Genomic DNA, 48,495 nt, shown 5'->3' on the forward strand with positions numbered 1-48,495 from the left:
CACCACGCCGCCCGCCACCACACCGCCCGCCGCGACGCCGCCCATGGCCACGCCGCCGCAGGTAGCCGCCACCACGCCGCCGCGCGCGCAGCCGGCCACGCCGCCCAAGCCGGAATCCAAGCCCGAGCCCAAGCCGGCCACGCCCAAGCCCGAAACCCGTTCCGATGACGGCGCCCGCGCCCTGGCATTGCTCGAAGGCCGCGCGGCGCCCGCCGCGGCCGCCACGCCAGCGGCCAAGCCGCCGGCCGCCAAGGGCAATTTCGTGCTGCAGATCGCGGCCTACACCACGTCCGAGGACGCCCAGTCGCGGCGCGCCAAGCTGCATCAGGCCGGGGTGACCAACGCATTCGTCGAGCAGGCTTCCATCGGAGGCAAGCAGCAGTACCGTCTGCGGGTGGGGCCGTTCCCCTCGCGCGAGGCGGCGCAGGCGGCCCAGGCGCGGTTGCGCACCCTGGGCTATGACAACGGTTTCATTGCCGCCCAGTAGTGACCGGCTTCGACTTCGTCGTGCTGGCCATCCTGGCGGTATCGGGTGTGCTGGGCCTGGTGCGCGGCCTGCTCAAGGAAGTGCTGTCGCTGGTCGCGTATCTGCTGGCCTTCGTGGCCGCGATCTGGTGGGGGCCCACGGTCTATACCTGGCTGGAGCCCTATATCGAAACAACGCTGCTGCGCATGGGTGTCTCGTACGCGGTGGTTTTCATTATCGTGCTGCTCGGCGTGGGGTTGGTCAACATGACGCTTGCCGCCTTGATCCGCAGCACCGGGCTGGGCCCGGCCGATCACGGCCTGGGCGGCATGTTCGGACTGGCCCGGGGGCTGCTCATCGTGCTGGCGCTGGTCGCCGCCGCCGGCTATACGCCGTTGCCGCAGGAGCCGTGGTGGCAGGACGCCATGTTTTCGCATTCGGCCATCGAGGCCATCAAACATATCAAGACGTGGCTGCCGCCGTCCCTGGCGACATGGCTGCCGTATTGATTAGCTTCACATCAACCAGGAAATCTCACCATGTGTGGAATCGTAGGGGTCATCGGGCGCGGGCCGGTCAACCAGCTGCTCTATGACAGCTTGCTGCTGTTGCAGCATCGCGGGCAGGATGCCGCGGGCATCGCGACGTCGCAAGGCAACCAGTTCAATATGTACAAGGCGCACGGCCTGGTGCGCGACGTATTCCGCACGCGCAACATGCGTGCCCTGCCGGGCACCTCGGGCGTGGGCCAGGTGCGTTATCCCACCGCCGGCTCCAGCGCCAGCGAGGAAGAGGCCCAGCCGTTCTACGTCAACGCGCCGTTCGGCATCATGTTCGCCCACAACGGCAACCTGACCAACTGGCGCGAGCTGCGTGAATCGCTCTACCGCGTCGACCGCCGCCATATCAACACCAATTCCGACTCGGAAGTGCTGCTGAACGTGCTGGCCCACGAGCTGCAATCGGCCGCCAGCGGCGTGTCGCTCGATGACGACGCCATGTTCCGCGCCGTTGCCGCCGTGCACAAGCGCGTGCGCGGCGCCTACGCCGTGGTGGCGCAGATTTCCGGTTACGGCCTGCTGGCGTTCCGCGATCCCAACGGCATCCGTCCGCTGTGCATCGGCCGCCAGGAGACCGACGAAGGCGTCGAGTGGATGGTGGCTTCGGAATCCGTGGCGCTGGAAGGCAGCGGTTTCGCCTTCGTGCGCGACGTCGAGCCCGGCGAAGCGGTGTTCGTCGACCTGGATGGCCGTTTCGTCAGCCGCCAGTGCGCCGACAATCCGCAGCTGGTGCCCTGCATCTTCGAATACGTCTACTTCGCCCGCCCGGATTCGCTGATCGACGGCGTGTCGGTGTACGACGCCCGCCTGCGCATGGGTGAATACCTGGCCGACAAGGTCGCGCGCAACATGCGCCTGGGCGACATCGACGTGGTCATGCCGATCCCCGATTCCTCGCGCCCGGCCGCCATGCAGCTGGCCGCCCGCCTGAACCTGGACTACCGCGAAGGCCTGATCAAGAACCGCTACGTCGGCCGCACCTTCATCATGCCCGGCCAGGCCGTGCGCCGTAAATCGGTGCGCCAGAAGCTCAATGCCATCGGCATGGAATTCAAGGGCAAGAACGTGCTGCTGGTGGACGACTCCATCGTGCGCGGCACCACCAGCCGCGAGATCGTCGACATGGCGCGCGCCGCCGGCGCCAACAAGGTGTACTTTGCCTCGGCCGCGCCTCCGGTGCGCTTCCCCAACGTCTACGGCATCGACATGCCGACGCAGAGCGAACTGATCGCCACCGGCCGCAGCGACGAGGAAATCGCCCGCGCGATCGGCGCCGACAGCCTGGTCTACCAGGACCTGCACGACATGCAGCAGGCGGTGCGCGACCTGAACCCGAAGCTGTCGCGCTTCGAAGCGTCGTGCTTCGATGGCGAGTACATTACCGGCGACATCACCGCGGAATACCTGGCTCGCCTGGGCCAGTCGCGCGCGGAGCCGGGCGATGGCGAAGGCGCCAGCGGCCTGCAGTTCAACATGGGCTATGCTGCCAACGACGCCTGAGGTCGGCGCCCCATGCAAAAGCCGCTCCCTGGGGAGCGGCTTTTTTTTGTCCGTGGGCTCGCGCGGGCGGAGGCCTCACCACAGGCTCTCGCCGCTGGCTTCCAGATGGGTCAGGTACAGCCGCAGGTCGAATTCATACTGGTGATATTGCGGCTCCATTAGTCGGCACAGGTTGTAGAAGGCCTTGTTGTGGTCTTTTTCCTTCAGGTGCGCCAGTTCGTGCACCGTGATCATCTTCAGGAATTCCTCCGGCACCGTCTTGAACAGCGTGGCCACGCGGATCTCGTGCTTGGCCTTGAGCTTGCCGCCCTGCACCCGCGAGATGAACGTGTGCTGGCCCAGCGCGTGCTGGATCACGTGGATCTTGCTGTCGAAGGCGATCTTGCTGAGCGGCGCGCCGTTGCGGATGTAGCTGTTCTTCAGGTCCACCACGTAGTCGTACAGCGCCTTGTCGGTGCGCACGGCATGCGCGCCGGCGGGATAACGGGCTCGCAGCGCCGGCCCCAGTTTGCCCTGGTCGAGCAGCGCGCGGGCCTGCGCCAGCAGGGGTTCCGGATAACCGATAAGGTATTTCATGGCGTCAGGAAAGCGGGGAGGGCAGCACCCGCAGGCGCGGCCATTTGTCGGTGTAGCGCTTGGCCAGCAGCCGTTGCGCGTAGAGCGCGGGATCGCGCAGTCCGGGGCTGGGCCGCAGCACCAGGTTGAACAGGTCCTCCAGGCCGTGGGGCGCCAGGATGCGCAGGCGGTCGTCGGCGTCGAGCGACACGCCGATACAGGTGGCGGTCTCGGGCCAGGTGGCGATGCCGGCCGCCAGCGACGCCAACGGGGGCGGCGCCATGCCGCCGTCGCGGCGCCACAGGTGGACCCGCGCCTGGTTCACCACCTCCCAGGGCGCGTCCGGCGCGGCGCCGCGCAGGCGGTGCGCGATAGCGGCCTCTCGCTCCGCCGTCAGGTTGGCGGCGTCGAAATAGACGAAGTCCACATCCGCGGGCGCATGACTGTCTGGAGGCAGGTCGTGCAGATGGTTCCAGACCAGCGTGCGGACCACGCCCGCGCCCAGACACCAGTCGGCCAGGCCGCAATCGCGCGCGGCGCGCAGCCACCGCATCAGCGGTGCGTGATCGCGGACCAGGGCGCGCAGGCGTTCGGCGTGGGGCGCTTCCAATGGCGAGGCGTGCGGCTCAGGCGCGGCCACGGCCGAACGCCGCGGCCAGCGCCATGACCAGCAGGATCACGAACAGCGCCAGGCTCCACAGCGCATACTCGATGCCCAGCACCGGCACCACCGCGTCCATGCAGGTGGCATAGATGCCGAACAGCCAGGGCACGCCGCCATCCAGGCCGATGCCGGTCATGAAGCGGTCGGCGAAAGTCTGGTCGCAGGACAGCATCTTGGCGGCCACGGTGTACTGGTACCAGGCGGCGGCGATGCCGCTGATCGACAGCAGGGCGGCCAGGGACGCGCAGATGCGCGTCAGCGCACGGCCGCCGCCGAAACCGCCGACCAGGGCGATGACGCCGATCACCAGGTAGATCAGGCGCTGCAGCACGCACCAGGCGCAGGGCGGCATGTCGAAGGCATACTGGGAGACCAGGGCGATGCCGACGGCGCCAAAGCAGAAGAGGGCGATCAGTCGGAGCAGGCGTTCTGAACGAGAAGTCATGGTTGTTGCAAGGTAAGGGGTTCGCGGGGGCGGAGCCTCCGGTGGATGGCCGGTCCGGCCGCCAGGCGTTAGGCCTTGGGAACCGGAATTGGTTGCATGACCTGCTGCAAGACGCCGAGCAGCAGTTCGCGCGAGCCTTCCCAGAAGATCTGCACGCCCAGGCACAGCATGATGAAGGCCGACATGCGCATGAACACGGCGGTGCCATTATCGCCCAGCCGATGCAGCATCTGCGCGGCAAAGCGCAGGCAGACATACAAAGTCAGCGAAACCACCACGATGCCCGGGATCGAGCCGCCCAGGCGCAGCAGGCTCAGCACGTGGTTCTGGTCGCGCAGCGACACGCCCACGGTGATGGCCGCGGCGATCGAGCCGGGGCCGCAGCTGATGGGGAAGGTCAGCGGGTAGAAGGCGCGCGCCTTGGCCATTTCCGGGGTGAAGGATTCGGCCATGCGGGCCACGCGCTCGGTGTCGGCATCGGGGGAATTGACCAGGCGCCACGCGCTGGCGATCACCAGCATGCCGCCGCCCACCCGCACGATCGACAGCGAGATGCCGAAGAAGCTCAGCAGCACGTTGCCCGCCACCATGGCCACGATCAGCATCAGGCCGACATTGACGGCCACGCGCTTGGCCAGCACCGTGCGGGTTGCCGACGAGGCGCCTTCGGTGAGCGACAGGAAGATGGGGGCGATGGCCGGTGGGTTCAGGAACGGCAGCAACGTGGCCAGCGCGAAGAAGAAGCTGGTCCCCAGCACCCGCAAATATTCGTTTAGCTCCATCGCACGGTATCGCCAAGCCGAAAACCGGATTGTATGCGGTCGGCGACGGTCTGGCGATGGCGCGGCGAGGCGGTCAGGCGGCCTGCTGCCGGGCCTCTTCCCCGGCCAGGGCGTCCAGGATGTCGCGTTCGAACTGCATCTGGCTGCGCGGGCGCGCCAGCGCGGCGCCGTCGACGATGAAAACGTCCTCCACACGGTCGCCCAGCGTCATGATCTTGGCCATCAGCAGGTTCACCTCGTGCTGGGCAAAGACCCGCGCCAGGGCGTGCAGCAGGCCGGGCCGGTCGGTTGCCGTGACCGACAGGCGCCACGAGGTGCTGCGTTCGTCGGGCTGCAATTCCGCCTGCGGCATGATCGGAAACACGCGTGACATGCGCGACTGGCGCCCGCGGCCGTAGTAGCCGCCACGGCCGGGCTGGACCTGGGCCGCGGCCTTGGCGTCCTTCAGGCGTTCGGCCAGTTCGTGCTCGACCAGCGTGGCCTGCGCGCGCAGGTCGCTGGCGCCTTCGGGCAGCAGCACGATGAAGCTGTCCAGCGCCCAGCCATGGCGGGTGGTGTGGATGCGGGCGTCCTGCACCGACAGCGACTTGGCGTCGAAATACCCGCAGATCGCCACGAACAGGTCCGGCACGTCGCGCGTGTAGACCATGATCTGCAGGCCTTCGCCCTGCTCGGTGGGGCGGGCCCGCACCACCGCGTGCGGCGGCGCTACCTGGTGGTACAGATGGCGCGTGTGCCAGGCGATGTCGGAGGCGTCGTGTCGCAGGAAATACGCCACGTCGAGCTGGTTCCAGAAGGCTTCGCGGGCGTCGTCGCGCAGGCCGGCCAGGCGCGTCAGGCGCGCGGCCTCTTCCTTGCGTTCGGTCAGCACCGTATGGGCGTCGGCATGGGCGCCGCCCAGCGCGGCCAGGGTCAGCTTGTACAGGTCCTCGAGCAGCTTGCCCTTCCAGGCGTTCCAGACCTTGGGGCTGGTGCCGCGGATATCGGCCACCGTCAGCAGGTACAGCGCGGTCAGGTGGCGTTCGTCCTTGACCGTGGCGGCGAAGTCCTGGATCACGGTGGGGTCGGACAGGTCGCGCTTTTGCGCCACGGCCGACATCAACAGGTGCTGGCGCACCAGGAATTCGACCAGCCTGGCGTCCTCGGGCTCCATGCCGTGGTCGTGGGCGAACTTGCGCACCTCGCGCGCGCCCAGCTCGGAGTGGTCGCCGCCACGGCCCTTGGCGATGTCGTGGAACAACGCCGCCACGTACAGCAGCCAATGGCGGTCCAGGCCGGCGATCAGCTGGCTGGCCAGCGGGTATTCCTGGGCGTGCTCGGGCATGGTGAAGCGGCGCAGGTTGCGCACCACCGCCAGGGTGTGCTGGTCCACCGTGTAAGCGTGGAACAGGTCGTGCTGCATCTGGCCGACGATGCGGCGGAACACCGGCAGGTAGCGCGGCAGGATGTTCAGCATGGTCATGCGGCGCAGCTCGTGCACGATGCCGCGCGGCTGCTGCAGGATCTGCAGGAACAGCTTGCGGTTGACCGGGTTGCGGCGGAATTGCGCGTCGATGCGGTGGCGCGAGTGCCAGATGGCGCGCAGCGTGCGCGCCGACATGCCGGTCAGCTCGGGATGCTGTTGCATCACCAGGAAGGCGCGCAGCAACAGCGTCGGGTTCCGCTCGAAGCCGTCGTCGCGGATGATGTCGAGGCGGTCGCGCAGGTTGCGGAAATCGTCGTCGATGTCGCGCGCGTCGCTGTCGGGGCGCGGGAACAGCCGTTCCTCGATGTTCTGCACCAGGATGCCGTTGAGCTGCGTCACCAGGCGCGCGGCCCAGTAGTAGCGCTGCATCAGCAGCTCGCTGCCGCGCCGGGTGGCCGTGGCATGGATGCCGTAGACTTCGGCCAGGGCCGGTTGCAGGTCGAACAGCACGCGGTCCTCGCGCCGCTTGGCCAGCAGGTGCAATTCGATGCGCAGGCGCTTGAAAGCCTGTTCCGCCTTGCGCAGGTCGCGCGCCTCGGAGGGAGTCAGCAGGCCGGCCTGCGCCACCGCGCGCCAGTTCTCGCCGAAGCCGGCCGCGCGCGCCATCCACAGGATCACCTGCAGGTCGCGCAGGCCGCCGGGCGATTCCTTGCAATTGGGTTCGAGCGCGTAGGGCGTGTCCTGGTAGCGCGCATGCCGCTGCTGCATCTCGACGCGCTTGGCGCGAAAGAACGCGCGCGCGTCCAGCCGCGACTGGGTGGCGGCCTCGAACTTCTTCATCAGCGCGCGGCTGCCGGCCAGCCAGCGGGATTCGAGCAGCGCGGTCTCGACCGTAATGTCGGCGTCGGCCTCGCGCTCGCAGTCCTCGATGGTGCGCACGCTGTGGCCGGGCTCCAGGCCCAGGTCCCAGAGCGAGGCCACCAGGCGCTCGATCGCGGATTCGTCCTCGGCGGTGGGCGCGTGCGGCAGCAGGATCAGCAGGTCGACGTCCGAATGCGGATACAGTTCGCCGCGGCCGTAGCCGCCCACCGCGGCCAGCGTGGCGCCGGCAGGCAGGGGATAGTGCTTGACCAGGTCGCGCAGCGCCGCGTCGACGATGCGGCGCAGTTCGCCCAGCAGCGTGTCGGGGCGTTCGTGCTCGCGGAACTGGGCCACCGCGGCGCGCCGGGATTCCTGGATGCGTTCGCGCAGGGTGCTGAGGATGTCGGCGGTCATGGTGGCGGACGGGCCGGGGTCAGACGGCGGGGATGACGATCGGTTCGGTGATGAAGGCGGGCGGCTTGGGCATGCCGGGCGACAGGGTCAGGACCTCGTAGCCGGTGTCGGTGACGCAGACAGCATGCTCCCATTGCGCCGACAGGCTGTGGTCGCGCGTCACGACCGTCCAGCCGTCGGACAGCTGGCGGATCTCGCGGCGGCCGGCGTTGATCATGGGTTCGATGGTGAACAGCATGCCCGTCACCAATTTCACCCCGGTGCCCGGCTTGCCGTAGTGCAGCACCTGCGGGTCTTCGTGAAAGCGCTGGCCGATGCCGTGGCCGCAGAACTCGCGCACCACCGAAAAGCCGTTGGCCTCGGCATGCTTCTGGATGGCGTTGCCGATGTCGCCCAATGTGGCCCCGTTTTTGACCTGCTGGATGCCTTTCCACATGCACTCGAAGGTGATGTCGGTCAGGCGGCGCGACAGGATCGACTGTTCGCCCACGGCGTACATGCGGCTGGTGTCGCCGAACCAGCCATCCTTGATGATGGTGACGTCGATATTGAGGGAGTCCCCGTTTTTCAGGGCCTTGTCGCCGGGGATGCCGTGGCACACCTGGTGGTTGACCGAGGTGCAGATGGCGCCAGGAAAGGGCGGATAGCCGGGCGGGGCGTAGCCGACGGTGGCGGACTTCACCTTGAGCTCGTCGGTCAGGTATTCCAGGCAGAGGCGGTCCAGTTCCCCGGTGGTGACGCCAGGCTTGACGTAGGGGGTGATGAAATCGAGGACTTTGGCGGCGTCCTGGCAGGCCGCGCGCATCTTGGCCAGGTCGGCCGGATTGGTAATGGTGCCCATGGAATGACTGACGGATCTCGCTTGAATGTCTGCTTGAAAGAATAGTAGAATTATAGGCTTCCCTAAAATTTTGGGGAGCAATCTGGGTAGCGGCAAGCGCCGATCCCGGCGGGTGGGGATGGAATCATCCTGGCCACACCCGGTTGGTTGTCTGATTTACGTACGTTGGGCCGCGCCGCTTCTTGTGAGATCGGTGGCGGGCTTCGGAGTTTCATCGCAAGCGAAGGTTGTGGTGGGGGTTCGGGCCAGTCGCCAGGTTCCGGGAGGCACGGCGGCACAGCGGATGAGAGAAGGCGGCGGGCCGGGGCGGCGGGATGGTTGCATCGACACAGGTCGGGGCGCTGCGTGCTCGCAAGCCCGGTCATGTTTTCGAGCAGCGATGCAGGTTCAGGGTGGCTGCCGGCTTAAGTTCTTGGAAGGTTTCCAGTTCCTGGGAGTTTTCCTGAAGAACCGCCCCCGGCGACTGATGCGCGGCAGGGTCAAAAACCGTCTGGTTGAAAAGCCGGGGGGGTTGAAAACCAGGGCGCGAGTGAACTGGATTTCGCTGCCAACAAAACAGGTCCGGGTGCGCTGGAAGAAACTGCCAGGCATTTCCTGGCGGGTCGGACGGCGCGATGCGTGCGGGCGGGGCAAGGCGCTTTGTCGTGGCGGCCGTCTGGGTTTATCGCGGCAGCGTAGCAGCAGGCGCCAAGGGCATCGCCCGGCGGCGTCGGAGTATTGCGGCAGTGATCGGCCGGCCCGGTTAAAATCGTTATTCATCCCGCATGTGCGGGAAATCGCGCGCAACACCACCCAGGGTGTCAGCCACAGGCTGATGCAGGTGCGGCGCAAGAAATCAACCCTTGGAGAAAGTTATGTCTTTGATGCGCGAAATGCTGGAAGCGGGTGTCCACTTCGGTCACCAGACCCGCTACTGGAACCCCAAGATGGCCCCCTTCATCTTCGGCCATCGCAACAAGATTCACATCATCAACCTGGAAAAGACGGTTGATAAGTACCAGGAAGCCACCAAGTTCGTGAAGCAGCTGGCTGCTCGCGGTGGCAACATCCTGTTCGTCGGCACCAAGCGCGCCGCCCGTGAGCTGGTCGCCGCCGAAGCCGCCCGTTGCGGCATGCCCTACGTCGATGCCCGCTGGCTCGGCGGCATGCTGACCAACTTCAAGACGGTCAAGACCTCGGTCAAGCGCCTGAAGGACATGGAAGCCGTGGTCGCCGAAGGCGGCGCCGAGCGCATGATCAAGAAGGAAGGCCTGCTGTTCCAGCGCGAACTGGAAAAGCTGAACAAGTCGATCGGCGGCATCAAGGACATGAACGGCCTGCCCGATGCCATGTTCGTGATCGACGTCGGCTACCACAAGATCGCCATCGCCGAAGCCAAGACCCTGGGCATCCCCGTGGTCGCCGTGGTTGACACCAACCACTCGCCCGAAGGCATCGACTACGTGATCCCCGGCAACGACGACTCGGCCAAGGCCATCGCGCTGTACGCCAAGGGCATCGCCGACGCCGTGCTGGAAGGCCGCGAGCAGAACCTGAACGGTCTGGTCGAGGAAATCGGCGAAGGCCAGGAAGAGTTCGTCGAAGTGCAGGACAACCAGGCCTAAGCCTGCTGTCATGTCCGGCGGTTAGTGTCAGGGGGCGGTCGCGGAATGCGGCGTGCCCCCGCTTCGCCGGCAGTGCGAAGGCGGACTCCCGCCTTCCTCATCCGCAGCTTGCGGACGTCTCATCGAATCACACCAATGCCCCGGCCCGCCGGGGCATGTCTTAGCAAAATTTGGAGCTAACATGGCTGAAATTACCGCCGCCCTGGTCAAGGAACTGCGCGAGAAGACCGATGCGCCCATGATGGAGTGCAAGAAGGCCCTGACGGAAGCCGAAGGCGACCTGGCCCGCGCTGAAGAGATCCTGCGCGTCAAGCTGGGCAACAAGGCCAGCAAGGCCGCCGCCCGCGTCACCGCCGAGGGCCTGATCGGCCTGTTCATCTCGGCCGACGCCAAGCAAGGCGCCGTCATCGAAGTGAACTGCGAAACCGACTTCGTCGCCAAGAACGACGACTTCGTCGCCTTTGTCAACAAGCTGGCCGAACTGGTTGCCACGCAGAACCCGGCCGACGTGGCTGCTCTGTCGGCGCTGCCCTACGGCGACGGCACGGTCGAATCCACCCGTACCGCCCTGATCGGCAAGATCGGCGAAAACATGGCGATCCGCCGTTTCGAGCGCATCGAGACCCCGAACGCGCTGGCCAGCTACGTGCACGGCGGCCGCATCGGCGTGCTGGTTGAGTACTCGGGCGCCGAGGAAGTGGGCAAGGACCTGGCGATGCACATCGCCGCGACCAAGCCCAAGGCCCTGAACGCCGACGGCGTGAACCCGGCCGACATCGCCGCCGAACGCTCGGTCGCCGAGCAGAAGGCCGCCGAATCGGGCAAGCCGGCTGAAATCGTCGCCAAGATGGTCGAAGGCTCGGTGCAGAAGTTCCTGAAGGAAGTCACGCTGCTGTCGCAACCTTTCGTCAAGGACGACAAGAACACCGTCGAACAGATGCTCAAGGCCAAGGGTGCCTCGATCACCAAGTTCGTGCTGTTCGTCGTCGGCGAAGGTATCGAGAAGAAGACCAGCGACTTCGCCGCTGAGGTTGCCGCCGCCGCCGCCGGCCGCGCCTGATCTCGGGGTAGTCCTTACAGGCCGGCGCTAGATATTTTCTAGTCCGGCCTATTTCTTGTCTTACACTTTCGTCGGAATGTTCTTCGGGATATCACCTATGAGCAGCAGATCATACAAACGGGTTCTTCTCAAACTTTCCGGCGAGGCGCTGATGGGCGACGATGCATTCGGCATCAATCGCGCCACCATCGTCCGCATGACCGATGAGATCGCCGAAGTCGCCGCCACTGGCGTCGAGCTGGCCATCGTCATCGGCGGTGGCAACATCTTCCGTGGCGTCGCCCCGGGTGCGCAGGGCATGGACCGCGCCACCGCCGACTACATGGGCATGATGGCCACCATCATGAACGCGCTTGCCCTGCAGGACGCGCTCAAGCACAAGGGTATCGACACCCGCGTGCAGTCGGCCCTGAACATCGACCAGGTCGTCGAACCGTACATCCGCCCCAAGGCCCTGCGTTACCTCGAAGAAGGCAAGGTCGTCATCTTCGCCGCGGGCACCGGCAACCCCTTCTTCACGACCGACACCGCGGCCGCCCTGCGTGGCGCCGAGATCGGCGCGGAGATCGTGCTGAAGGCCACCAAGGTCGACGGCATCTACAGCGCGGATCCCAACAAGGATCCTTCCGCCACGCGCTACGCGCGCATCAGCTTCGACGAGGCCATCGTCCGCCGCCTGGAAGTCATGGACGCCACGGCGTTCGCCCTGTGCCGCGACCAGAAGCTGCCGATCAAGGTGTTTTCGATCAATAAGTCGGGCGCGCTCAAGCGCGTCGTCAGCGGCGAAGACGAAGGCACGTTGGTACACGTTTAAAGAAAAGGAAAATCCATGAGCGTCGCAGAAATCCGCAAATCCGCCGAAGCCAGGATGGCCAAGTCGCTTGACACGCTCAAGACCAACCTGGCCAAGATCCGCACGGGCCGCGCCCACACCGGCATCCTGGACCACGTGCAGGTCGAGTACTACGGTTCGCCCGTGCCGATCAGCCAGGTCGGCAACGTGAACCTGATCGACGCGCGCACCATCAGCGTCCAGCCCTACGAAAAGAGCATGGCCGCCGCGATCGAGAAGGCCATCCGTGAGTCGGACCTGGGTCTGAACCCCATGTCCATGGGCGATACCATCCGCGTGCCGATGCCGGCCCTGACCGAAGAGCGCCGCCGCGACCTGACCAAGGTCGTGCGCAGCGAAGGCGAGGATGCCAAGGTGGCCGTGCGCAACCTGCGCCGCGAAGCCAACGACACCTTGAAGAAGCTGGTCAAGGACAAGGAAATCTCCGAGGACGACGAGCGTCGCGCCCAGGACGACGTCCAGAAGCTGACGGACCGCAACGTGGCCGACATCGACAAGATGGTCGCCCAAAAAGAAGCGGAAATCATGACCGTATAATCCTTGCAGTGCCGGACGGGCCGATTGGCCCGCCCGGCGCCAGGATTCCTGCTTTCGCGCCGTCCTATCCATCGCTACGCGGCACGCCTGTGCGGCGATGGATCGATGGCGCGGGTTTTTCACCGTATTCCCTGTTTTACGCCGGTCGACGGCGCTTCCCGGATCCATGGCAACCAGTTCCACCCAGGCGGTTCCCGATACCCGCGATATCCCCGAGCACGTGGCCATCATCATGGATGGCAACGGCAGATGGGCGACGCGGCGCCTGCTGCCGCGCACGGCGGGGCACGCCAAGGGCGTGCAGGCGGTGCGCCGCGTGGTCGAGGCCTGCGGCCGGGCGGGGGTGCGCTACCTGACACTGTTCGCCTTCAGTTCCGAGAACTGGCGCCGGCCCGCCGAGGAAGTGTCGCTGCTGATGCGCCTGTTCGTGCAGGCGCTTGAGCGCGAGGTTGGCAAGCTGGAAGAGCAGGGCGTGCGCCTGCACGTCATCGGCGACCTGTCGGCCTTCGAGCCGCGCTTGCAGGAACTGATCTTCGCGGCCCAGGCCCGCACCGCCCACAACGACCGCCTGCACCTGACGGTGGCCGCCAACTACGGCGGCCGCTGGGACATCCTGCAGGCCACCCGCGCGATGCTGGCGGCCGAGCCCGAGCTGGCGGCGCATCCGGAGCGGGTCGACGAAGAGCGCCTGGCGCGGCATCTTTCCATGTCCTGGGCGCCCGAGCCCGACCTGTTCATCCGCACGGGCGGCGAGCAGCGCATTTCCAATTTCCTGATCTGGCAGATGGCGTACGCGGAGTTCTACTTCACCGACCGCTTCTGGCCGGACTTCGGCGCCGACGAACTGCGCCAGGCATTCGAGTGGTACCGGGCGCGCGAGCGCCGTTTCGGCCGCACCAGCGCCCAGCTCAACGAGAGCAGCGGAAAATAGTCCGGCGCTCCGCCTGCCACGCGCCGTACGGGGCAGCGCCGAGTCGACCCTGAGGAGACCGTCATATGTTGGGCCAGCGTATCGTTACCGCCGTCATTCTGCTCGCCGTCCTGGCCGCCGCGATGATGAGCGCCAATCCCTGGTGGTTCGTGGCGTTGCTGGCGCTGGCCGCGGCCTGCGCCAACTGGGAGTGGCTGCGCCTGACGCTGCCGCAACCGCCGTCGCCGCTGATCGCCGCCGGCATTCCCGTTCTGCTGTTCGCGTCCATGCTGGCCCTGGCGTCGGCTTGGCTGGCGGGCAATCGCGCCGGTCTGGCCGATCCCGACTGGATCCTGCGCTACGCAACGCCGCTGGTGGGGGTGGTCTGGCTGTTCGGCGCCACTGCGGCAGTAGTGCGCGGCCGTTCCGACGCCGCGCCCGCCAGCCTGGGGTGGTCGCTGTTCTCGGTGCCGGCCGCTTTCGTCGCCTGGGCCGTGCTGGCGCAGTGGTACATGGCGCGCGGTCCCGTTTTCGTGGTGTCGCTGCTGGCGCTGGTCTGGGTGGCCGACATTGCCGCCTATTTCGCCGGCCGCGCCTTCGGCAAGCGTAAACTGGCGCCACGCGTCAGCCCCGGCAAGACGGTGGCCGGCGCCGTGGCCGGCGTGCTCGGCGCGGTCATCTGGATCGGCCTGTCGAGCCTCTGGGACGGCACTTATGGCCACGCCCTGGTGGCGCGCTGGACGTTCTGGCTGGCCCTGCCGATCGCGGCGCTGCTGGGCGTGCTGTCCATCATTGGCGACCTGTTCGAATCGCTGCTCAAGCGCCGCGCCGGCCGCAAGGATTCCAGCGCGCTGCTGCCTGGCCATGGGGGCGTCTACGATCGCATCGACGCGATCCTTCCGGTCGCGCCCTTCGCGCTAATTTTGTCTGGAGTGTTGTTTTGACGGCTTTTCAACGCGTCGTGGTGCTGGGGTCGACCGGTTCGATCGGCGAAAGCACGCTGGATGTGATTGCCCGCCACCCCGATCGGCTGGGCGTGTATGCCTTGTCCGCCTATAGCCGCATGCAGCGCCTGGCCGAGCAGGCGCTGGCCAGCCGCGCCGCGGTGGTGGTGGTGCCCGATGCCGAGGCGCGCCGGCAGTTCGTCGCGGCCTGGCCGGCGGGCCGGACCCTGCCCGAGATCCGCGTCGGCGCGCAGGCCCTGGCCGACACTGCGGCCGACCCGCAATGTGATTCGGTCATGGCCGCCATTGTCGGCGCCGCGGGGCTGCCCGCGGCCCTGGCGGCCGCGCGCCAAGGCAAGCGGGTGCTGCTGGCCAACAAGGAAGCGCTGGTGGCGGCGGGTTCGCTGTTCATGCAGGCAATTCGCGACAACGGCGCCGAACTGCTGCCGATCGATAGCGAACACAACGCGATTTTCCAATGCATGCCGCACGGCGGCCGCGCCGGCGCGCCGGATGCGCCGGCCCCCGGCGTGCGCCGCTTGTTGCTGACCGCCTCGGGCGGCCCGTTCCGGGGCCGCGACCTCGAGGACCTGCACGACGTCACGCCGGCGCAGGCCTGCGCCCATCCCAACTGGAGCATGGGCCGCAAGATCTCGGTCGATTCGGCCACCATGCTCAACAAGGGCCTGGAGGTGATCGAGGCGCACTGGCTGTTCGCCATGCCGGCCGACCGGATCGAGGTGGTGGTGCATCCGCAAAGCGTGATCCACTCCATGGTGGAGTACGACGACGGCTCGATCCTGGCGCAACTGGGCCAGCCCGACATGCGTACGCCTATCGCCTACGGCCTGGGCTTCCCCGAACGCCTGGACAGCGGCGTGGGGCCGCTCGACCTGACGCGCCTGGGCCGGCTCGATTTCGAGAAGCCCGACCTGGCGCGTTTTCCGTGCCTGGCGCTGTCGTTCGCGGCGCTGCGGGCCGGGCAGGGCGCCTGCATTGCCCTGAATGCCGCCAATGAGGTGGCGGTGGAGGCCTTTCTGGCGGGCCGCCTGGGGTATACCTGGATTGCGCGGGTTATCGAGGCGACCCTGGAGTGGCAGGTGGGGCAATCATCTGTTACGCTCAATAGTCTTGACGATGTGCTGGCGCTGGATGCCGCCGCGCGCGCCTACGCCGGCAATCTGGGCCTGGCGTAACCGCGCTCGATTGCGTATCAGCGCTCCGGCCCGCCTCGTCGCCGATTCCTGGATTTCCTGACCCCGATGCTTTTCACCCTGCTGGCCTTTGCCGTCGCGCTTGGCTCCCTGATCATTTTTCATGAGTTGGGGCATTATTGGGTGGCGCGCCTTTGCGGTGTGAAGGTGCTGCGATTCTCGGTCGGCTTCGGCAAGGTCATCCTGCGCCGCACCGACCGGCATGGCACCGAATGGGCCCTGTCGGCGCTGCCGCTGGGCGGCTACGTCAAGATGCAGGACGATGCTCCGGCTGGCGCCAGCCCGGCCGAGGCGGCCGGCGCCTTTAACAACAAGCCCGTCGGCAAGCGCATCGCCATCGTTGCCGCTGGTCCCATTTTCAATCTCATCCTCGCGGTCTTCCTGTATGCCGGCCTGAACATGGCGGGCACCGAGGAGCCGGTGGCCGTCATCGCCCAACCCGCTGCCGGTACGCCCGCCGCGCGCGCCGGGTTGGCGGCGGGCGACCGCATCCTGGCCATCGACGGCCAGGAGGTCGCGTCGTGGTCGGACGCCCGCTGGCGCCTGATGGACGTGATGGCCACGGGCGGTCGCACCCAGATCGAAGTCGGCACCCCCGGTGGTGCATCGCAGCAACGGGAAGTGACCCTGCCGGCCAACGCCATGGATCCGGCCGGCGGCGATCCGCTGCTGGCCGCCGGCATCCGCCTGGCCCAACCCAAGCCCGCCGTGCGCGTCGTCAACGATGGCGGCGAAGGGCAGGCGGCCGGCCTGCGCGCGGGCGACCTGATCCTGGCCGTCGATGGCCAGCCCACGCCGGACACCGGCGCGCTGGTAAAGCAGATCCAGGACAGCGCGGGCAAGACGCTGGCCCTGACGCTGGCGCGCGATGGCGCCCAGATTTCCGTGAACGTCACGCCGCGCGCCGAAACGGTCAACGGCCAGGTCATCGGCCGGCTCGGCGTCCAGCTGGGCGGCGACGTGCCCATGGTGACGGTGCGTTATGGCGTGTTCGACAGCCTGTGGCGCGGCGCGGTCCGCACCTGGGACACCGCGCTGTTTTCGCTGCGCATGATGGGTCGCATGGTGACGGGCGACGTCTCCTGGCGCAACGTCAGCGGCCCGGTCACCATCGCCGATTATGCGGGCCAGACCGCCCGGATCGGCATTGTTGCTTATATCGCTTATATCGCGTTGATCAGCATCAGCCTTGGCGTACTAAATTTGCTGCCCATTCCTATGCTGGACGGGGGCCATCTGCTGTACTATCTCGTCGAAATTGTGCGGGGCAGTCCGCCGCCCGCACGGTGGATCGATATCGGACAGCGCGCAGGCATTGGTTTATTGGCAAGCCTGATGGGGCTTGCGCTGTTCAATGATTTCACGCGCTTGTTTACTTAAGCGCCAATTAGCATAAAATCCCCCGCCATTTGCACGACCGAGGATACTCAAGGATGTCTTTTCGCCGGATGTTTCATCACAAAAAGGGTGTACTGCCGGGCGTAGTGCCGAGTCTGATCGCCGCATTGCTGCTTCCAGGCATGGCTCACGCCTTCGACCCTTTTGTCGTGCGGGATATCCGCGTAGAAGGGATCCAGCGTACCGACGCGGGTACCGTCTTCGGTTATCTGCCGGTCAAGGTGGGTGAGAAATTCACCGAGGAAGAAGCCACCGAGGCGATCCGCCGCCTGTATGGCACCGGCTTTTTCACCGACGTGCAGATCCAGACCGACAATAATGTCGTGGTCGTGGTGGTCCAGGAACGTCCGACGATCGCATCCGTGAATTTCAACGGCATGCGCGAGTTCGATTCCAAGGCCATTACCAAGTCGCTGGGGCAGGTGGGTTTTGCCGAAGGCCGCATTTTCGACCGCTCGATGCTCGAGCGCGCGGAATACGAGCTCAAGCAACAGTATCTGTCCAAGGGCAAGTACGGCGTCGAGGTCACCTCCACCGTGACGCCGCTGCCGCGCAACCGCGTCGGCGTGAGCTTCGACGTGTTCGAAGGCTCGGTCGCCCGCATCCAGGAAATCCGCTTCGTCGGCAACAAGGCCTTCTCCGAAAGCGACCTGCTCGACGAATTCAAGCTGACCACGCCGGGCTGGCTGACCTGGTACACCGATACCGACAAGTACTCGCGCGAAAAGCTCGAGGGCGACCTCGAACGCCTGCGTTCGTTCTACCTGGACCGCGGCTACCTCGAATTCACGGTCGAGCCGCCCCAGGTGACGATCTCGCCCGACCGCAAGGACATCCGCATCACCATCACGGTCCACGAAGGCGAGCCGTACAAGGTGCGCAGCGTCAAGCTGGCCGGCAACCTGATCGGCCTGGACAAGGAAATCAACGCCCTGGTCAAGATCAAGCCGGACGAGACGTTCTCGGCGGCCAAGGCCAACGATTCGGCCAAGGCCATCACCGACTACCTGGGTGAACTGGGCTACGCGTTCGCCAACGTCAACCCGAATCCGCAGCTCGACCGCGCCAAGCACGAGGCCGACCTGACGTTCTACGTCGATCCGAGCCGCCGCGTGTACGTGCGCCGCATCCAGATCGGCGGCAACACCCGCACGCGCGACGAAGTCGTGCGCCGCGAGATGCGCCAGCAGGAAGCCGCCTGGTACGACGCCAAGGACATCAAGACCTCGCGCGACCGCGTCGACCGCCTGGGCTACTTCAGCGACGTCAACGTCAAGACCGATCCGGTGCCGGGTTCGCCCGACCAGGTCGACGTCAACGTCGACGTGAAGGAAAAGCCCACCGGCATGATCAACCTGGGCGTGGGCTACGGTTCGTCCGAAAAGGCGATCCTGTCGGCCGGCATCAGCGAAGACAACGTGTTCGGCAGCGGCACCAACTTGACGCTGCAGCTGAACACCAGCAAGAGCAACCGCGCGGTGGTGCTGTCGCACACCGACCCGTACTGGACCAAGGACGGCATCAGCCGCACCACGTCCGCCTACTACCGCGTGACCGAGCCCTGGAACAACAACGACGGCGACTACCGCGTCAAGTCCATGGGCCTGGGCATGAACTTCGGCGTGCCGATCTCCGAGTACGACCGGATCTTCCTGGGCGCCAACCTCGAGCGCAACCAGATCGATCTGTTCTCGAATTCGCCGCTGGCCTACCGCAAGTTCGTCGACCAGTACGGCGATGCGACCAACTCGGTGATCTTCACCGCCGGCTGGTCCAACGACACCCGCGACAGCGCCCTGGCGCCGACCAAGGGTTCGTACACCCGCTTGAAGAGCGACTTCTCGACGGTCGACCTGAAGTACTACATGCTCACCGGCCAGCAGCAGTACTTCATCCCGCTGGGCGGCTCGTACACCCTGGCGCTGAACGGCATGGTCGACTGGGGCCAGAGCTACGGCGGCAAGGACTACCCGATCATCAAGGACGTGTACGCGGGCGGTATCGGCACGGTGCGCGGCTACGAAGGTTCGTCGCTGGGTCCGCGCGACCCGGTCACGGGCGACTACCTGGGCGGTTCGCGCCGCATCGTGGCCAACGCCCAGCTGTATCTGCCGTTCCCGGGCGCCTCCAAGGATCGCACGCTGCGCTGGTTCATCTTCAGCGACGCGGGCCAGGTGGGCGCCGGCAGCGGCCTGTCTTGCACCAACGGCAAGCCCGGCAGCGAGGTCGACGATCCTTGCGGCTGGCGCTTCTCGGCCGGTATCGGCCTGTCGTGGCAGTCGCCGATGGGTCCGTTGCAGCTGTCGTATGCCCGTCCGCTCAACGCCAAGCCGGGCGACGACAAGCAGAGCTTCCAGTTCCAGATCGGGACCGGGTTCTAACCGGCGTTACGCTTAAAAACAAGGGAGGGGCCCGCCGGCCCGGCCCTTTTGCCGTTTAGTGGCACAATACATACTTTGGCTTTGCCTTACTGGAAGGTGAGATTTTCATGATGTCTGACTTCGCACTTAAATCATCGAATACGCCGCGTGCCAACCGCCGTGGCAAGCTGGGCGGCTCCATTGCCCTGGTGGGTGCGCTCATTCTCGGTTCCGTCGCGGCGGTGCCCGCTCAGGCTCAAAACACCAAGATCGGCTTCGTCAACACCGAGCGGATCCTGCGTGAGTCCGGTCCGGCCAAGACGGCGCAAAGCAAGATCGAAGCCGAATTCAAGAAGCGCGACGACGAGCTGCAGCGCCTGAACTCCAGCCTGCGTTCGCAAGCCGAAAAGTTCGACAAGGACGCGCCCGTGCTGTCGGAATCCGACCGCGTCAAGCGCCAGCGCGAACTGTCCAACCTGGACACCGACCTGCAGCGCAAGCGCCGCGAATTCCAGGAAGACTTCAACCGTCGCCGCAACGAAGAGTTCTCCAGCATCGTGACGAAGGCCAACGAGGCCATCAAGCGCATCGCTGAACAGGAAAACTACGACCTGATCATCCAGGACGCCGTGACGGTCAACCCGCGCATCGACATCACCGACAAGGTGATCCAGAGCCTGGGCAAGTAAGTCGCAGTCGCCGTATGCCGGTTCTACTGGATCTAGCCCGCGCCCCGACGCTGGAAGCGCTGCTGAGCGCGGCCGATACGCAGGGCATGGGCTGGCGCATCAGCGCGCCCGCAGGCGCCGCGGAGCCCCTGCGGGTCCGTGGCATCGGCACCCTGGCCTCGGCCGGCGGCCAGGAAATCAGTTTCCTGGCCAATCCGAAGTACCAGAGCCAGCTCGCCGCCACCCAGGCGGGGGCGGTGATCGTCTCGACCGAGGTGGCCGAGGCGCTGGAAGCCGCTGGCGCCGACCGGCCGCGATTCACGCTGGTCGCCTGCAAGCATCCCTACCTGCTGTACGCCCGGGTGGCCCAGTGGTTCGACGCCGCCCGGCGTCCGGCCCTGCCGGCCGCCACGCATCCCTCCGCGGTGGTCGCGCCTGACGCGCACATCGAGGAAGACGTGCGCATTGGTCCGAATTGCGTGATCGAGTCGGGCGCGCGCATCGGCCGCGGCAGCGTGCTGGGCGCAGGTTGCGTCATCGGCGCCGGCTCCTCGGTGGGCCCCGGCAGCCGCCTGCATGCCCATGTCACGCTGTACGAAGGCGTGAAGGTCGGGGCACGCGCCATCATCCACAGCGGCGCGGTGCTCGGCGCCGACGGCTTCGGTTTCGCGCCGGACCCGTCGTTGGGGCAGGGCGCCTGGGGCAAGATTCCGCAACTGGGCGGGGTGACGGTGGGCGACGACGTCGAAATCGGCGCCAACACGACCATCGACCGCGGCGCGCTCGAAGATACCGTGGTGGGCAACGGCGTCAAGCTGGACAACCAGATCATGGTGGCCCACAACTGCCGCATCGGCGCATACACCGCCATCGCGGCGTGCGTGGGCGTGGCGGGTTCGACCACCATCGGCGAACGCTGCACCATTGGCGGCGCCGCCATGCTCTCGGGACACCTGACCCTGGCGGACGACGTGCACATTTCGGGCGGCACCGCGGTGACGTCCAATATTTCCAAGCCTGGCCGCTATACCGGGGTGTACCCGTATGCGGATCATGGTGAATGGCAGCGCAACGCCGCCGTGATACAACAGTTGGCGCAATTGCGCCGCCGCGTGCGGACGCTGGAAAAAGACTAGGGCGCAGCCACGCCGCCCTGGGCGCGTCCGGCGCCGCAAGATTTATTTCATTTCGCAGGAATTCACAGAAAAATGGAACTCGACATCAAGGGGATCATGGAGAGGCTGCCGCATCGTTACCCGATGCTGCTGATTGATCGCGTCGTCGAAATGGTGCCCGGCAAGTCCATCGTCGCCATCAAGAACGTCTCGATCAATGAACCGTTTTTCAATGGCCACTTTCCCCACCATCCGGTGATGCCTGGCGTGCTGATCGTGGAAGCCATGGCCCAGGCTTCGGCCCTGTTCTCGTTCACCGACGAGAACGGCGGCCTGAAGTGCGAAGGCGCCAAGACGGCTTACTACCTGGTGGGCATCGACGGCGCGCGTTTCCGCCGTCCGGTGGTGCCGGGCGACCAGTTGCGCATCGAGGTCGAAGCCGAGCGCCTGAGCCGCAGCATCTGTAAATATCAGGCGCGCGCCACGGTGGATGGGCAGGAAGTGGCGTCGGCCAAGCTCATGTGCGCGATCCGTAGCCTGGAAGAGTAAATGGCAGGAAACATCCATCCTACCGCCGTCGTCGATCCGGCGGCGAAAATCGACCCCAGCGTGGTCATCGGCGCGTTCTGTGTCGTGGGACCCGATGTGACGATCGGCGCCGGCACCGAGCTCGGCCCGTATTGCATGGTCGATGGCGTGACCACCATCGGGCGCGACAACCGGTTCTACCGGTATTGCTCGATCGGCGGCATGCCGCAGGACAAGAAGTACAAGGGCGAGCGCACCCGGCTGGTCATCGGCGACCGCAACACGGTGCGCGAGTTCGTCACGCTGAACACTGGCACGGTGCAGGACGGCGGCGCCACCACGCTGGGCGATGACAACTGGATCATGGCCTATGTGCACGTGGCGCACGATTGCCACGTGGGCAACAACACCATCCTGGCCAATTCCGTGCAGTTGGGCGGCCACGTCCACGTGGGCGACTGGGCCATCGTCGGCGGCTTGACCGGCGTGCACCAGTTCTCGCGCATCGGCGCCCACAGCATGACGGGCGGCAACAGCTCGCTGATGCAGGACACGCCGCCGTTCGTGCTGGCCGCGGGCAACCCCTGCCGGCCGGTCGGCGTCAACGTCGAAGGCCTGAAGCGCCGCGGTTTCACGCCGGCCCAGGTGTCGGCGCTGCGTGACGCCTACAAGATCATCTACCGCCGCGGCCTGTCGCTGGACGACGCGCGCGCCGAACTGCGGGCCCGCCAGCAGGCCGAGCCCGAAGTCGCCGAGCACCTGCAGACGCTGCTGGATTTCCTCGACGTCGCTTCGCGCGGCATCATCCGTCCATGAGCATGCGGATCGGCATGGTGGCCGGCGAGCCTTCGGGCGACCTGCTGGCCGGCCGCATCATTGCCGGTTTGCAGGAGCGCGCGCCGGGTGTGCGTTGCGAAGGCATTGGCGGTCCGCAGATGCAGGCGCGCGATTTCGATACCTGGCATCCGATGCATGCGCTGACGGTGTTCGGGTATGTGGATGCGCTCAAGCGCCTGCCGAGCCTGCTGCGGACCTATCGCGACGTGTCGCGCCGCTGGCTGGCCGAACCGCCGTCGGTGTTCGTCGGCATCGATGCGCCCGATTTCAACCTGCGCCTGGAGCACCAGTTGCGCCAGGCCGGCACGCCCACGGTGCATTTCGTCGGCCCGTCGATCTGGGCCTGGCGCTACGACCGCATTCACAAGATCCGCGAGTCGGTCTCGCACATGCTGGTGCTGTTCCCGTTCGAGGAAGAGATCTACCGCAAGGAAGGCATCCCGGTCACCTATGTCGGCCATCCGCTGGCTGGCGCCGTGCCGATGCAACCCGATCGCGCCGCCGCGCGCGCGCGGCTGGGCATCGACCCGGATGCGCGCGTGCTGGCGATCCTGCCGGGTAGCCGTTCGTCCGAGATCCGCCTGCTGGCGCCGCGCTTCCTGCAAGCCGCGCAGATGCTGCAGAAGCGCGATCCGGCGCTGCAATGCGTGGTGCCGATGGTCAACGACCAGCGCCGCGCCGAATTCCAGGCGATCCTGGCCAAATACCCGGTGCCGGGGCTGCGCTGCGTCACCGCCCAGGACCTGCACGGGGCGGATGGCGATCGCCAGGCCCCGGTGGCGTGGTCGGTGATGGAGGCCAGTACCGCGGTGCTGGTGGCCAGTGGCACCGCCACTCTGGAAACCGCGCTGTACAAGCGGCCCATGGTGATTTCCTACGTGCTGTCGCCGCTGATGCGCCGCATCATGGCCTGGAAGTCCGGCCAGGAGCGGCCCTACCTGCCGTGGGTGGGACTGCCCAACGTGCTGCTGCGCGACTTCGCGGTGCCCGAACTGCTGCAGGACGACGCCACGCCGGAGAAGCTGGCAGAGGCCACCTGGACCGCGTTGACCGACGAGGCCCTGGCGGCGCGCATCGAGGCGCGCTTCACGGCCTTGCACCAGGAACTGCTGCGCGACACGCCGGCGCTCGCCGCCCAGGCGATCCTGGAGGTGGCCGGTGGAGCAGCCTGACCTGTTTGCCGCGCCGGCGCAGCCGGCGCTGGTGACCGCCGGCGTCGACGAGGCCGGCCGCGGCCCGCTGGCGGGCGCCGTGTACGCAGCCGCCGTGATCCTGGACCCGGCGCGTCCCATCGACGGCCTGGCCGACTCCAAGGTGCTCAAGGCGGCGACCCGCGAGGCGTTGGCCCTGGAGATCCAGGCACGCGCGCTGGCCTGGTGCGTGGCCAGCGCCAGCGTGGCCGAGATCGACAGCCTGAACATCCTGCGCGCCACCTTGCTGGCGATGCGCCGCGCCGTCGAAGGCCTGGCGCTGGCGCCCCAACTGGCGCTGGTGGACGGGAACCAGGCCCCCAAGCTGGGCTGCACGGTGCAGACGGTGATCAAGGGCGACGCCCTGGTGCCGGCCATCTCCGCCGCGTCGATCCTGGCCAAGACCGCGCGCGACGCCGATCTGCTGCGCTTGCACGCGCTGTACCCGCAGTATGCGTTCGATCAGCACAAGGGCTACGGCACCGCCTTGCACCTGCAGATGCTGCGCGAACACGGCCCCTGCGCCGAGCATCGCCGCAGTTTCGCGCCCATCAAGGCCTTCGGCCTGGTCTCATGAAGCACATCAGCTCCCGCGACAACCCCGCGGTCAAGGCGCTCGCCAGGCTGGCTGGCACGGCCGGCAAGCGCGGCGCGCCCGTGCTGCTGGACGGCGTGCATCTGTGCCAGGCCTGGCTGCAGCATCACGGCGCGCCGGATCAGGCCGTCTTCGACGTCGAACGGCTGTCGCAGCCCGATATCGCGGCGCTGGCGGAGGCGGTGCCGGATGCCCGTTGCCTGGCGCTGGACGCGCGCCTGATGCAAGCCTTGGCCAGCGTCGAAAGCGGGCAGGGCGTCGCCTTCGTGGTGACGCCGCCGCAGCCATCGCCGCCCGAGGCGGTGGACGAGAATTGCGTGCTGTTCGATCGCATCCAGGATCCGGGCAATGTCGGCACCTTGCTGCGCACCTGCGCCGCGGCCGGGGTCAAGCGCGTGTTCCTGGCCACCGGCACCGCCGCGGCCTGGTCGTCCAAGGTGTTGCGCAGCGGCCAGGGGGCGCACTTCGCGCTGGCGATCCACGAGCACGTGGACTTGCAGGCGCTGCTGCCGACCCTGCGCGTGCCGCTGGTGGCGACCGCCCTGGAAGGGGCCGAGGACCTTTACGCGGGGCGCCTGCCCGAACGCTGCGCCTGGGTCTTCGGCCACGAAGGGCAGGGCGTGGCGGCCGATCTGCTGGCGGCTGCGCGGCTCAAGCTGCGCATTCCCCATGACATTGCCGCGGTCGAATCGCTCAACGTGGGCGCGGCCGCCGCCATCTGCCTGTTCGAACAGCGCCGCCAGGCGCTGGCGGCCGGCGCGCGCTGACACCGTCCCATCTTTCCGTGCGGCTCCGCTAATGGGGCCCGTCCCCGCATATACTCTCGCGATATTCAGGATCGGGATGCCGCTGTCGGCGTCCGGCCTCGACCGCCCCAGGAGTGCGCATGAAGATCGGAAGGATGCTTGTGATGTCGGCCGCCGCGTTGTTGCTGGCGGGCTGCGCCGGGCCGCGTCATGGCGAGATCGCCTCCCAGATTCCGCCGATCGAGGCCGGCAATGGCCGTATCTACATCTACCAACTGGCCCAGGCCGACGGCGCCAACGCCGCCGAGCCAGCGATCCTGATCGACGGCCGCAAGGTCGGCCGCTCCAAGCCGGGACGCTTCTTCTTCGTCGACCGGCCGGCCGGCGCGCATACGCTGGCCACCGCCCACTACAAGCGATCGGCCAGGCCGGCGCTGCCGGTGCCGTTGGAAGCCGGCCAGACCCGCTATGTGCGCACGGACATCGTCGCCGGCGCCCAGGTGCTGCGTTGGAGGAATCGGCCGAGACGGCGCAACAGGACCTGACCGGGCTGCGTTATTGGGGAGCGGGCTGGCGCGACCGCGAGAAGCTGCGCTACTGATTATGTGTGGTTACAAATTTTGACATTTTGAGGTATTCATGGCATCTTCCCGGACTATTGATCGGTCATTGGAGCATCGAGCGGGTCGGGTGATGCTGTTTGCATGGCTCTGCGTGGCCGTGCTGGCGGGATGCGCATCCGGCAAGCCCGAGCCGGCCAACCTGGTACCGGTTGCGGCGGCCGAGTCCGCCAACGTGATCCGGCTATCCAGGCAGGTGCACGCTGCATTACCGGCCGACGCGGCCGTGACGCTGCCGGGCGCTTCGCAATGGCGTCGCGTGGGCGCCATTGTGCAGGGGGATGTCTATCGACCCTTGGGCGGACAGTTCACTGTCCAGGCGCCCAGGAAAACCGAAGCCTATCTGGTGGTCTCTTCAGGCCAACTGGTGGGGTTTTATCTGCCGGGCGAACGCAGCTATGTCGAGTTGACCCGTCCGGTGGCGCTGCCTATCGGCGTGCGCCAATAACCTTGCGGGTCTCCCGATGCGATAGTGTGTGGCGCCGGTGGTCCCCTGACAGGAGAGCAGGAAGAATGAAGCGCGGGATCAGGATGTTGGCCGCCGCCGCAATCGCGGTGGGGGTATTGGCGGGATGCGGTGGCGCGCGTTACCGGGACGTGGCGGCGAACATTCCCGTCATGGTGCCGGATACCGGCCGGATTTATTTCTACCAGCCGCCGGCGCCGGGCAGCGTGTTGTCGAGCCAGCCTTACCTGCGGGTCAACGGCACCAAGGTTGGACGTTCCAAGCCCGGCAGCTTCTTCTTCATCAATCGTCCGCCCGGTACCTATCGCGTCGACACGATGCGCGAGAATGAATTCGTGACCTTCGACCTGGCGCCGGGACAGACGCGCTACGTGCGCCTGAGCATCGAGGGCGTCGGCGGCAATTCGTCCAGCGTTGGCACCCAGGTCATGCGCATGGAAGACTCGGAAACGCTGGCGCAGCAGGAGATGGCGCCGCTGAAGTACTGGGGCGCCGGTTCGCGCGAGCGGGTCAAGCTGCGTCGCTGACCGCCGCGGGGCGGCCCGTTTGCCGCCAGACAAGGGCGCGCCGGTGGCGCGCCCTTGGCGTTTTCAGCCGCGGTCCAGGCCGACTTCCTGCAGCACCGTGGTCGAGATTTCCTCGATCGACTTGGTGGTGGTGGACAGCCACGAAATGCCCTCGCGACGCATCATGCGCTCGGCCTCGGCCACCTCGTAGCGGCATTGTTCCAGCTGCGCGTAGCGGCTGTTGGGGCGGCGCTCGTTGCGCACCTCGGACAGGCGCTCGGGCTGGATCGACAGGCCGAACAGCTTGGCGCGGTGCGGCGCGATGGTCGAGGGCAGGGTGCCGCGCTCGAAATCGTCAGGCGTCAGGGGGAAGTTGGCGGCCTTGATGGCGTATTGCATGGCCAGGTACAGACTGGTCGGGGTCTTGCCGCAGCGCGAGACGCCCACCAGGATGACGTCGGCCTGGTCCAGCTGGTTGACGAACTGGCCGTCGTCGTGCGCCAGGCTGAAGTTGATGGCGTCGATCCGGTTGCGGTACTTTTCCGAATTGGCCTGCATGTGCGAGCGGCCGATGGAATGGCTGGATTTGAGCCCCAGCGCCTGCTCGATGTGGCTGACGAAGGTGCCGAACAGGTCCAGGAAAATTCCGTTCGCCTGGCGAACACGGGCCAGGATGTCGGGGTTGACCAGGGTGCTGAAGACGATCGGCGGCACGCCGGCTTCCTGGGCGCTGCGGTCGATGCGCATGGCCACTTCGGCGGCTTTTTCCAGCGTGTCGACAAACGGCAGCCGCACCGGCTTGAAATCGACTTCTTCGAACTGGGAAAGCACCGACTGGCTGAAGGTTTCCGCGGTGATACCGGTACTGTCGGAAACGATGTATACCGTGCGTACGATCGGGGTAGATGTCATATGTAAAAATTCCAACCAGGCGGATGGCCGAATGTGCTCCTCCGAGTACAATCAGGCCCCTATAAGTCACCCCAAGGGCGGTCCAAGGCCAGTTTGGTCAGCGCAGGCGGATCGGCGAAAACCAGGCGATAAGCCGGCGTCGAATCTGCATTGACCAAACTCGCTTTCATTCCATTGTAAAAGGTGACTTCAATGTCGTACGTTGTTTTGTTCGAGCAGCTCCGCATGACGGACGTGGACTCGGTAGGAGGCAAGAACGCATCACTAGGCGAAATGATCAGCCAGCTGTCTGGCGCGGGTGTCCGCGTGCCGGGCGGCTTTGCCACGACCGCTGACGCCTTCCGCGACTTTCTCAAGGCCTCCGGCCTGGACAAGCGCATCGCCGAACGCCTGACCACCCTGAACCCCGAAGACGTGCGCGAGCTGGCCAACGCCGGCGCGCAGATCCGTCAATGGATCGTCGAAGCGCCGTTCTCGGCCGAATTCGAAGCGCAGATCCGCGACGCCTTCGCCAAGCTCGACGCCGATGGCAAGGGCTCGTTCGCCGTGCGCTCGTCCGCCACTGCCGAAGACCTGCCCGACGCCTCGTTCGCCGGCCAGCAGGAAACCTTCCTGAACGTGGTCGGCATCGACGACGTGCTGGACAAGATCCGCCACGTGTTCGCCTCGCTCTACAACGACCGCGCCATCTCCTACCGCGTGCACAAGGGCTATGCCCACGCCGATGTGGCCCTGTCGGCCGGCATCCAGCGCATGGTGCGTTCGGACAAGGGCAGCGCCGGCGTGATGTTCACCATCGACACCGAATCGGGCTTCCAGGACGTGGTGTTCATCACCTCGTCGTACGGCCTGGGCGAAACCGTGGTGCAGGGCGCCGTCAACCCCGACGAGTTCTACGTCTTCAAGCCCACGCTGGCCCAGGGCCATTTCCCCATCGTCGGCCGCCGCATCGGTTCCAAGCTGATCAAGATGGAATTCGACCCCGAGCGTCCGGAAGGCCGCGCCGTGCGCACGGTCGACGTGCCGGTGTCCGAACGCAACCGCTACTCGCTGACCGACGACGAGGTCATCGAGCTGGCCCGCTACGCCGTCATCATCGAGAAGCACTATGGCCGCCCGATGGACATCGAGTGGGGCCGCGACGGCGTCGACGGCAAGATCTACATCCTGCAGGCGCGCCCGGAAACGGTGAAGTCGCAGCAGGGCGCCAACGACGTGCAGCAGCGCTACCGCCTGAAGGCCACCGGCCAGGTCCTGATCACCGGCCGCGCCATTGGCCAGAAGATCGGCTCGGGCCCGGTGCGCGTGGTCGGCGACATCTCCGACATGGACAAGGTCCAGCCCGGCGACGTGCTGGTCACCGACATGACCGATCCCAACTGGGAACCCGTCATGAAGCGCGCCTCGGCGATCGTGACCAACCGCGGCGGTCGTACCTGCCACGCGGCCATCATCGCGCGCGAACTCGGCATTCCGGCCGTGGTGGGCTGCGGCAACGCCACCGACCTGCTCAAGGAAGGCCAGGCCGTGACCGTGTCGTGCGCCGAGGGCGACGAAGGCCGCATCTATGACGGCCTGATCGAGACCGAGGTCGAGGAAGTGCGCCGCGGCGAGATGCCCGCCATCGACCTGAAGATTATGATGAACGTGGGCAACCCCCAGCTGGCGTTCGACTTCGCCCAGATCCCCAACGGCGGCGTCGGTTTGGCGCGCCTGGAATTCATCATCAACAACAACATCGGCATCCACCCGAAGGCGGTGCTGGACTACCCGAACGTCGACGGCGAGCTGAAGAAGGCCGTGGAATCGGCCGCCCGCGGCCATGCCAGCCCGCGCGCCTTCTTCGTCGAGAAGATGGCCGAAGGCGTGGCCACCATCGCGGCGGCCTTCTACCCGAAGCCCGTGATCGTGCGCATGTCGGACTTCAAGTCCAACGAGTACCGCAAGCTGGTCGGCGGTTCGCGCTACGAGCCCGAGGAAGAGAACCCGATGCTGGGCTTCCGCGGCGCCTCGCGCTACATCGCCGACGACTTCGCCGAGTGCTTCCGCATGGAATGCGAAGCGCTCAAGAAGGTGCGCGATGACATGGGCCTGACCAACGTCGAGATCATGGTGCCGTTCGTGCGCACCCTGGGCCAGGCGGAAAAGGTGGTCAACCTGCTCGCCAAGCACGGCCTGGCGCGCGGCGAGAACGGCCTGAAGCTGATCATGATGTGCGAAGTGCCCTCCAACGCCATCCTGGCCGACGAGTTCCTGCAGTACTTCGACGGCTTCTCGATCGGTTCGAACGACATGACCCAGCTGACCCTGGGCCTGGACCGCGACTCCGGCATGGAACTGCTGGCGGCCGATTTCGACGAACGCGACGAGGCCGTCAAGTTCATGCTGCGCCGCGCGATCAAGGCTTGCCTGGCCGCCAACAAGTACGTCGGCATCTGCGGCCAGGGCCCCAGCGATCACCCGGACTTCGCGCAGTGGCTCAAGGATGAAGGCATCCTGTCGATGTCGCTGAATCCGGACACGGTGGTCGACACCTGGCAGCGCCTGGCGAAGCAGTAAGTCGCCCGCGTTGACGCAAACCCCCGCATTCGGAAGAGGCGGGGGTTTTTTCTTGGGGCGGCCCGGCGGCGGTCAACCCCTGGCTGCCGCGCCCGGCCCGCGCCGCCTGGGCAGATACAGGTAGAGCCCCGTGACCAGCACGGCGATGGCCGCCAGATCCAGCATGGCCCAGATCAGTTTGAGCGGCAGGCCGGCGTAGTTGCCGAAATGCAGCGGCCGCGAGCCTTCCAGCAGCCACATGTACCAGGGCGGCGGATCCGCGTCGAGCAGTGCGCCGTCGGCGATGCGCACCACGACCGGGTGCAGCAGGTGCCGCGTCAGCGGCGTGCGGCCCTGCATGAAGACGGTACAGTCGCCGTCGGACGAGAACAGCGAACCGGGCAGCGCCAGGAAGCTGATGTCGCGCTCCGGCAGTGTGCGCCGGGCCAGGTCGACCGCGGCCTGCAGCGGCCGGGCGACCGGCGGGCCGGGCGGCGGCGCGGCCAACTGCCGGCTGGCCGCATGCTCGCGCCAGGCGCCAAAGACGAACGAATCGAGCGTGTTGATTGCGCCGCTCAGTCCGACCACGGTCAACCAGGCCAGCAGCACCATGCCCAGCAGATTGTGCAGGTCCAGCATGCGCAGCAGCCGCGAACGCCCCTTGCGCACGGTGCCGAACGGCGTCTTGCGCATGAAGCCGCCGTACAGCGCCACGCCGGAAACCAGCGATACCAGCAGCAGCGCGCCCATGACGGCCAGGATCAGGCTGCCCGGCATGCCCAGCAGCATGTCGGTATGCAGCCGCAACAGCAGGGCCATCGGCCCGCCGTGGCGCCAGTCTTTCTCGCTCCAGGCTTCGCCGGTGACGACGGGGCCGTGCGCATCGACCAGCGCGAAGGGCTTCTGGCCGGGCGCGCCCGGGCTCAGCCCGAAACGGTACTGGTGAGGTTCGTCCAGCCAGACGATGAAGCGGATGTCCCGGCGCGGGTATTGCTCGCGCACCCGCGCGGCCATGGCATCCACGTCCCGTGGCGCGGCCGCCTCCCGCGCCGGCGGGACACGGGCGGGGGTGTCGAACCAGGCGTCGATCTCGTCATGGAAGATCAGCGGCAGCCCGGTCAGGCACAGCATCAGCAGGAACAGCGTGCATGCCAGGCTGGACCACGTATGCAGCCATCGCCAGATGCGCAGGCGGCGCGGGGCGTCGATGCTCATGCCAGGGCGCCCACGCTTACCAGCGGTAGGTCAGGGTGCCGATGACGGTGCGTCCGGCGCCGTAGAAGCACTTGGTCGCGGTGGCGCACGCCGATACGTATTCGCGATCGAACAGGTTGCTGGCGTTGATGCCGGCGGTCAGTCCCTTCAGCGAAGGGATGGCTTGCCCCAGGTCGTAGCGCACCGCGGCATCCACCACCGTGAAGGGCGAGACCTTCAATGTGTTGTCGGCGTTGGCATAGCTGCTGCCGACGTAACGCACGCCGCCGCCCAGGCTGAGGCCGGCCAGCGCGCCGCTGTGGAAGGTGTAGTTGGCCCAGGCGTTGGCGCTGTGGCGCGAGACGTAGGTGGGGTGCTTGCCCTGCGCGGTGGTGCTGCGCGTGTTGACGTTGTCCATCAGGGTGTAGGACGCCAGCAGGTCCAGGTTGCGCGTCAGGCTGGCCTTGCCTTCCAGTTCCAGACCGCGCGAGCGCACCTCGCCCGTCTGGATGCTGTAGTTGGTGTTGGCCGGATCGGTCGTGAGCACGTTGCTCTGGGTGAGCTGGTAGACGGCGGCGCTGACGAAGGCGTCCTGGCCGGGCGGCTGGTACTTGATGCCGGCCTCGTATTGCTCGCCCTTGGTGGGCTTGAACAGATTGCCCTGGGCGTCGGCGTCGGCCACCGGCTGGAACGAACGCGAATAGCTGACGTAGGGCGCCACGCCGTTGCTGAATTCATAGACTGAGCCAAGGCGCCAGGAGAAGGCGCGGTCGGACTGGTTGGTGGTGTCGCCGTTGATCCGGTTGCGCCGGTCGTTGCCCGCCCAGTCCTGGCGGATGCCGCCCAGCAGCGTCCATTGGCCCAGTTTCACCTGGTCCTGCGCGTACAGGCCTATCTGGTCCAGCGTCTGCTTGCTGCGCACGGTGATCGACGGCGTGGCGATGGCGGCGTCGTAATCGGGCCGATTGATCGACAAGGATGGCGCGGCGCCCATGCCCTGGTCTTCGCGATAACTCAGGCGCTGGTAGTCGATGCCGAACAGCGCGGTGTGCGCGAGGGCGCCGGTGTTGAAACGGGCCTGGGCATGGTTGTCCGCGGTCACCGCGTCCATGTTGGCGTGATTGACGATGGCGCGCCGCGTCAGCAGCGGATTGGCCGGATCGGCGGCATTCAGCCCCGTGGTGTAGACGCTCTTGTAATCCGTTTTCATCTGCATGTAGCGCAGGTTGGACTGCACCGACCAGACCTCGTCGATCCGATGCTCCAGCAGATAGCCCAGGGCCGTCTGCGTGCGCTTGAATTCATCGAAGCGCGGCGACCCGTCGAAGAAGCGGCGACCGATGCGGCCGCCGCCGGGCAGGTCCTGGATGGTGCCCACGGCCGGCAGGAAGCCGAAGTAGCCGCCATAGGGATCATGCTGGTACTGCGCCAGGAGCGTCAGCGAGGTGTCGGCGTTGGGGCGGAACGTGACGGCCGGCGCGATCGCCACGCGCTCGTCCTTCTGGTAGTCGATCTGGGTCTTGCCGGTGTGAGCGACGCCGGTCAGCCGGTAGAGCACCTTGCCGGCGTCGTCCACCGGACCGCCGAAGTCGAAGGCGGCCTGCCCGAAGTTGTGGCTGCCCGCCTGCAATTCGATCTCGTGCAGCGGCGTGGCGGTGGGTTTCTTGCTGACCAGGTTGATCAGGCCGCCCGGAGTGCCCTGGCCGAACAGCACGGATGACGGGCCGCGCAGCACTTCGATGCGTTCCAGGTTGTAGATGTCGATCTGCGGGATGGCGTAGTTCGTGCCCAGCAGGCGCATCCCGTCCAGATAGGCGTAGTCGTAATTGATGCCACCGCCAAAGCCGCGGTAGATCACCGTGTCGTAGCGCGAGCCGCCGGCGCCGCGGTATTCGGCGGTCAGGCCAGGCGTATAGCGCAGCGCCTGGCGCACGTTCTGCACCGCCTGGTCGTCCATCTGCTGGCGTGTCACCACCGAGATGGATTGGGGCGTCTCGATCAGCCGGGCGTCGGTCTTGGTGCCGGCGCCGGAAGTGTCGGCCACGTATCGGACGGTCTCGCTCGCGCCTTGCACCCGGATGGGGTCGAGCGTGGTGGCGTCGCTCGCGGCGGCGGGCAGCCGCGACACGATCAGGGTGTTGCCGCTGTGGCGCCAGCCCAGGCCCGAGCCGGCCAACAGGCGCGTCAAGGCCTCATCGCGGGTATAGCTGCCGTGCAGCGCGGGGGCGGTTCGGTCGCGCGCGATGTCGCCGCTCATGACCAGTTGCAGGCCGGTGGACGCGGTATAGGACAGCAGGGCGCTGGCCAGCGGCTGGCTGGGGATATCGAAGCGTTGATGCGCGGCGGCGTCGGCGGGAGCGGCTTGCGCCTGGGCCGCGGGTTGGCCCGCGGCCCAGGCGGTGGCCGCCAGCAAGGCGGCCGCCAGGCGGCGCAAGCCGTGGCGGCCGGTGTGCAGGGAGGCGCCAGCGCGGTGGCGTAGGGGATGGTGTTGTGCGGCCGACATGTGCGGTTTGCCCTTGTTCGTGTTTCGATATCGCGACGGCGGATTGCGCGTCCTCTCCCTGTCAAACACCGGACGGGCGGGAACTGATGATCGAAGCGGGCGGGAAGTTGGTAACTGAATGTTGTCGGGTGGTCAGCGCGCGTAGACCAGGGTGGCGTAGCCCGCCACGACACGCAGCCGGATCGGGAAGGTTTCCGCCAGGCCACGCAGGGCCTCCTGCGGATCCGCCGTGTGGAAGGCGGCCGTGACCGGCAGCGCGCCCACGCCGGCATCCATCAGGAAGATGGGGCCGCGCTGGTAGCGTTGCAGCTCGGCCAGCACGGTGGCCAGCGGCACATCGTTGAACACCAGGCGATCCTGGCGCCAGGCCAGCGCGGCCGCCTGATCGAAGCGCGCGGGCGCGGCGCCGCCCGAGACGCCGTACCGCATCTGCCAGCCGGCTTCGAGCGTCACGGGGGGCGCGTCGGGACGCGGCCGCACCGCGACCGCATGCTCGGTGACCGACACGGTGACGATGTCGTCCAGCAGCTTGACGTCGAATTGCGTGCCGAGCGCAGTGCTGATCCCCTGGCCGGCCCGCACGGAAAAGCGCCGTGTGGCGTCGGCGGCGACCTGGAAGTAAGCCTGGCCGCGATGCAGGGTCAATTGGCGTTGGCGGCTGTCGAAGCGGACCGACAACGCGGTGTCGCTGCCCAGTTCGAGCGCGCTGCCGTCGGCCAGGACGATGCGGCGCCGTTCGCCGATGCCGGTGCGATAGTCGGCCAGCAGGTGCAGGCGCGACAATGCATACAGCGCGGGAACCGTCACGGCCGCCGCGAGCACGCCCAGCATGGCGCGGCGACGATGCATGCAGTCAACGACGGGGCGGACCGCGTCGAAGCGGTTCCACAGCGCCTGCGCCCGCGCATAGGCGGCGGGGTGGGCCGGGTCGGTCTCCAGCCAGCCGGCGAAGGCGCGGCGATCCTGTTCGGTGACGTCCTCGTCGTGCAGCCGCGCGAGCCATTCCAGCGCGGCCAGGTAGATCGGGTCCGGGGCGGGGGCGGCCATGGCTCAGGCGGGCTCCAGCGCGGCGTCCAGCTGCGCCATGGCGGCCACGACCTGCGAGATCACGGTATTGCGGCTGGTGCCCATGCGTTCGGCGATCTCGTCATAGGACAGGCCTTCGATGCGCTTGAGCACGAAGGCCTGGCGGCGGCGTTCAGGCAGCGCCGCGATGGCCTCCAGCAGGCGTTGCAGCTCGCGCCGGTACATCACGATCATTTCCGGCGTGGGGCGGGAGTCGGGGAGGTGGTCCAGTTCCAGGCCGGTCAACTCCACCTCGGCGCGGCGGCGCGCATCGCGCAGGTGGTTGAGGGCCAGGTTGTGGGCCGCCCGGGTGATGTAGCCGGCATTGACCTGGGCGCGCTGGGCGCCCATGCGCAGCAAATTGGTGAAGGCCTGCTGCACGACGTCCTCGGCCGCGCCCTGGCTGCCGACGATACGGCGCACGATGGCGCGCAGGCGCCGCACTTCGGCTTGGTAGAGGGCGGAGATGTCGCCAACAGGCACGTTCATGGCAGGCCGGCGGGCGAGAAAGCCCGCGTGAGAACAGTCAAATACGATTGACAACCGTTCTCAATTATAGCGGGCTTGCCATCCGTGCCGCGCAGCGTCCCTGGCAAGGACGCGGGCCATGTCCTTCAGGCCGCCTTGGCCTCGCGCTCGATCAGTTCGCGCTTGCGCTCGATGCCCCAGCGGTAGCCGGCCAGCGAGCCGTCGGTGCGCACCACGCGGTGGCAGGGAATCGCCAGCGCGATGTTGTTGGTGGCGCAGGCCCGCGCCACCGCGCGCACCGAACGCGGCGAGCCGATGCGTTCGGCGATGTCGGTGTAGGTGACGGTGGCGCCCACCGGGATCTCGCGCAGCGCCTCCCAGACGCGGCGCTGGAAGGCGGTGCCGCGCACGTCCAGCGGCAGGTGCAGGCCCACCGAGGGGTTTTCGACGAAACCGACCACCGCCGCCATCCATTGCTCGAATTCGCGGTCGGCGCCGATCAGCCGGGCGGCCTTGAAGCGGTCCTGCAGGTTGCGCACCAGTTGTTCGGGGTCTTCGTGCAGCGCGATTTCGCAGATGCCGGTGTCGCTGGCCGCCACCAGCAGGGCGCCCAGCGCGCACTGGCCCACGGCGAAGCGGATCTCGACGCCTTCGCCGTCCTTGCGGAAGGCGGTGGGCGTCATGCCCAGGATGGCCGGCGCGGCCTCGTAGAAGCGGCCGCTGGAGTTGAAGCCGGCGCCGTACATGGCGTCGGTGACGCTGGCGCCCTGGCGCAGCTGCTGGCGGGCGCGGTCGGCGCGCAGCGCGTTGGCGTAGGCCTTGGGCGTGATGCCGGTGGCCGCCTTGAAGATGCGGTGGAAATGGAAGCGGCTCATGCCGGCCTGTTCGGCCAGCGTGTTCAGGTCGGGCGGCTGCTCGGCCTCCAGCGCCCGGCAGGCGCGTTCGACGGCGGCGGCGTGCTGTTTGCTCAAGGGGGCGGCGTGGGTCATGTCGGGCTCCAGGGGCGCGCCGGTTTGCGCGCTTTCGACCATGTTCTCAAAGGCCTGCCCGCGCCGCACTCCGGTTGTTGCCGGGAGCGGCACGCGTCCCCGGTCCGGACCTCAGGCGGGCGCGTAGGCGTCCAGGAAGCGGCGCACCAGTTCGCCCGACACCGGGGTGGCGCGCACGTTGGCGGACAGGCCGGGCACGTCGAGGTTCTCGGCGGCGTAGCGGCGGCCGAAGCGTTCGAGGTGGGCGCGCACGAAATCGGGGCCGAATTCGGGGTGGAACTGGGTCGAGAAGACGTTGCGGCCGATGCGGATCATCTGGTGCGGGTCCAGGTCGGAACGCGCCAGCACGGCGGCGCCGGGCGGCAACTGCAGCACGGTCTGCGCATGCAGCATCTGGGCCGGGAAGGTGGGCGGCAGGCCGGCCAGCAGTTTGTCGCCGGCGGCGGCGGGCAGCAGTTCGACCGTCTGGGTGCCGACCTCGCGGCCGGCGGGGTTGTAGCCCACCTTGCCGCCCAGGGCGTGCGCCAGGAGCTGGTGGCCGTAGCAGATGCCGAACATCGGCAGGCCGGCCGCAGCGGCCTCGCGCAGCCAGGCGGCGGTGGCTTCGCTCCAGGGCTCCAGGTCGGTGACCATGGCCGGCGACCCCGTGATCAGGGCGGCGCGGTACTGGTCCGGCGCGCGCGGCCGTTCGCCGGCGTGGACGGCAACCACTTCGAGGGCGTCGGGCGCCAGGCCGGAGGCCCGCGCCAACTGTTCGGCATAGCCGCCGAACTGGCTCTTGAGCGTATCGTCCGGGTCGCCCGTGTGCAGGATGAGGACGGGACGGGCGGGGGAGATTGCAGCGGTCATTGGGGGTGTATACGTGGTAAATGCCAGCGGCCGGGGACGGCAGCCAGCGCACATCATAATCCAGGCGATTGTCCGAGGTGGGCGGGGGCGTCACCGCGGCGTCATGGAAATACGTACAATCCGCTGACCGACTCATCCTTTCAGGCAAACGTAACTATGTGGATTTGGTTAGGGCTGGCCGCGCTGGCGCTCATCGGCGAGCTGGCGACAGGAACCTTCTACCTGCTATTGGTGGCGCTGGGACTGGCCGCGGGGGGCGTTGCCGCCTGGCTGCTGGCGGGCCTGGAATGGCAGCTGGTGGCGTGTGGCGTCGTGCTGCTGCTGGGCCTGCTGGTGCTGCGCAAGACGCGCGTCCTGAAAAAGCGCGAGGTCGACGCCTCGCGCAACGCCGACGTCAACCTGGACATCGGCCAGACTGTCAAGGTGGAAGCCTGGAGCCAGGACGGCACCGCGCGCGTCTGGTACCGCGGTGCGCACTGGCAGGCGGAACTGGCCGAGGGGCAGCCGGCCCACGGCGGCGAACACATCATCACCGAAATGCGCGGCACGCGCCTGGTCCTGACTCCGAAGGGGGACGCGACCGGCGCCACGCGCTAGGGCGTGGCGGCGTGGAAGGCTCCTTGCCTTTGCGCGCCGGCCCGTTCCAAGGCAGGACCCGGACCCGCGCAGACGGGCCGGCCGCAGCAGGCGCCCTGGCTATCGCGGACAGGCGCGTCACCGCATTCACCCCAGAAGAGGCACTACACCATGATGGACACTTCCACTATCGTCCTGCTTGTTATCGTCGCACTGGCGATCCTGATCGTCATCAAGGCGATCGCCATCGTCCCCCAGCAGCACGCCTGGGTGGTCGAGCGGCTGGGCAAGTTCGACCGCGTACTGTCGCCGGGCGCCGGCTTCGTGATCCCGTTCATCGAGCGCGTGTCGTACAAGCATTCGCTCAAGGAAATCCCGCTGGACGTGCCGAGCCAGGTCTGCATCACGCGCGACAACACCCAACTGCAGGTGGACGGCGTGCTGTACTTCCAGGTGACCGACCCGATGCGCGCGTCGTACGGTTCGTCCAATTACATCTCGGCCATCACGCAGCTGGCGCAGACCACGCTGCGCTCGGTGATCGGCAAGATGGAACTGGACCGCACCTTCGAGGAACGCGACGCCATCAACAGCACCATCGTGTCGTCGCTGGACGAGGCGGCGCTGAACTGGGGCGTGAAGGTGCTGCGCTATGAGATCAAGGACCTGACCCCGCCCAACGAGATCCTGCGCTCGATGCAGGCGCAGATCACCGCCGAGCGCGAGAAGCGCGCGCTGATCGCGGCCTCGGAAGGCCGCCGCCAGGAGCAGATCAACATCGCCACCGGCGAACGCGAAGCGGCCATCGCCCGTTCGGAAGGCGAGAAGCAGGCCCAGATCAACCAGGCGCAGGGCGAGGCCGCGGCGGTGCTGGCGATCGCCGAAGCCACCGCCAAGGCCATCACGCAGGTGGCCGACGCCGTGCGCCAGCCCGGCGGCATGGAAGCGGTCAACCTGAAGGTGGCCGAGCGCTATGTCGAGGCCTTCGGCAACGTGGCCAAGGAAGGCAACACGCTGATCCTGCCGGCCAACCTGGCGGACGTGGGCGGCATGATCGCCTCGGCCATGACCATCGTCAAATCCACCCGCAACAGCTGAACCGCGCGCCGCCTGGCGCATTGCCCATGATCGCTCCCGTCCATTTGCTGTCGATCGCAGTACTGACGGGAGTGCTATCGCTGTGTGTGCTGGGGTCCCTGGCGCGCAGCGGCATGGCCGGGATCCGCGAAACCATACGCGCCAACCTGCTCACGCTGTTGGCGTTTTTTCTGTTCGGGCTGCAGGCCACCGAGGCGCCGCGCTGGCTGTCGATCGTGCTGCCCAATGTGCTGATCGGGCTGGCGCTGTGCGCCTACTACACCGGTATCCGGCGCCTGCTGGGGCAGCGGGTGCCGCGCCACCTGATGGGGCTGGCCTGCGGCGCGGCCTGGCTGGTGCTGGCGGGATATACCTACCTGGACAACCAGGTGGCGCCCCGCATCGTGGCCATGTCGACGCTGCAGATGGGCTTCATGTTCGCGGTGGCGGCGGCGGTGTGGCGGGGACTGCCCGCCAACCGTTCGCGCTACAGCTATTACTTCGTCTGGTCGGTGGCGATGATATCCGGCCTGACCTGCGCGCTGCGGTCGGTGCTGTTCGCGTCCGGCGTGGCCCGGGCCGATTTCCTGCTGCAACCGACCAACTGGAACATTGTGTTCATGACGCTGGGCGTGCTGGCGATGCCCTGCCTGACGCTGGGCACGATCATGATCATCCACGACCGCATGCTGGCCGATCGCGAGCACGAGGCCAGCACCGATTTCCTGACAGGGTTGATGTCGCGCAAGGCATGGTGGCTGCAGGCGGAGCGCTTTTGCGCCCAGGCGCTGCGCACGCGGCGGCCATTGTCCCTGATGCTGCTGGATATCGACCACTTCAAGCGGATCAACGATACGCACGGCCATGCCGCCGGCGACGCGGTGCTGCGCCATTTCGGCCTGCTGGCCACGGCCACGTTGCGAACCGGCGACCATGTCGGCCGGGTGGGGGGCGAGGAATTCAGCGTGCTGTTCGCCGATTTGCGCAGCGACGCCGTGATGGACGTGGCGCAGCGCTTGCTCGACTCGGTGCAGCGCACGCCCTGCGCCCATGGCGGCAGCGTGATTGCCTATACGTTCAGCGCCGGGGTGGCGGAGTGGCTGCCGGGCGAGAACCTGCAGGCCTTTTTTGAGCGCGCCGACCGCATGCTGTACGCGGCCAAGCAGGGCGGCCGCAACCGGGTGCTGGGGCCGGGCATGCAGCCGGCCGAGCGCGTGCCGCTGCCGGCGGCCGCCTGATTCAACTGTCTTTGCGCGACGCCCGCGTGTCGTGCTTCATGATGCGCTCTTTTTCGCGCTGCCAGTCTTTCTCGCGCGCGGTGTCGCGCTTGTCGAAGAGTTTCTTGCCGCGGCCCAGCGCGAAGTCGAGCTTGATGCGGCCGTTCTTGTAGTGCAGGTTGAGCGGCACCAGCGTATAGCCGCGCTGTTCGACCTTGCCGATCAGCTTGCTGATCTCCTCGGCCTTGAGCAGCAGCTTGCGCGTGCGCATGGCGTCGGGGTGAATGTGGGTGGAGGCCGTCGGCAGGGGGCTGACGTGCATGCCGAGCAGGAACAGCTCGCCGTCGCGCACGATGACGTAGCTTTCCTTGAGCTGCACGCGGCCATCGCGGATCGCCTTGACTTCCCAGCCCTGGAGGACCAGGCCGGCCTCGTAGCGGTCCTCGATGAAATAATCGTGCGTGGCCTTGCGATTGTCGATAATGCTCATCTTGTGGGGGCCAAAATGCCCATCTGTTCTCTGATCCGTTCCGGGGCCGCCGTTCCCGGACCGGCATGCGGATCCGTTCCGTGGCGGGATCTGTTCTTGGGTTTGCTCTGCGGCAGGCGATGGGCGGGCAGTCCGGGGGGCGTTCGCCCGGATACCCGGCTGCCGCGGACCCGCCGCGGCCATGTTTGCGCCCCGGGTGGCGCGGTGCCGGTAAAATCCTATCATTCTAGCCATTTGCGATAGTCGATGCACAAAGTACAGCGATCCGTCCTGGTGCCCTACAGCGCCGCCCAGATGTTCGACCTGGTGGCCGACGTGGAGAAGTACCCCGAATTCATGCCGTGGTGCGGCGGCGCGGAGGTCCAGAGCCGCGACGAGCACGGCATGCAGGCTTCCATCCTGATCAGTTTCGCGGGCATGAAGCAGCGCTTCACCACGCGCAACCGGCATGTCTATCCCGACCGCATCGACCTGGAACTGGTCGATGGTCCGTTCTCCAGCCTGGTGGGGCACTGGGAGTTCCAGCCGTTGGCCGAGGACGCCTGCAAGGTGCTGTTCACCATGGAATACGCGTTTTCCAACCGGGCGCTGGAAATGGTGGTGGGGCCGGTGTTCAACCGCATCGCCACCAGCTTCATCGATTCCTTCACCAAGCGCGCGCAGGCCAAGTATGGGGAATGAGGCGCCCGCGGACGGGCGGATCGCCGTGTCGGTCTGCTATGCCTTGTCGGCCCAGGTCTGGTTGCGCGAGCTGCGGCTGCCGGCGGGCGCGACCGTGGCCGACGCCCTGCACGCCAGCGGCTTTGCCCAGGCTTTCCCGGTGGTCCAGCCCTGGGAGCGGGGCGTGGGCGTGTTCGGACGCGCGGTCGAGGCGGATACGCCGCTGCGCGATGGCGATCGCGTCGAGATCTACCGGGGCCTGAGTTTCGATCCCAAGGAGTCGCGCCGCCGCCGCGCCGAGCATCGGCGCGCCAAGACCGCGCGCAACGGGCGGGTGCGCCCGGCCGGGCTGCTCTAGCGGCTTGCCGCGGGGCGCGTTGCCCGGGCAGCGCGGCCAGCCCTCACATTGTCGTCATCGGGACAAATCGCGTCGCGTCTTCCGGCGTAACATTGACGGCGCCGTACCCTTACGTTTACGTCAACGTCATGTCAAAATGGCCTGGCTGGCGTTCACGAGACGGCAGCAACGCCAACAGACAATACCGATGACATCAGGAGACAGGCTGTGGACTTGGAACTGACCGACGAGCAGCGCGCGTTCGCGCAGGCCGCGCGCGACTATGCCGAGGGCGAACTGGCGCCCCATGCGGCGCGGTGGGATGCCGAGGGCATCTTTCCCAAGGAGGCGTTCGCGCGCGCCGGCGAGATGGGCTTCTGCGCCATCTATGCCAGCGAGGATATCGGCGGCCTGGGGCTGCCACGCCTGGACGCCACCCTGGTGTTCGAGGAAATGGCCGCCGTCGATCCGTCGACCACCGCATTCCTGACGATCCACAACATGGCCACCTGGATGGTCGGCAAGTGGGCCCAGCCGGCCCTGCGCGAGGCCTGGGGGCCGCTGCTGGCCAGCGGCCAGAAGCTGGCCTCGTACTGCCTGACCGAACCGGGGGCCGGCTCCGACGCCGCCTCGCTGTCGACCCGGGCGCAGCGCCAGGGCGACCACTATGTGCTCAATGGCGCCAAGGCCTTCATCTCGGGCGGCGGCGACACCGACCTGCTGGTGGTGATGGCGCGCAGCGGCGGCGAGGGCGCGGGCGGCATCAGCGCCTTTGCCGTGCCCGCCGACAGCGAGGGCATCAGCTACGGCCGCAAGGAAGAGAAGATGGGCTGGAACAGCCAGTCCACCCGTCCGATTGTGTTCGAGAACGTGCGTGTGCCCGCCGGCAACCTGCTGGGCGAGGAGGGCGAGGGCTTCAAGATCGCCATGAAGGGCCTGGACGGCGGCCGCATCAATATCGGCACCTGCTCGGTGGGCGCGGCCCAGGGCGCGCTGGACGCGGCCCGCCGCTACATGGACGAGCGGCGCCAGTTCAACCGCCGCCTGGCGGAATTCCAGGCGCTGCAATTCAAGCTGGCGGACATGGCCACCCACCTGGTGGCGGCGCGTCAGATGGTGCGGCTGGCGGCCTGCAAGCTGGACGCCGGCGCGCCCGACGCCGCCACCTACTGCGCGATGGCCAAGCGCTTTGCCACCGACATGGGCTTCCAGATCTGCCTGGACGCCCAGCAGATCCACGGCGGCTATGGCTACTTGCGGGACTATCCCTTGGAGCGTCTGGTGCGCGATACTCGCGTACATCAGATTCTGGAGGGGACAAACGAGATCATGCGCGTGATCATCGCCCGCCAATTGTTGGAAAAAGGAGCCGACATAAGATGAATGCACCGGTGCTGTTCGAAGAAAGGGCCGCCGCCAATGGAATGCGCTTCGGGATCGCGACGCTGAATTCGCCGCAGACCCTGAACGGGCTGTCGCTGGAGATGGTCGACCTGCTGGCCGAGCGCCTGGACGCCTGGGCGCGCGATCCGGCGGTGGCGCTGGTGGTGCTTCAGGGCGCGGGCGAGAAGGCCTTCTGCGCCGGCGGCGACTTGCACGGCCTGTACCGCAGCATGACCGAGAACGCCGGCAAGGGCGCCTGGGGCAATGCCTACGCACGCCGTTTTTTCGAGCATGAATACCGCCTGGACTACCGCATCCACAGCTACCCCAAGCCGGTGCTGTGCTGGGGCCACGGCATCGTCATGGGTGGCGGCATCGGCCTGATGATGGGCGCCAGCCACCGCGTGGTCAGCGAGACCTCGCGCCTGGCGATGCCGGAAGTGTCCATTGGCCTGTTCCCGGATGTGGGCGGCAGCTGGCTGCTGAACCGCATGCCGGGCCGCATCGGGGTGTTCCTGGCGCTGACCGGCGCCCAGATCAATACCGCCGACGCGTTCTTCGCCGGCCTGGCGGATTTCCGCCTGAACCACGAAGACTGGCCCAAGCTGCTGGCTTCGCTGGAGGAACAGCCTTGGGCCGGCCAGGCCGCCGGCGGCGCGGAGGATGCGATTCCGCCGCGCTCGATCAACGACGGCCTGTTGCGCCGGGCGCTGACGGCGCTCGAGCCGCAGACGCCGCTGGAGAGTGGTCATCTGCGCCAGCACTCGTTCATGATCAACAGCCTGTGCAGCGGCAACCGGCTGGACGAGATCTACGAGGAACTGGCCGGATTGAAGGACCATGCCGACCCGTGGCTGGCGCGCGCCGCCGCCACCATGCTGGCCGGTTCGCCCGGCTCGCTGCGGCTGTCGTTCGCGCTGCAACAGCGCATGCGGCTGCGGTCGCTGGACGATGTGTTCCGCGCGGAGTACATCGCCGCGCTGCATTGCACCGCGCATGGCGATTTCGCCGAAGGCATCCGCGCGCTGCTGATCGACAAGGACAAGACGCCGCGCTGGAACCCCGCGGTGCTGGACATGGCCACCGAGGCCTGGGTGCAGAAGTTCTTCGACGAGCCCTGGCCCGAGGGCCAGCCGCATCCGCTGGACGACCTGGGCAAGGAAGGCCGCTGACGTCCGCCGCGGAGCGGGCCGGCATCGCGTCGCAACACTGATTTCATACCTACAGCAATAGCAACAGGAGACAGGACATCATGAGCAGTATCGCGTTTATCGGTTTGGGCAACATGGGCTCGCCCATGGCATTGAATCTGGTCAAGGCCGGTCACAGCCTGACGGTGTTCGACCTGGTGCCGGCGGCGGTCAAGGTCTTGACCGATGCGGGCGCCAAGGCGGCGGCGTCGGCCGCCGAAGCGGTCAAGGGCGCCGAGGTGGTGATCTCGATGCTGCCGGCCAGCAAGCACGTCGAAGGCCTGTACCTGGACCAGGACCTGCTGGGCAAGATCCCGTCCAGCGCGCTCGTGATCGAGTGCAGCACCATCGCGCCGGACTCGGCTCGCAAGGTGGCGCAGGCCGCCGAGGTGCGCGGAATCGCCATGATCGACGCGCCGGTCTCGGGCGGCACCGGCGGCGCGGCCGCGGGCACGCTGACCTTCATCGTCGGCGGCCAGACCGCCGCGCTGGAGCGCGCCCGTCCGGTGCTGGAAAAGATGGGCAAGAACATCTTCCACGCCGGGCCCGCGGGCGCCGGCCAGGTCGCCAAGATCTGCAACAACATGCTGCTCGGCATCCTCATGGCCGGCACCTCCGAGGCGCTGGCGCTGGGCGTGGCCAACGGCCTCGATCCCAAGGTGCTGTCGGACATCATCGCCAAGAGCTCGGGCCGCAACTGGGCCACCGAGCTGTACAACCCGTGGCCCGGCGTGATGGAACACGCCCCGGCCTCCAAGGGCTACGCCGGCGGCTTCGGCGTCGACCTGATGCTCAAGGACCTGGGCCTGGCGGCCGAGGCGGCGCTGTCGGCGCGCGCTTCGATCCCGCTGGGCGAGCTGGCGCGCAACCTGTACTCGTTGCACAGCGCGGGCGGTTCGGGCCGGCTGGACTTCTCCAGCATCGTCAATCTGGTCAAGCGCGACCAGGACTGACATGGCCGCGCCCGCGACTTGCGTCGATCCGGCCGGGCGGGTCCAGGCGAGCTTCGAGCGGCAGAGCATCATGCGGCTGCTCGGCGCCAGCCTGGACGTGGTCGAGCCGGGCAGGGTGGACATCGCGCTGCCGTACCGCGCCGACCTGTGCCAGCAGAACGGCTTTCTGCACGCCGGCATCTCCACCACCATCGCCGATTCGGCCGGCGGCTATGCCGCCTTCAGCCTGTTCCAGCCTGGCGAGGACGTGCTGACCTCGGAGTTCAAGATGAACTTCCTGGCGCCCGCCAAGGGCGAGCGCTACGTGGCCAGCGGCCGCGTGGTCAAGCCGGGCAAGCGCCTGTCGATCTGCCAGGTCGAAGTGCATGCCTACGAGGGCGAACAGGCCACGCTTTGCGTGATAGGCTTGCTCACCGCGGTGCGCGTGACGCCGCGTTGAGCCGCTGGCGGCGGCCGTCCGCCGCCAGCCTTGTCGCGCCTTGAACGGGTCCACGGCAATGCCTTCCAAAGAACATCACCGGATATTCCGCAGCAACTGGCTGCGCGCGGCCGTGCTGGGCGCCAACGACGGCATCGTCTCGACCGCCAGCCTCATCACCGGCGTCGCCGCGGCCCAGGCCTCGCACGAGGCGGTGCTGACCTCGGGCCTGGCCGGCCTGGTGGCCGGGGCGCTGTCGATGGCGGCGGGTGAATACGTCTCGGTGCGGTCGCAATCCGATATCGAGGCCGCCGACCTGCGAATGGAGCAGCGTTCGCTCAAGCGCAATTCTGGCGAAGAGCTGGAAGAACTCATTGAGATCTATGTCGAGCGCGGCCTGTCGCGCGACCTGGCCGAGCAGGTCGCGCGGCAATTGACGCGCCATGACGCGCTCGACGCTCATGCGCGTGATGAGTTGGGCATTTCCCTGCACAATCGTGCCCGTCCGGTGCAGGCGGCGGTGGCGTCGGCGGCCTCGTTCGCCGGCGGCGCGGCTTTGCCGCTGGCCGTTGCCGCGGTTGCGCCGCTGCCGCATCTGATCAGCTGGGTGATCGTGGCGTCAGTCGCCTGTCTGGCCTGTCTGGGGGCCCTGGCGGCAGGCGCCGGGGGCGCGCCCAAGGGGCCGGCGGCATTGCGGGTGACGGTGCTGGGCGCGCTGGCGATGGCGGTGACGGCGGGCGTGGGCGCCATGTTCGGCGCCGTTGTCTGAGGGGCGCTGGCGGCGACGGCCGCGCGGATCGGGTCCGCGGGCCGGCAACCGGGCGGCGTGCGTCAGGGGGTGAGGGAGTACGGCAGCGGGGCGGCCGCGATGCGCGGGCCGTCCGCCGAGGCCAGCCGCAGATCGCCTTCCGGCAGGGCGGCCAGGGTGGTTTCGAACAGCACCGACACGGTGTCGTGCGCGCGCGAAGCATCGACGATGCGGCCGATGGGCTCGCCCGGCTGGGTGGCGTCGAATACGTCCTGGCCCGCCAGGCTTTCAGTGGAGAGGTCGGCGCCGGCAATGGTGCCAAAGGCCATGCGGCGCTTGACCGTGCCGCGGTAGTGGCTGCGCGCCACCACTTCCTGGCCCGGATAACAGCCCTTGGTGAAGCTGACACCCTGGATCAGGTCCAGGTTGACCGTTTGCGGAATGAAGACGTCCTGGGTGGCCGTGGTGATCCAGGGAATGCCGGCGGCCAGGTCGGCGGCGTGCCACTGGGCAGGCGGGACCTGGCCGAGCACGGGCGCCAGCGGCGCCGCGGCCTCCAGCTGGGCGTCGGAAGCGACCCACCACCAGCGCAACGTGGCGTCGGCCGAGGGCGCGGCGATCCAGGTGCCGGAGGGCAGTTCGGCGCGTTCCCACGGCGTGCGCGGCAGCGCGCCGGCGACGGCTTCCAGCGCGGCCAGTTGCGCCGGCGCGGCCTGCACGCCGGTCACATGGAGGGAGGCGGCGGCCAGCTTGACCTTGGCGCGCAGCACGAACATGGACAGACGCTTGATCAGGGCCGCGGCCAGGTCCTGGCGCACCAGGCCGTACAGGCGCGGCGCATCTTCGGCCGGATCGGTGCCGCGCCACATCACCAGCGTGGCCAGCAGGCGGCCCTTGGCGGTGCAGTAGCCGGCCAGGCGGGCGGCGTCGGCGGGCAGGCCGGTGACGTCCTGCGTCAGCTGGCCGTGCAGGAAGGTCAGCGCGTCGGCGCCGCTGGCGCTGAAAACGGCGAAATCATCCAGGGGGGCGCATTGCGCGCAACCTTCGGCGCGCGCCGGGATCGAAGAAAAGAAAGCATGCATGGCTGCGTGGGCCCGTGACTGATCATCAAAGGCTTGATGATAGCTGTGTTCTCCTCCTGGCAGGCCCATGCCCGCGCGGGGCAAAGGGGCGCGCGGCGCGCTCCGGCCCTCGTTTTGCCCCGCCAGGTTCGCGCGATCCATTAAACTTCCCGGACTTATGAAGAAGCGACTCCGTTTTTACGTCTTGTGGTCATTCCTGCTCATCGTGCTGGCCGCCGCCGCGGCTGCCGGCGCCGCCTGGCATTGGATGCACCGGCCTATCCACCTGTCGGCCGACAGGATCGATTTCGTGGTGGACCCGGGCAGTAGCCCGCGCACGGTCGCGCGCGCGCTCAATGCGGCCGGCGTGCCGGTGTGGGAGCCGGGCTTCGTATGGATGGCGCGCCTGTCCGAGCAGGACAAGCTGATCAAGGCGGGCGGCTACCAGGCCATCAACGGCGACACGCCCTGGCTGCTGCTGCAGCGCATGGCGCGCGGCGACATGACCCAGCGCCAGATCACCTTCCTGGAGGGCTGGACCTTCCGCCAGATCCGTCAGGCGCTGCGCGAGAATCCCGACGTCAAGCAGACGCTGGGGGACATCAGCGACGAGGCCCTGATGGAACGCCTGGGCTCGGACATCAAGCACCCGGAAGGCCTGTTCTTCCCCGACACCTACATCTTCACGCCGGGCAGCACCGACTTTGACCTGCTGCGCCGCGCCTATCAGGAAGGCCAGCGCATCCTGGACGACACCTGGGCCAAGCGCCAGTCCGACCTGCCGCTGTCCACGCCCTACGAGGCGCTGGTGCTGGCGTCCATCATCGAGAAGGAAACCGGTCATGGCCCGGACCGCCGCCGGGTCGCGGGCGTGTTCGCCAACCGCCTGAAGATCGGCATGCTGCTGCAGACCGATCCCACCGTCATCTATGGCATGGGCGACGCCTACCAGGGCCGCATCCGCAAGCGCGACCTGCAGACCGACACGCCCTGGAACACCTACACGCGCCCGGGCCTGCCGCCCACGCCGATCGCGGCCGCCGGCCGCGCGGCGCTGTTGGCGGCGGTGCAGCCCGAGCAGCACAAGTTCCTGTTTTTCGTGTCGCGCGGCAACGGCACCAGCGAGTTCTCGGTGAACCTGTCCGAGCACAACCGCAACGTTTCCCGCTACATCCTGGGCCAGACCCCGGCGGCCCGCCCGGCGCCGGCCGGCAGGCCGCCCG

49 protein-coding genes are annotated in these 48,495 nt (G+C 67.3%); 34 read left to right on the forward strand and 15 right to left on the reverse strand.

Going from position 1 to position 48,495, the window contains the following annotated elements; translation table 11 throughout:
- The 3 genes from HV742_RS29190 to purF form a co-directional block, all read left to right on the forward strand.
- Positions 1 to 487, forward strand: a 487-nt coding sequence (locus HV742_RS29190) for an SPOR domain-containing protein (RefSeq protein ID WP_175147057.1), incomplete at its 5' end; no start/stop codon positions are given.
- Positions 487 to 975 (forward strand): CvpA family protein, encoded by a 489-nt coding sequence (locus tag HV742_RS29195; RefSeq protein ID WP_025138852.1) that lies wholly within the window; start codon positions 487 to 489, stop codon positions 973 to 975. The genes HV742_RS29190 and HV742_RS29195, both read left to right, overlap by 1 nt.
- Before the next feature lie 30 nt (positions 976 to 1,005).
- Positions 1,006 to 2,526, forward strand: a complete 1,521-nt coding sequence (gene purF, locus HV742_RS29200) for an amidophosphoribosyltransferase (protein ID WP_175147058.1) — start codon at positions 1,006 to 1,008, stop codon at positions 2,524 to 2,526.
- 75 nt (positions 2,527 to 2,601) lie between these two features.
- On the opposite strand, the gene HV742_RS29205 is transcribed toward purF, so the two are convergent.
- The 6 genes from HV742_RS29205 to map form a co-directional block, all read right to left on the reverse strand.
- Positions 2,602 to 3,102, reverse strand: a complete 501-nt coding sequence (locus HV742_RS29205) for a M48 metallopeptidase family protein (protein ID WP_175147059.1) — start codon at positions 3,100 to 3,102, stop codon at positions 2,602 to 2,604.
- Between the two features lie 4 nt (positions 3,103 to 3,106).
- On the reverse strand, positions 3,107 to 3,721 hold the full coding sequence (locus HV742_RS29210) for a nucleotidyltransferase family protein (protein ID WP_254601293.1): 615 nt from the start codon (positions 3,719 to 3,721) through the stop codon (positions 3,107 to 3,109).
- Positions 3,708 to 4,190, reverse strand: a complete 483-nt coding sequence (locus HV742_RS29215; protein ID WP_049074279.1) for a disulfide bond formation protein B — start codon at positions 4,188 to 4,190, stop codon at positions 3,708 to 3,710. Before HV742_RS29215 ends, HV742_RS29210 begins: the two co-directional genes overlap by 14 nt.
- A gap of 68 nt (positions 4,191 to 4,258) precedes the next feature.
- On the reverse strand, positions 4,259 to 4,972 hold the full coding sequence (locus HV742_RS29220; protein ID WP_054416204.1) for a MarC family protein: 714 nt from the start codon (positions 4,970 to 4,972) through the stop codon (positions 4,259 to 4,261).
- A 73-nt stretch (positions 4,973 to 5,045) separates the two neighbouring features.
- On the reverse strand, positions 5,046 to 7,652 hold the full coding sequence (locus HV742_RS29225; RefSeq protein ID WP_049074275.1) for a [protein-PII] uridylyltransferase: 2,607 nt from the start codon (positions 7,650 to 7,652) through the stop codon (positions 5,046 to 5,048).
- Positions 7,653 to 7,671: 19 nt separating this feature from the next.
- Positions 7,672 to 8,493 (reverse strand): type I methionyl aminopeptidase, encoded by an 822-nt coding sequence (map, locus tag HV742_RS29230; protein ID WP_049074274.1) that lies wholly within the window; start codon positions 8,491 to 8,493, stop codon positions 7,672 to 7,674.
- An 854-nt stretch (positions 8,494 to 9,347) separates the two neighbouring features.
- On the opposite strand from map, the gene rpsB reads away from it, so the two are divergent.
- The 19 genes from rpsB (at position 9,348) to HV742_RS29325 (ending at position 26,665) form a co-directional block, all read left to right on the forward strand.
- Positions 9,348 to 10,097 (forward strand): 30S ribosomal protein S2, encoded by a 750-nt coding sequence (gene rpsB, locus HV742_RS29235; RefSeq protein ID WP_049074271.1) that lies wholly within the window; start codon positions 9,348 to 9,350, stop codon positions 10,095 to 10,097.
- A gap of 181 nt (positions 10,098 to 10,278) precedes the next feature.
- Positions 10,279 to 11,157 carry a translation elongation factor Ts gene (tsf, locus tag HV742_RS29240; protein ID WP_175147060.1) on the forward strand — a complete coding sequence of 293 codons (879 nt, stop codon included), beginning with the start codon at positions 10,279 to 10,281 and terminating at the stop codon, positions 11,155 to 11,157.
- Positions 11,158 to 11,254: 97 nt separating this feature from the next.
- Positions 11,255 to 11,971 carry a UMP kinase gene (gene pyrH / locus HV742_RS29245; RefSeq protein WP_006394495.1) on the forward strand — a complete coding sequence of 239 codons (717 nt, stop codon included), beginning with the start codon at positions 11,255 to 11,257 and terminating at the stop codon, positions 11,969 to 11,971.
- A gap of 15 nt (positions 11,972 to 11,986) precedes the next feature.
- The gene (frr, locus tag HV742_RS29250; RefSeq protein WP_049074267.1) at positions 11,987 to 12,547 is read left to right on the forward strand and encodes a ribosome recycling factor; all 561 of its coding nucleotides are present in this window, start codon (positions 11,987 to 11,989) and stop codon (positions 12,545 to 12,547) included.
- Between the two features lie 166 nt (positions 12,548 to 12,713).
- Positions 12,714 to 13,478: a polyprenyl diphosphate synthase gene (gene uppS, locus HV742_RS29255; RefSeq protein WP_175147061.1), complete on the forward strand. Its 765-nt coding sequence runs from the start codon at positions 12,714 to 12,716 to the stop codon at positions 13,476 to 13,478.
- Between the two features lie 65 nt (positions 13,479 to 13,543).
- On the forward strand, positions 13,544 to 14,401 hold the full coding sequence (locus HV742_RS29260) for a phosphatidate cytidylyltransferase (protein WP_175147062.1): 858 nt from the start codon (positions 13,544 to 13,546) through the stop codon (positions 14,399 to 14,401).
- Positions 14,398 to 15,597: a 1-deoxy-D-xylulose-5-phosphate reductoisomerase gene (locus HV742_RS29265; RefSeq protein ID WP_175147063.1), complete on the forward strand. Its 1,200-nt coding sequence runs from the start codon at positions 14,398 to 14,400 to the stop codon at positions 15,595 to 15,597. Before HV742_RS29260 ends, HV742_RS29265 begins: the two co-directional genes overlap by 4 nt.
- 66 nt (positions 15,598 to 15,663) lie before the next feature.
- Positions 15,664 to 16,995: an RIP metalloprotease RseP gene (rseP, locus tag HV742_RS29270; RefSeq protein WP_175147064.1), complete on the forward strand. Its 1,332-nt coding sequence runs from the start codon at positions 15,664 to 15,666 to the stop codon at positions 16,993 to 16,995.
- Between the two features lie 53 nt (positions 16,996 to 17,048).
- A complete protein-coding gene (gene bamA, locus HV742_RS29275) occupies positions 17,049 to 19,394 on the forward strand; it encodes an outer membrane protein assembly factor BamA (RefSeq protein WP_175147065.1) in 2,346 nt (781 codons plus the stop codon).
- A gap of 107 nt (positions 19,395 to 19,501) precedes the next feature.
- Complete coding sequence (locus tag HV742_RS29280) at positions 19,502 to 20,062, forward strand: OmpH/Skp family outer membrane protein (RefSeq protein ID WP_054416197.1); 561 nt, start codon at positions 19,502 to 19,504, stop codon at positions 20,060 to 20,062.
- A 14-nt stretch (positions 20,063 to 20,076) separates the two neighbouring features.
- Complete coding sequence (gene lpxD, locus HV742_RS29285) at positions 20,077 to 21,177, forward strand: UDP-3-O-(3-hydroxymyristoyl)glucosamine N-acyltransferase (RefSeq protein ID WP_063584326.1); 1,101 nt, start codon at positions 20,077 to 20,079, stop codon at positions 21,175 to 21,177.
- 72 nt (positions 21,178 to 21,249) lie between these two features.
- The gene (fabZ, locus tag HV742_RS29290; RefSeq protein ID WP_006385190.1) at positions 21,250 to 21,705 is read left to right on the forward strand and encodes a 3-hydroxyacyl-ACP dehydratase FabZ; all 456 of its coding nucleotides are present in this window, start codon (positions 21,250 to 21,252) and stop codon (positions 21,703 to 21,705) included.
- A complete protein-coding gene (gene lpxA / locus HV742_RS29295; RefSeq protein WP_049074247.1) occupies positions 21,706 to 22,500 on the forward strand; it encodes an acyl-ACP--UDP-N-acetylglucosamine O-acyltransferase in 795 nt (264 codons plus the stop codon).
- Complete coding sequence (lpxB, locus tag HV742_RS29300) at positions 22,497 to 23,693, forward strand: lipid-A-disaccharide synthase (RefSeq protein ID WP_049074245.1); 1,197 nt, start codon at positions 22,497 to 22,499, stop codon at positions 23,691 to 23,693. The genes lpxA and lpxB overlap by 4 nt, the downstream gene beginning before the upstream one ends.
- Entirely contained in the window at positions 23,680 to 24,288 is a 609-nt protein-coding gene (gene rnhB, locus HV742_RS29305) for a ribonuclease HII (protein WP_175147066.1), read from the forward strand. The genes lpxB and rnhB overlap by 14 nt, the downstream gene beginning before the upstream one ends.
- Entirely contained in the window at positions 24,285 to 25,073 is a 789-nt protein-coding gene (locus HV742_RS29310) for a TrmH family RNA methyltransferase (RefSeq protein WP_175147067.1), read from the forward strand. The genes rnhB and HV742_RS29310 overlap by 4 nt, the downstream gene beginning before the upstream one ends.
- A gap of 119 nt (positions 25,074 to 25,192) precedes the next feature.
- Positions 25,193 to 25,597: a DUF2846 domain-containing protein gene (locus HV742_RS29315; RefSeq protein WP_254601294.1), complete on the forward strand. Its 405-nt coding sequence runs from the start codon at positions 25,193 to 25,195 to the stop codon at positions 25,595 to 25,597.
- A 148-nt stretch (positions 25,598 to 25,745) separates the two neighbouring features.
- On the forward strand, positions 25,746 to 26,120 hold the full coding sequence (locus HV742_RS29320; protein WP_175147068.1) for a hypothetical protein: 375 nt from the start codon (positions 25,746 to 25,748) through the stop codon (positions 26,118 to 26,120).
- A gap of 65 nt (positions 26,121 to 26,185) precedes the next feature.
- Complete coding sequence (locus tag HV742_RS29325) at positions 26,186 to 26,665, forward strand: DUF2846 domain-containing protein (RefSeq protein ID WP_059270140.1); 480 nt, start codon at positions 26,186 to 26,188, stop codon at positions 26,663 to 26,665.
- A gap of 63 nt (positions 26,666 to 26,728) precedes the next feature.
- On the opposite strand, the gene ppsR is transcribed toward HV742_RS29325, so the two are convergent.
- Positions 26,729 to 27,556, reverse strand: a complete 828-nt coding sequence (gene ppsR, locus HV742_RS29330) for a posphoenolpyruvate synthetase regulatory kinase/phosphorylase PpsR (RefSeq protein ID WP_175147069.1) — start codon at positions 27,554 to 27,556, stop codon at positions 26,729 to 26,731.
- Positions 27,557 to 27,748: 192 nt separating this feature from the next.
- Here ppsR and ppsA point away from each other — a divergent pair, with 192 nt between their 5' ends.
- A complete protein-coding gene (ppsA, locus tag HV742_RS29335) occupies positions 27,749 to 30,115 on the forward strand; it encodes a phosphoenolpyruvate synthase (protein ID WP_175147070.1) in 2,367 nt (788 codons plus the stop codon).
- A 72-nt stretch (positions 30,116 to 30,187) separates the two neighbouring features.
- Here ppsA and HV742_RS29340 read toward each other — a convergent pair whose 3' ends face one another.
- The 6 genes from HV742_RS29340 to HV742_RS29365 form a co-directional block, all read right to left on the reverse strand.
- Positions 30,188 to 31,309 (reverse strand): PepSY-associated TM helix domain-containing protein, encoded by a 1,122-nt coding sequence (locus HV742_RS29340; protein ID WP_175147071.1) that lies wholly within the window; start codon positions 31,307 to 31,309, stop codon positions 30,188 to 30,190.
- Positions 31,310 to 31,325: 16 nt separating this feature from the next.
- Complete coding sequence (locus HV742_RS29345; RefSeq protein WP_175147072.1) at positions 31,326 to 33,791, reverse strand: TonB-dependent siderophore receptor; 2,466 nt, start codon at positions 33,789 to 33,791, stop codon at positions 31,326 to 31,328.
- 132 nt (positions 33,792 to 33,923) lie between these two features.
- Positions 33,924 to 34,838, reverse strand: a complete 915-nt coding sequence (locus HV742_RS29350) for a FecR family protein (protein WP_175147073.1) — start codon at positions 34,836 to 34,838, stop codon at positions 33,924 to 33,926.
- Positions 34,839 to 34,841: 3 nt separating this feature from the next.
- Entirely contained in the window at positions 34,842 to 35,345 is a 504-nt protein-coding gene (locus HV742_RS29355; protein WP_054476884.1) for an RNA polymerase sigma factor, read from the reverse strand.
- A gap of 125 nt (positions 35,346 to 35,470) precedes the next feature.
- Entirely contained in the window at positions 35,471 to 36,313 is an 843-nt protein-coding gene (locus HV742_RS29360) for a bifunctional transcriptional activator/DNA repair enzyme AdaA (protein WP_175147074.1), read from the reverse strand.
- Between the two features lie 111 nt (positions 36,314 to 36,424).
- Entirely contained in the window at positions 36,425 to 37,162 is a 738-nt protein-coding gene (locus tag HV742_RS29365) for a glutamine amidotransferase (protein WP_059270147.1), read from the reverse strand.
- A gap of 156 nt (positions 37,163 to 37,318) precedes the next feature.
- On the opposite strand from HV742_RS29365, the gene HV742_RS29370 reads away from it, so the two are divergent.
- The 3 genes from HV742_RS29370 (at position 37,319) to HV742_RS29380 (ending at position 40,053) form a co-directional block, all read left to right on the forward strand.
- Positions 37,319 to 37,759: an NfeD family protein gene (locus HV742_RS29370; RefSeq protein WP_006394517.1), complete on the forward strand. Its 441-nt coding sequence runs from the start codon at positions 37,319 to 37,321 to the stop codon at positions 37,757 to 37,759.
- A gap of 150 nt (positions 37,760 to 37,909) precedes the next feature.
- On the forward strand, positions 37,910 to 38,836 hold the full coding sequence (locus HV742_RS29375; protein ID WP_049074219.1) for an SPFH domain-containing protein: 927 nt from the start codon (positions 37,910 to 37,912) through the stop codon (positions 38,834 to 38,836).
- Positions 38,837 to 38,862: 26 nt separating this feature from the next.
- The gene (locus HV742_RS29380) at positions 38,863 to 40,053 is read left to right on the forward strand and encodes a GGDEF domain-containing protein (protein WP_054502797.1); all 1,191 of its coding nucleotides are present in this window, start codon (positions 38,863 to 38,865) and stop codon (positions 40,051 to 40,053) included.
- Position 40,054: 1 nt separating this feature from the next.
- Here HV742_RS29380 and smpB read toward each other — a convergent pair whose 3' ends face one another.
- A complete protein-coding gene (gene smpB, locus HV742_RS29385) occupies positions 40,055 to 40,522 on the reverse strand; it encodes an SsrA-binding protein SmpB (protein ID WP_006385177.1) in 468 nt (155 codons plus the stop codon).
- Positions 40,523 to 40,768: 246 nt separating this feature from the next.
- On the opposite strand from smpB, the gene HV742_RS29390 reads away from it, so the two are divergent.
- The 7 genes from HV742_RS29390 (at position 40,769) to HV742_RS29420 (ending at position 46,232) form a co-directional block, all read left to right on the forward strand.
- Entirely contained in the window at positions 40,769 to 41,203 is a 435-nt protein-coding gene (locus HV742_RS29390; RefSeq protein ID WP_059270151.1) for a type II toxin-antitoxin system RatA family toxin, read from the forward strand.
- Positions 41,193 to 41,540: an RnfH family protein gene (locus HV742_RS29395; protein ID WP_049074214.1), complete on the forward strand. Its 348-nt coding sequence runs from the start codon at positions 41,193 to 41,195 to the stop codon at positions 41,538 to 41,540. Before HV742_RS29390 ends, HV742_RS29395 begins: the two co-directional genes overlap by 11 nt.
- A 207-nt stretch (positions 41,541 to 41,747) precedes the next feature.
- On the forward strand, positions 41,748 to 42,902 hold the full coding sequence (locus HV742_RS29400; RefSeq protein WP_068950553.1) for an acyl-CoA dehydrogenase family protein: 1,155 nt from the start codon (positions 41,748 to 41,750) through the stop codon (positions 42,900 to 42,902).
- Positions 42,899 to 44,074, forward strand: coding sequence for an enoyl-CoA hydratase/isomerase family protein (locus HV742_RS29405; protein ID WP_059270153.1), 1,176 nt, complete (start codon positions 42,899 to 42,901; stop codon positions 44,072 to 44,074). The genes HV742_RS29400 and HV742_RS29405 overlap by 4 nt, the downstream gene beginning before the upstream one ends.
- 80 nt (positions 44,075 to 44,154) lie before the next feature.
- The gene (gene mmsB / locus HV742_RS29410) at positions 44,155 to 45,045 is read left to right on the forward strand and encodes a 3-hydroxyisobutyrate dehydrogenase (protein WP_049074205.1); all 891 of its coding nucleotides are present in this window, start codon (positions 44,155 to 44,157) and stop codon (positions 45,043 to 45,045) included.
- Position 45,046: 1 nt separating this feature from the next.
- Complete coding sequence (locus tag HV742_RS29415) at positions 45,047 to 45,484, forward strand: PaaI family thioesterase (RefSeq protein WP_049074202.1); 438 nt, start codon at positions 45,047 to 45,049, stop codon at positions 45,482 to 45,484.
- Positions 45,485 to 45,542: 58 nt separating this feature from the next.
- A complete protein-coding gene (locus tag HV742_RS29420) occupies positions 45,543 to 46,232 on the forward strand; it encodes a VIT1/CCC1 transporter family protein (protein WP_054416184.1) in 690 nt (229 codons plus the stop codon).
- A gap of 62 nt (positions 46,233 to 46,294) precedes the next feature.
- Here the strand turns inward: HV742_RS29420 and ygfZ are convergent, their stop codons facing one another.
- Positions 46,295 to 47,293, reverse strand: a complete 999-nt coding sequence (gene ygfZ / locus HV742_RS29425; RefSeq protein ID WP_175147075.1) for a CAF17-like 4Fe-4S cluster assembly/insertion protein YgfZ — start codon at positions 47,291 to 47,293, stop codon at positions 46,295 to 46,297.
- A gap of 157 nt (positions 47,294 to 47,450) precedes the next feature.
- Here ygfZ and mltG point away from each other — a divergent pair.
- The coding region (gene mltG, locus HV742_RS29430; protein WP_175147076.1) for an endolytic transglycosylase MltG at positions 47,451 to 48,495 on the forward strand (1,045 nt) is incomplete at its 3' end.

It is taken from the genome of Achromobacter ruhlandii (genome assembly GCF_902859695.1).
GTDB lineage: Bacteria > Pseudomonadota > Gammaproteobacteria > Burkholderiales > Burkholderiaceae_B > Achromobacter > Achromobacter ruhlandii.

Bases quoted from the DNA above. Each gene is read 5' to 3' on its own strand.
- purF (WP_175147058.1), top strand. From the start codon at position 1,006: ATGTGTGGAATCGTAGGGGTCATCGGGCGCGGGCCGGTCAACCAGCTG.
- HV742_RS29205 (WP_175147059.1), bottom strand. From the start codon at position 3,102: ATGAAATACCTTATCGGTTATCCGGAACCCCTGCTGGCGCAGGCCCGC.
- HV742_RS29215 (WP_049074279.1), bottom strand. From the start codon at position 4,190: ATGACTTCTCGTTCAGAACGCCTGCTCCGACTGATCGCCCTCTTCTGC.
- HV742_RS29220 (WP_054416204.1), bottom strand. From the start codon at position 4,972: ATGGAGCTAAACGAATATTTGCGGGTGCTGGGGACCAGCTTCTTCTTC.
- HV742_RS29225 (WP_049074275.1), bottom strand. From the start codon at position 7,652: ATGACCGCCGACATCCTCAGCACCCTGCGCGAACGCATCCAGGAATCC.
- map (WP_049074274.1), bottom strand. From the start codon at position 8,493: ATGGGCACCATTACCAATCCGGCCGACCTGGCCAAGATGCGCGCGGCC.
- rpsB (WP_049074271.1), top strand. From the start codon at position 9,348: ATGTCTTTGATGCGCGAAATGCTGGAAGCGGGTGTCCACTTCGGTCAC.
- tsf (WP_175147060.1), top strand. From the start codon at position 10,279: ATGGCTGAAATTACCGCCGCCCTGGTCAAGGAACTGCGCGAGAAGACC.
- pyrH (WP_006394495.1), top strand. From the start codon at position 11,255: ATGAGCAGCAGATCATACAAACGGGTTCTTCTCAAACTTTCCGGCGAG.
- frr (WP_049074267.1), top strand. From the start codon at position 11,987: ATGAGCGTCGCAGAAATCCGCAAATCCGCCGAAGCCAGGATGGCCAAG.
- uppS (WP_175147061.1), top strand. From the start codon at position 12,714: ATGGCAACCAGTTCCACCCAGGCGGTTCCCGATACCCGCGATATCCCC.
- HV742_RS29260 (WP_175147062.1), top strand. From the start codon at position 13,544: ATGTTGGGCCAGCGTATCGTTACCGCCGTCATTCTGCTCGCCGTCCTG.
- rseP (WP_175147064.1), top strand. From the start codon at position 15,664: ATGCTTTTCACCCTGCTGGCCTTTGCCGTCGCGCTTGGCTCCCTGATC.
- bamA (WP_175147065.1), top strand. From the start codon at position 17,049: ATGTCTTTTCGCCGGATGTTTCATCACAAAAAGGGTGTACTGCCGGGC.
- HV742_RS29280 (WP_054416197.1), top strand. From the start codon at position 19,502: ATGATGTCTGACTTCGCACTTAAATCATCGAATACGCCGCGTGCCAAC.
- lpxD (WP_063584326.1), top strand. From the start codon at position 20,077: ATGCCGGTTCTACTGGATCTAGCCCGCGCCCCGACGCTGGAAGCGCTG.
- fabZ (WP_006385190.1), top strand. From the start codon at position 21,250: ATGGAACTCGACATCAAGGGGATCATGGAGAGGCTGCCGCATCGTTAC.
- lpxA (WP_049074247.1), top strand. From the start codon at position 21,706: ATGGCAGGAAACATCCATCCTACCGCCGTCGTCGATCCGGCGGCGAAA.
- lpxB (WP_049074245.1), top strand. From the start codon at position 22,497: ATGAGCATGCGGATCGGCATGGTGGCCGGCGAGCCTTCGGGCGACCTG.
- HV742_RS29310 (WP_175147067.1), top strand. From the start codon at position 24,285: ATGAAGCACATCAGCTCCCGCGACAACCCCGCGGTCAAGGCGCTCGCC.
- HV742_RS29315 (WP_254601294.1), top strand. From the start codon at position 25,193: ATGAAGATCGGAAGGATGCTTGTGATGTCGGCCGCCGCGTTGTTGCTG.
- HV742_RS29320 (WP_175147068.1), top strand. From the start codon at position 25,746: ATGCTGTTTGCATGGCTCTGCGTGGCCGTGCTGGCGGGATGCGCATCC.
- HV742_RS29325 (WP_059270140.1), top strand. From the start codon at position 26,186: ATGAAGCGCGGGATCAGGATGTTGGCCGCCGCCGCAATCGCGGTGGGG.
- ppsR (WP_175147069.1), bottom strand. From the start codon at position 27,556: ATGACATCTACCCCGATCGTACGCACGGTATACATCGTTTCCGACAGT.
- ppsA (WP_175147070.1), top strand. From the start codon at position 27,749: ATGTCGTACGTTGTTTTGTTCGAGCAGCTCCGCATGACGGACGTGGAC.
- HV742_RS29340 (WP_175147071.1), bottom strand. From the start codon at position 31,309: ATGAGCATCGACGCCCCGCGCCGCCTGCGCATCTGGCGATGGCTGCAT.
- HV742_RS29345 (WP_175147072.1), bottom strand. From the start codon at position 33,791: ATGTCGGCCGCACAACACCATCCCCTACGCCACCGCGCTGGCGCCTCC.
- HV742_RS29350 (WP_175147073.1), bottom strand. From the start codon at position 34,838: ATGGCCGCCCCCGCCCCGGACCCGATCTACCTGGCCGCGCTGGAATGG.
- HV742_RS29355 (WP_054476884.1), bottom strand. From the start codon at position 35,345: ATGAACGTGCCTGTTGGCGACATCTCCGCCCTCTACCAAGCCGAAGTG.
- HV742_RS29360 (WP_175147074.1), bottom strand. From the start codon at position 36,313: ATGACCCACGCCGCCCCCTTGAGCAAACAGCACGCCGCCGCCGTCGAA.
- HV742_RS29365 (WP_059270147.1), bottom strand. From the start codon at position 37,162: ATGACCGCTGCAATCTCCCCCGCCCGTCCCGTCCTCATCCTGCACACG.
- HV742_RS29370 (WP_006394517.1), top strand. From the start codon at position 37,319: ATGTGGATTTGGTTAGGGCTGGCCGCGCTGGCGCTCATCGGCGAGCTG.
- HV742_RS29375 (WP_049074219.1), top strand. From the start codon at position 37,910: ATGATGGACACTTCCACTATCGTCCTGCTTGTTATCGTCGCACTGGCG.
- HV742_RS29380 (WP_054502797.1), top strand. From the start codon at position 38,863: ATGATCGCTCCCGTCCATTTGCTGTCGATCGCAGTACTGACGGGAGTG.
- smpB (WP_006385177.1), bottom strand. From the start codon at position 40,522: ATGAGCATTATCGACAATCGCAAGGCCACGCACGATTATTTCATCGAG.
- HV742_RS29390 (WP_059270151.1), top strand. From the start codon at position 40,769: ATGCACAAAGTACAGCGATCCGTCCTGGTGCCCTACAGCGCCGCCCAG.
- HV742_RS29395 (WP_049074214.1), top strand. From the start codon at position 41,193: ATGGGGAATGAGGCGCCCGCGGACGGGCGGATCGCCGTGTCGGTCTGC.
- HV742_RS29405 (WP_059270153.1), top strand. From the start codon at position 42,899: ATGAATGCACCGGTGCTGTTCGAAGAAAGGGCCGCCGCCAATGGAATG.
- mmsB (WP_049074205.1), top strand. From the start codon at position 44,155: ATGAGCAGTATCGCGTTTATCGGTTTGGGCAACATGGGCTCGCCCATG.
- HV742_RS29415 (WP_049074202.1), top strand. From the start codon at position 45,047: ATGGCCGCGCCCGCGACTTGCGTCGATCCGGCCGGGCGGGTCCAGGCG.
- HV742_RS29420 (WP_054416184.1), top strand. From the start codon at position 45,543: ATGCCTTCCAAAGAACATCACCGGATATTCCGCAGCAACTGGCTGCGC.
- ygfZ (WP_175147075.1), bottom strand. From the start codon at position 47,293: ATGCATGCTTTCTTTTCTTCGATCCCGGCGCGCGCCGAAGGTTGCGCG.